Here is a 48013-nt window from a genome sequence, read left to right as displayed (position 1 = left end):
TATGAATGCGGCTTTCAGGGCCGCCTCCTCGGATGTCTGCTGCCCAAAGACAGGGGTCACGAAAAGTAGTAAGGCCAGGCCTATAATGTAATTCTTCATCTCTATTCTCCGGTATTTCTGAAAGATATGCGTCCGACCATATTCATTTTATGGATTATCGACAAGGAATTGATTGCCCTTGAATGCCGCCCGCCGGGCAAGTCCCTTACTTTGGCCCCAAAGCGGAATTTTCTCTTGCCGTCCGGCAATATTTTGCTTGCGTGGGAGGCGGAACTCGGTTATAATTAAGAAGATGATATATCGCGCTTTGGCGCTTCGATACGTGTCAGCGGCAACTTATTACGAAATTTGGCTCGGTCAAATCTGCCGGAGGCGTTCTTTATGGGGTGAAGAAAGAGAAGAAGATTGATAGGGCGGTCTTAAGATCGCTCTTGCGGCTATACCTGATTTTTGGGGCAGTGATGGGGCTGTTTGTGGTGGCATTCTTTCTTTTGCCGGTACGACAGCATGTCATTTCTCCATTCACTTCCTTTATTGCCGTCTGCAGCAGTTTTCTCATGAATGTCTTCGGCGCCGGCTCCTATGTTTCGGGGACCATGCTGGCCACTTCGCAGTACAGTATCGATATTGTCGATGGCTGCAACGGTATCTATGCCACGGCGATTTTGATCTCCGGCGTTATCGCTTATCCCTCGACACTGAAAGACAAGATATGGGGCATTCTGCTGGGAACGGCCGCCATTTTCGCGCTCAATCTGGGGCGGGTGATAAGCCTTTTCTATATGGGACAGCACTATCCGGACATTTTTAACGAGGTGCATGTATATGTCTGGCAGCCGATCATCATCCTCTGGGCGATCTTCATCTGGGATTTCTGGTCACGCCGGATCAAGAAAGAAACGGCGCTCGGTCCGGGTGCGGTTTCTGCTTAGATTCCTGGTCTTCTTTGTCGCCGCTTTTCTTTTCTGGCTGGCGACCACGCCGATCTGTACGCCGATTCTCACTTTTTGCACCGAGAAAATCGTAAAAGTTTTCGATACGCACGATTTTACCAAAGGGATGATATCGCGCGGAAAAACTATTGCGTTGAAATACGCCCCCTCGCCCGACGGCAAACCGCATTTTATGAATGCGCGTAATATCAGTTTCAATACCGTTTTTCTTCTGGCCCTGATTATGGCCGTGCCGGATGTAAATTATAAACTGCGGCTGAAAATTCTACTATTAGGGCTTGTCGTTCTCTTCCCGGTTCAAGTGGTCAGGCTGACAATATATATTCTCAATTATTATGCCACACATATGCAGATGGATGGAGCGCCGATTTATCATTCTCTCTGGCGGAAAATATTATTTTATGGCGATTTAACGCTGACCCGATTAGACAGCATGCTGGTGCCGGTGATAATCTGGGCCGGGCTGTACTATTACTACAAGTGGCATGCAATCTTTCAGAAACGCAAAGCGACACCGATCGCGGCCGCCTGATATATTTTAAGCTAATTATTGAATAGGAGGGAGCATTGCTGCCCCCTCCCATGTGAGGGGCTGACAAAATTGCCAGAAATAGCGTAATCTTTACTTAAATGCCGATCGTAACTCTCCTTCTTCTTCTCACCACCACCCAGGTCATAAACCCGACCAAAAGCACGGCGAAGATGATTAACCCCCATTCGGTGAGAGTGGGGATGACTCCTGGAGGAGCAACCCAGTGGTGCTGACCGAAGTCCACAAACTCGTTGGGACTGCCAATGCCTCCCTCAAAACGATAAACCACTACACTGCCAAACGGAATTGGAGTTGGTATATCGAAATAGACACTATCGCCCACAGAATCCATAGTAAAAGGACCGGTCGCCAAAGGCTGGAGCATGCTCGCCAGATGAGCATTTTGCGCATTGAGCGAGTCCAAAGGTATCTCCTCCGGCAAAACGGCAAAAGTAATATTGCGAATTATTGTCGGGTATGGGCAGCCTGCAAAATCGTTACGTAATACCAGCCGAGCATTCGTGATCGGGAATTCTTGAGGTGCTGGAGTCCAAGGTGGATAGAAGTAGTGGCTCGGCTGCTGGATGTGGCCATTCCAAATCTTATTTCCAGCCGCGTCTGTCCACCAGCCATGGGTATATGGTGCGGGTAAATTAAGTTGATATCCGATGTGGACCCATGAGCAGTGCGGAATAGGCGCCGGGTTCCCAGCAGGGTCTCTGGGATCAAACCACCGAAGATAAGTCTTTCCATTCGCCTTCCACGTGGAGAACTGCGCAAAACGATAAGCACCGAGATATCCATCGAAGTGCCATTCCACCGTGCGAAGCCCCGTCACCTCGATTTCGAGATCATAGGCATCCACGCCGGTGCCGTTGTGCACATCTTTATTTGTGAAGCAACAGGCTTGAGTAGGAACTGACAAAAGCACGCTCAAAAGGATAAAGAGTGCGCTTAATAAAAGTAACTTCTTCATTTTATGAGGCTCCTTCACTTGAAGAGTGCAGGCATTGCTGCCTGCGGTTGTTACCATATCATATCACAAAGCTTGCAGATCGCAGATCGGGGGTGCTCGCAGATCAGGGAAGTAAAACCAGGGACGGGAGGAAACTCTATGTGTGGCGCGAACAAACTTGCGCGGGCTTGCGGTCAGACCTGTTCCCTCCTGTCGCAGGAGATATTCCACAACTATGCCGGCTAACAGCAGGAGCAGCGGATTCAGAAGGAAGACAATGAACGGGATGATGAAAATCTGAAACCCGTAGGTAAATCGTGTCACTAAGTCGGCATCTGCAGTGGGAAGCGCGAAGAGCTGTCCCACTCCGGCGAGATGATTACGGCCATACTCGATCGGCAGCCAGAGAAAAAGCAGCAGCAACGGATTTATGCCAAAGACCTTTCTGGCTTTGAGCACGGCGATGCCGTAGCTGACAAAGATCAGGTTGTAGCAGAAGAGTTGAATGGCGAAAGTCGATGGCGCATGCAGCAGATTGTCCGCATAAGCGATAATAACATACGATGTTGCCAGCGTCGTTCCGAGAAAGGCTGAACGCCACAGGCTGGAGTGAATAACACGCCAGAAGTAGGGAATCAGCGCCAGCAGATACAGCGGAGTGAACTTGCTATGCAGTTGGGCAATAATCAGCAGCAGACTGGAAACGCCGGCGTAAGGGAAATCTTCAGCCCAACAGCGTTCCCGTGACTGTACAAATGCTTGGTCAACACTCCGGCTCTTGACGAACTGTTCTGAATTGCGTTCCATTGCGCAAAGTCCTTATGGATCGAAACCCCTGCGGTTTTGACTTCATCAGAGATCACTTGAATAAAAGCGAATTGATTACCTTATTATTCTTTACGAAAACTCCTTTTCAATTCCCAATAATCAAGCATTGCGCTTTCTATCCCCGGCCAAAAGATTCTGCTTCGCACAGGTGGCGAAGCACCGAGGACAATCTCTACCTATTTTCTATATGGTCAATCAACCGACAGGTAAGAAGAAGAAAGGCAAGGATGAAAAACTCCCCCTGTAACCGTTGCCAAAACAAGAATCAGAGCTTGGCCATAATGGTCTTAACCAATCTGAAAAAATGTTCTAATACACGTTCTGGTCTGTAATCAAATATGTAATGAAGAAACAGCGACCTTCAGTATAAGAATATACCCCCAGTCCTTATCTGTCAAGGGAAAAATCCAGATTCTTGTGTTAAAGCGGACAAACCTTGGGATATTTATTGTCGGACAATAAGTTAAATGGTAGCTCTTGATACTGGAGGCGCAAAGCCATACTGATAATGGCAACCCGAATTCTTTTAAGGCTGTTATAGTAGGAGGGGGCATGGCTGCCCCCTCCCATGTGGGGGGCTGAAAAATTCGCCAGAAATAGCGTAATCTTTACTTAAATGCCAATCGTAACTCTCCTTCTTCTTCTAACCACCACCCAGGTCATAAACCCGACCAGCAGCACCGCAAAGATGATTAACCCCCATTCGGTCAGGGTGGGGATAGGTGCATCCGGCGGTTCTTGGCCCGAAGCAATCTCGAGATCAGAGCCCTCCACGGTTCCAGGCGCCGTGAAATGCATCGCGCCAAACCTCAATACATATACACGATTCGGATATTCTGTGAGCGTGGGCAAGAATTCGGCAAAGCGTCCGTCCTTACTATATGTGACGTAATCCTCTCCACCAGAGTTGGCGATACCGCGGAGAACGACGTGGCTGACCTCACCGTTGATGTTTAGTTTCCAGTCTTTAACAACGGAATCGCCATCGACAACGTCATCCAAATAGACCTGAAGGAAGGAGACGGAGTCGATGTCGATGTCGAAAATGCCCCCACTCGCGTCACTGTAACTGATTTTGAAGTACTCCGTGGTTACCGTATCACCGGGGATCGGTGGGGGGGGTATAGTGTCTGGACAGCAAGCGAGATCCGCCTCGTTGGCGTTGATCGGTGAGGGTCCTGAGGATCCGGTGTGCCACGCTTTTGCACCGAAGTTGTAACCTTTCACGTCTTGGGCCCATTCGTGATTGACCAGTTTAAATCCATTTGAATAATACGACCGCTCGTAAGCGTCGGCATATCCCTTTTTGCCGTGCGAGGTAGTGCTTATGTAGCGTGATGCGGTCCCGTAATCGTTCACAATTTGCGTGTTACCGTAGTAATTGATACCGTGCCAGTACCAAACCTTCGCATTGACCTTGCCCGCTAGGGCATCACCGGGCATCATAAGTCCGCTGACACATGCCAGACCGACCGCAAGACCAAACAACATTCTAATTTTCATTTTATGACCTCCTTCAGTTTCCCTGCCTTGGTATTACTACAGGGCATAGTATGATAATATAGCTCGCAGATGTTCGCACCCGTCTCCGCAGTCCCCATGCAGTTGCGATTGTCCTTTTCTCTATCCCGCTTCTGTCATAGGTACATGCATCTATTATTTAAGTTTTGTAGGTCAAGAACACTGCGGTTTTGATCGCACCACAGATCACTTGAATAAAAGAGAATTGATTAGCCGGTTTTTCTATAGGCGCACTCCTTTCTAATCTCTACCCATCAGCCATTCGTCTCCCTATCCCCGGTAAACAGATTCTGCTTCCTACAGGTGGCAAAGCACCGAGGACAATCCCTATCTATATTCTGTATGGTCAATCAACCGACAGGTAAGAAGAAGAAAGGCAAGGATGAAAAACTCCCCCTGTAACTGCTGCCAAAACAAGAATCAGAGCTTGGCCATAATGGTCTTAACCAATCTGAATAAATGTTCTAATATACGTTCTGGTCAGAAACCAAATATGAAATAAAGAACCAACAACCTTCAGTGTAAAAATATGCCCCCAGCCCCTTGCTGTCAAGGGAAAAATTGAATTTCTTTTATGGAAACGAGACAGGCAATAGATTTCGATTGTGAGGCAACAGCTTAGATAATCCCCCCCTTTTTATCACGTTTTTCGGATTACTTAGCAATCATGGACGATCATTTCATGTTTCTCACAAGTGCGAATGATCGCAAAGATCTAACCCTGCTCTTATCCATGCTCCAATTTTCATGGAGCGTATGAATCAGGCGATAGGAGCGGATCTCAAGAATGATTGTTGCTACAAGCAATAGTAACCATGTCGTCAGCATGACGCTGCCCCTTTTCATTACTGGTACTCTTGGAAAAAGCTATTTTATGAGAGTTGCCTGATTAACAGCTTTCAGTAAAGCATTTGCGATCAGCAGGTGCCCCTGCGGTGTGGGATGGCAGTGATCGATAAAGAGCTTCTCGCCCCCGTTCTTTTCAAATATCACCGGGAGGTCTATTACGGTCACACCTTTCCGCCCGACGAAACTGTCTATTTTCCTCCAATAATCCCTCTTGATCCGCAGCGAGAAATAGTCAGCCTGAAGCGCGGAATCAAGATATATGAAAGCGTCCTGACTGGAACCGGCATCCAATTTGTCAGGGGTTTGAGAAAGCAAATTGATCCCGATATTGAACAGAAACGGCGACCCGGCCGAAAGAACCGCAGGGCTCAAGTCCTCCGAATGCACTTTCTGATATTGACGTCGCGATTCTTTCAGATAATAATCAGCCGAATCATATTCCCGGCTTTGCCAGAATGAAACCCCCAGATTATTGAGCAAGACCGGATTTCCTTTTCCGGTCTCAAGCTGCCGGCGATAATGCCTGACAGCATCAACAGGGGCCAGCGAATCATCATAGGAAGCAAGATAAACGTTCTGAGTAAGTATGTCGCCTCGACCATAAAGGTGCAAAAATCTCTCGCGGTCGAGGCAGTACTTGAGGTTTCGTCCGAGAAGAGAAATCATCTCCTCCGGAAAAATCAGGCGGCCATTATCACCAGTGACATGGGTGAGAGGCTTAAACTGTAGTCCGGCCGGCCAGAGGCGCGGCACCGGCGGTTTGAGTATCAAAAGAGGGCAATTATGGCTCCGGCATTGGTTGGCAATATCAGTCAGGTTTTCTCCATACCGGTCTGCATCAACGCGGATCTGCAGCGCCTGGACTGAATTGGCCTGATGCTCTCGGCCGGTAAGCAAATCCCGCAGCAGGCGATAAAACGCCAGATGAGAAAAGAGTTTTCTAATGGGAATCAGCTTCTGTTCACTCATCAATTGCCGGTCGGAAAAAGCGCCGGAGATGGAGGCGTCATTATTTCCACAATATAGAGTGACCAGGTCCGGTTGATATTTCCACCCTCGCAGTTTCAGGAAACGGGCGATCTGCTCGCTGGAGTATCCGGAGACAGCGGCATTGATTAACTCAATGCTTCGGGTGCCGGCGTACTCTGTCTCGAGAAACGAGCGCAGAATTTCCCCAAAAGCCTGGCGTCTTGATTTCAGCCCCAGGCCCACCGGCGAGGAATCGCCCAGAAGAAGGATACGATAGCTCTTTGGTTCTTTTCCGGCTGGAATTTCATTACCGAGGAAGTGTTCCGCATTTGTTTTAATAAGGGGATTATCGAGATTGGGTTTGAAACGCCAGAGGAGATCCGGATCCGGCTCGTGCCAGTCAAAGAATGATTTGAAAAACTCCGCCTGCCAGCCCGGCTGGATGTCCGCTGAAGTCGCTTTTCGCGCCAGCGCCGACTCTATAATCCGGGCGGCCGTCTCGAGCAGAAGGAACATGAGCAAAAATGCGATCAACGTAAAAAGGAGTTTTCGATTCATATTCCTAATTTATCCTCTTCGGAAATTAAGGCAAACCTTAAATAACTGTTTCCCCAGGGGTGGAAATTTCATACTTTGTTGCCGTATGATAGATTTTCCGCCGGAATTACGCAAAGTCTTACAATCTGTGAAGCGAGTAGCCGTATTGACCGGAGACGGCATCTCGGCCGAATCGGGGGTGCCGACTTTCCGCGGCACTGAAGGGCTCTGGTCGAAATTCCGCCCGGAGGAACTGGCCACGGTTGAGGCATTTATGGATAATTCCAAGCTTGTGTGGGAGTGGTACTTACACCGGCGGGAGCTGATGAGCAAAGTTTCCCCCAACCCCGGTCATTTCGCACTTGTGGAAATGGAAAGGCATTTCGAAGATTTTACATTGATCACGCAGAATGTCGATGGGCTTCACCGCACCGCCGGCTCCCAAAATCTGCTCGAAGTTCACGGAAATATCTCCCGGAATAAATGCTTCGCATGCGGTCAGCCATTCTCCGGCGAAATTGATATCGAAGCCGGAAAGCTTCCCCTCTGTAACTGCGGCGGTAGAATCCGTCCTGATGTGGTCTGGTTCGGCGAGCTTCTGCCGGAAGAGGCAGTGATGGCTGCTTTTGAGGCCGCCGCCCGGGCGGAACTGTTTTTTTCGGTGGGAACCTCGGCCCTGGTTCATCCGGCAGCGGCGATGCCATTTGCGGCCAAGAGGAACGGCGCCTACCTGGTGGAAATAAATCTGGAGCCAACCCCGCTGACCGAATTTGCCGATTTTGCCGCGCACGGGAAAGCGGGCGAGATTCTCCCCGAAATTGTCAGGATTATGAAAGAATGAAAAAGAAATCCCCCCAGGAAATAATCGAAATCGGGCAAAATCTGTATGATTCGCTTGATTCCTGTCGGCTCTGCCCGATGGATTGCCGGGTCAACCGCCTTAAAGAGCAATTGGGGAAATGTGAGAGTACGGCCGAACTGAAAGTGGCCAGTTTCAATATCCATTTGGGAGAGGAGCCGCCACTTTCGGGCGGCGGCGGTTCCGGGACAATTTTCCTTTCCCATTGCTCCCTTTTCTGCAAATATTGCCAGAATTATCCTATATCGCAATTTGGCAACGGCCGCGCTGTGACCATTGAAGAATGCAAGGATATGATGCTGGACCTTGAGGAGCGCGGCGCCGAGAATATCAATTTCGTCACTCCCGATCACATGCTTCCGATGATACTTCTGGCACTCGGGCAGGCCCGGGCCGAAGGGATGCAACTTCCCCTTGTTTATAACTGTTCCGGTTATCAGAAACTGGATATATTGCAGCGGTTGGATGGTATAATAGATATATATCTGGTTGACATGCGATATGATGATGATGAAATGGCTTTGAAGTATTCTGGGTGTCATAATTATGTAGAAATCAATCGAACCTCGGTGCGGGAGATGTTTCGTCAGGTTGGGAGTCTCAAATGTGACCGGCGCCGGATTGCCCGCTCGGGAGTAATTGTCCGTCATCTGGTGCTCCCCGGGAATATCTCCGGTTCCGCGGGAATTTTCAACTTTCTGGCCGGCGAAATCTCGAGGGATATTTATATTTCGCTTATGAGTCAGTATTTTCCGGCCTACAAGGCGGCCGACGAAGTCGCCATCGCCCGGCGTATCACCGCGGCCGAATTCGAATTCGCGCTGGAATCATTTTATGAGGCGGGTCTGAGAAACGGATTTATTCAGGAACTGGCGTATGAAACAGTTTAAGCGGATAGCTGTTCTGCTGACGATTCTTATCATTGCCTCGGGCTGTGTCTATTATAACACCTTCTATTATGCCCGAAAAGCCTTCAACGAGGCGGAATCGAAACGAAAAGAGGCGGGTCGTAAGGGAGGCAAAAGCGGCAGCTGCGGGTATAACCGGGCTTTGGATAAATCTCAAATCGTTCTTGAGAAATACCCTAATTCCAGCTGGTATGATGATGCTCTTTTTGTCAACGGGGTTTCCAGCTTCTATATGGGCGACTATTCTAAGGCGGAAAAAAGGTTTCGGGAACTGATTGCCAATTATCCCAAATCAGAATATGTCATGGAATCACGCTTGTATCTGGCCAAGACCAAGTTGAAGCTGGGTGAAGAAACGGAGGCGATGAGCCTCTTTGAAATTCAGCTTGAGGAAAGCAAAGACAAAACGGTCAAGTCCCAGGCGGCTGTGGCTCTGGGGGAATATTATTTCGGTGAGAAAGACTACGTGACGGCGGAGAAATACTTCAATTCGCTCATTGATTCGCTGGGAGCCACCGAAGATAAAATTGTCGCTCAGATGTATGTGGCCGACGGGCAGTATGTCCGATTCAATTACAAGAGCGCCCTCGAAAACTATTTAAAAGTCCTTGCTCTTAAGCCGGTGCTGGCGGATGAGTATCGGGCCACTTTCCGCGCCGGGGAATGCTGTTTCTATCTCAATGAGATTGAGGATGGCATGACCTATTTCAATAAACTGGCGCAAAACAATCTCTTTTATGATTCACTTTCGGCGATTCGGCTCATGATAGCGTTCGGACATGAATTGGATGGTGATCTGCCGCTGGCGGAAAGAACCTATAAGCAGGTGGCGCTGGAGGATCAGAGACAGGCCGGATCTATGGCTAATTATAACCTCGGACTTATCTATCAGTTCGATTATGAGGATTATAAGAAGGCCAAGGAATACTACGACCTGGCCAAGCGGGCCGGCTCCGGAAGCGGCATTTACCATGATGCCCTGCAGCGTTCCACCGATATCGGCAAGTTGCAGGAGTACTCGAAGCGGAAAGTCTTTGACTCGACATCCACGCAGGAGGAAATCGATGAAGCCGCCCGAACGCAGTACCTTCTGGCCGAGCTGTACCTGATCCAGATGGGGAAACCGGATTCGGCCATGCAGGAGTTCCGTTACGTGGCCCAGAATTTCCCCGAAGCCTATATCGCACCCAAGGCCATGATTGCGATCGCCCAGATGTTGCGTGACAGCTATGATGACACGCTGGGGTTCGATACCACCCTGCGGGTTGTCCTCGGGAACTATCCCCGCTCCGATTTTGCGCCCGAGGCAATCGCCCTTCTGGGACTTAGCGGCACCTTGGCCGATACCGGCTATGCCGGATACTATTACCATAAAGGGGAGAATTTCTCCTTTGACGACCGCAATATCGATTCCGCCAAATACTATTTCTCCATTGTGGCCGACAGTTTCCCCCGCTCGACATACAATAAGCAGGCCCGATATGCTCTGCTCTGGCTGAAAGAGATGTATGAAAACCCGGAGGATTCCTCGCTGTACTTTGCTTATGCCAACTTTGCCGACTCATTCGGTCAAACCGAGTATGGGAAAGCGGCGATCAAGAAGCTGGCCGGACGACCCAAATTCGTCAATCCGACCGGAAAAGATGAGAATATCCCTTCGGCCGACACGACCGCTGTTGCTGATGCCCAGGACGCCGACACTACCGGCGATTCCACCCAGCAGAGAACTCTCACTCCCGAAGAGAAATACTTTATCGGCCCTGACGGGAATACCCTGTTCGCGGTTCAGGGTTCGCCTCTCCGAGTCGATCGGGAGTTCAAATACCCGCCGGCGGCGTACACAACAAATTTTGAAGGGTTCCTTTATTTTCAGATCCGCATCGATCCTTTCGGCGATGTCGTTGATTTGAGACTGATGAATCCGACTCCCTCCGAGCCGCTCAATCAGGAGGCCTACGAAACGGTGAAAGTGTCGCACTGGGATACGCGCTGGATTCCTCCACAATTATATGATTCATGGTTTGTTTATAAATATTTGGTGCAACTTCCTCGGAGTATGAAGTGAGCCGGATTGCTATCGAGGATGTAAAAATTCTCGATTCTTCCGATCTGGGCCGGGGCAATTATCGCTTGATACTCGGTCCTTTCGGTCGCAGCAGAAGTATCATGGCCGGGCAGTTTGTCCATCTTCAGGTTCCCGGTGGTTCTGTTTTTTTCCGGCGCGCTTTCTCGGTGTATGATGTCAATCCGGAAGAGAAGACTCTGGAGATACTCTTCAAGGTTTTCGGCCGGGGGACGGCTCTGCTGGCGAAATGCCGGAGGGGGGATACGGTCAATCTGATGGGACCGCTGGGGCATGGGTTCGATCCGCCGGGTAAGAAAGAGTCCGTGATTCTTGCGGCGGGCGGAATCGGTATGCCGCCTCTATATTTTCTGGCCAAACAGATGATTCAGAAAAAGCATGAATCGGATAAAATTCATTTTTTCTATGGCGGCAATTGCCGAGCCGATTTGATTGAGGTTGCCCGTATCAAAAAACTCGGAGTGAAGCTGCATCTTTCCACCGACGACGGATCGTTCGGTTTTAAAGGGTTTGTAACCTCAGGCATCAAGGAATATCTCGAAAATAATAAGGGCGATTATCGCCTGTATGCCTGTGGGCCGACCGGGATGCTCAAAGCGATTGACCGTGTGGCGCAGGAGCGGACGATCCCCGGCCAGCTTTCGCTCGAGGCGCCGATGCCGTGCGGAATCGGGGTCTGTCTGGGGTGCGTTCTCCCCCTGACATCGGGGGGATACACGCGCGTCTGCCGGGAAGGCCCCGTCTATAATATCGGGGAGGTGCTTTTATGATGCCCGACCTCGCCGTGGAAATTGCCGGAGTCAAATTCAATAATCCGATTCTGACCGCCTCGGGCACCTGCGGTTATGGCGAAGAGCTGGCCGAGCTCTTCGACCTCTCGCAACTGGGTGGAATTGTCACCAAGTCGATAACGGTCCGCCCCCGTGAGGGACACCCGCCGCCGCGCACTGCCGAAACCGCCTCGGGTATGCTCAACGCCATCGGGCTGGCCAATGTCGGGGTGGATAAATTCATCGAAGAAAAACTGAAATTCCTGGAGAAGTTTGATACTCGCGTAATAGTCAATGTGGCCGGAGCCAAAGTGCAGGAATATGTCGAAATCTCCGCCCGTCTGGCAGATTGCTCCCGGGCCGACATGATCGAACTCAATTTCTCCTGCCCCAATGTCGAGGCCGGTATGGCTATCGCGGGCGACCCGATTGCCGCCGAGAAAGCGGTCCGCGAGGTGAAACGGGTTTTCCCCCGCCCGGTTATCGCCAAACTCTCCCCCAATGTCACCGATATTGTCGCTATTGCGCGGGCCTGCGAGGGGGGCGGCGCCGATGCCCTCTCGCTCATCAACACCCTGGTCGGGATGGCCGTTGATATCGAGACTTTTCGTCCCTGCCTGACCAACAATACCGGCGGCCTTTCCGGGCCGGCGGTCAAGCCGGTGGCGCTGGCCATGGTCTATAAAGTATATAAAGCGGTGAAAGTGCCCCTTATCGGCCTCGGGGGAATCAGCAATTATAAAGATGTCGTGGAATTCCTTCTTTGCGGGGCCACTGCCGTTCAGATCGGAACCGCCCTTTTTATCGAGCCGGATGCCCCGATCAAAATTGTTAAAGACTTGCGAAATTATCTTACAAAGAATAAATTGGGCAGTGCCAGAGAACTTGTGGGTCAATTGAGGTCGTATTAAATGAGCGCTACCGGTGAACTGAAAAAGATTCAGGAAAAAAATAAATCGATGCTCTGTATCGGGCTCGATCTGGATCGGAAAAAAGTCCCGACCGCCTATGCCACCTCGATTAAGGGGCTGTATGATTTCGCCATGAAAATCATCGATGCCACCGCCGATCTGGTCTGCGCCTATAAACCGAATCTGGCCTTTTTTGAAGAGCTCGGGCCCGAGGGATTCTCCCTTCTGGAAAAAATTGTCACCAAAATCCCCGACGGGGTGCAGGTTATTCTCGATGGCAAACTGGGCGATATCGGCAACACCGCCTCCCATTATGCCGCCGCCATGTTCGAACATTTCGACGCCGACTGGGTGACAGTCAACCCGTATATGGGGTACGACTCGATTCGGCCTTTTCTGGAATACAAAGATAAAGGGGCTTTTGTCCTTTGTCTCACTTCCAATCCCGGAAGCCGCGATTTTCAATTTTTGCATGTTCTCAACAAGCCGGTTTATATGTATGTCGCCGAGAAGGTGGCTTACTGGGACAAAGAGCAGAATCTCGGTCTGGTGGTCGGCGCCACGCATCCGGAGCAACTGGTCGAAATACGGAAAGCGGCGGGTGATGTTCCTATTTTGATTCCCGGCGTGGGAGCGCAGGGGGGAAGTCTGGAGCAGGCGATTATCGGCGGCACCGACAATTTCAAAAAGCCGGCTTTGATCAATGTCTCCCGGACCGTTATTTATGCCTCGTCGGGCGATGATTTCGAAAAAGCGGCACGCACCGAAGTGGAAAAGCTTAATGCCGTGATCAGCGAACTCCGCACCAAAAGCACCACCCCCTGAGTTGAATTCCTCCTGCGCCGTCAGAATTCTCTTTTGACACCCCCGTTATAATTGCCACAAGGCCCCGCACAATTCCAACCGCACGGTTATCAGTCTTTGAGACTATTGAGTACATCTCAGGGGTGTTCCGGCCAGTCTTCATCCGGTCGCGCAGGAGGCGGCTGGTCAGGCCCAAGATTAGTCGGGCTTATCTTTGCGAAAACGAAATTCTCCGGCGGAACCGGGCGACCGGCCAAACGGCGCAGCATAGCCAACTGGCCGGCATGGGTCATTGCATCCGACAAAGGCCCTTGAAGCAACTGTTCCGGCGTGATATTTTTCCACTCGCTGCTCTCTGCAATAAGGCGCGCCAGGTCGGCCAGCGTTGCATGAAACCGATTTATCTCTGCGGAAAATTGAGGTAGAGGAGTTACACGGTAAGTACCACCCACAAGAAAAGTGCGCGCGTATCCCAGAACACTATTCATATGGTTAACAAGTTCATGGGGCGTGCGAGCCTTCGGTGCGGCGTGAAAAGTGGCGAAATCTTCAGGCGCCCCACGAAGCGCCTTCTGTGTCCGATAGGCCAGCGCGGCCAGGAAATGAATCAAGAGCGTCCGCTTATCGTCCATTATTTTCTCCTCGTGATGATTTAAAGCGCCGTCAGGAGTCCCTCCTGACGGGACTGTTCTATATCCCAGGCACGTCCAATGAATATCTACATCCAAATCAACATCTGAAAGTCCCGCATAGTTGCGTGCACTTGAGCACCGCCATTTGATCGGATCGTCAACCAAACCGCGCCGGACAGGGTTAAAATGGAGATATTCCAGTTTCTGCCCTAAAGTATCTTCATTTGTTATAACAAAACAATCAAAGCGCGGTTTCCAAATCCTGCAATCCTCAGCGGGTTCTTTGGATGCAGCCACTGCAAGCAGCTTCAGAAGACCTGTCTGACAACTGTCTTCCAAATAACTCACAATTTGATGGGAAGTATATCTCTTAATATTGCCAATGATTTTTGATATGCTGCTTTCAGGCTTTGTCTTCACCAGAAGATGAAAATGGTTCGGCATTATGACATAGCCGATCATCCAAAAATCGCCGCGAGATTGACAAGATTTCAGGCTACCCAGCATTATGTTGCAGCATTCTCTTGAATCAAACAGGTCAATAAATCCGACGATTGTGGACGTGACGAAAAACAGGTCACCATATTTCTCATAATTCTGTCGATTACGGCTTCTCATATTGTAATTCTATTCCGTCAGGAGAGACTCCTGACGGCGCAGGAAAACCTCAGAAATGTGGAGATATGGGCTGCTCCCCGTCTTTGGCCGGGTGGCCAATCATTCATGATGAGCCTGTCTTCTTCGCAATTCCTAAACCCGTTACCCCCCAACGGGTGGGAATTCTCAAGCGCTGGGCTAGGCGCAAATCAACAACTGCAGTCTTCCACCTAATCTCCCATAAAATAGCCGGAATTGATGCCAGGTTAAGCTAAACTTGCCTGCGGTTTCATATAAAGCCCCACGCAACTCGTTGTCCCCCATAGTACCCTCTTCAAAATCTGTAGCGCATCGATGGTGATTCGGAACCTTTCCCATTATATAGAAGGAAATTATTATGCTTTTTGATGAAAATCAACATATTTTCAAGCGCCCAAATACGGTCATTCTCAACAATGGCCCCAAAACGACCGGCCATGCAAAACAAAAAACAGGCCGTCCCGCCCAAAACCTTGTCACATTTTCACAACTTATTTGCGCATACTCTCTTACATCGTTGGCCTTATGCTTTATCATAGCCACCCCGAGCCTGCGCAACTTTTAAAAATCGAAGAAACAAACCCAATTTTGCCATTGGTCGAATATTGTCTAATCCATTGTTTCACATGCGATATCGACGGAATAGGGTGGCGGGCTTTCGGTTTTGATCATAAAGGGGTATTGCCATCAGGCAAGGGATTTCTTAACTTATGGGTAAGAGACCCTGATTTTCTTTCACGACAGACAACCGGAACTATTAAAGGGAAATGCTTATTCGTATAAGTTTAATTAACGAAAAGAATTGATTATCACTTCAAGATAGGAGAAATCTTATGGAGACGATCAAGGCTTACGTGGCTTCCGGCCCGGGAGAGGCGCTGAAACCGTTTCAATACCAGGTCGGTTCTTTAGGCCCCGAGGAGGTTGACATAAAAGTGCACTATTGCGGCATTTGCCACTCTGATCTTTCGATGATAGATAATGAGTGGCAGATGAGCAATTTCCCGTTTGTCCCGGGGCATGAAGTGGTCGGGGAAATCGTGCAGGTGGGTAATGCCATCACTCATCTCAAGCCGGGCGACATAGTCGGGCTGGGCTGGTTCTCAAAAAGCTGTATGCGTTGCGATGCCTGCCTGAGCGGCCATCACAACCTCTGTTCCAGTGCCGAGCAGACCATGATCGGCCGCTACGGCGGCTTCGCCGACCGGGTGCGATGCCACTGGTCCTGGGCCATCCCTCTGCCGCCGGGACTGCCGGCGCAAGCCTCCGGCCCGCTTTTTTGCGGCGGCATTACCGTGTTTGGGCCGATTCTCCAATTCGGCGTATTGCCGATCCATCGTGTCGGTGTGGTCGGCATCGGCGGGCTGGGACACATGGCCCTGCAGTTCCTGAATAAGTGGGGATGCCACGTAACGGCGTTCAGTTCGACCCTGAGCAAATCCGAGGAGGCGCGTCGTTTCGGCGCCCACGAGGTCGTGGCCTCCAACGATGACAAAGCCCTTGAGTCGCTCGCTTATTCGTTCGATTTCATCCTCGTCACGGCCAACGTTCCGCTGAATTGGGGACTATATATCAATGCCCTGAAACCGAATGGCCGTCTGCATTTTGTCGGGGCCGTACCGCTGCCGTTGAATATCAGCGTCTTTTCGTTACTCGTGGGCCAGAAATCGATTTCATCGTCCCCGCTGGGAAGTCCCGTCCGGGTGCGGCAGATGCTGGAATTTTCGAGCCGTCACAAGATTGCGCCTCAGGTTGAGATGTTTCCCATGTCGAAAGTGAACGAGGCTCTGGCGCATCTGAAATCGGGAAAGGCCCGCTACCGAATCGTCTTGAAAAGCGATTTTTGATATTGCGGAAAGACTCAATTCAGACCCTCTTTCTGCCGATAATATGGGAAATTAAGGAGGTTTCATGAAAAGAGTAATCCTGGCGTTTTTATGCCTCATGTTCGCCGCGCCGACCTTTGCCCTGACCGGCCTCTCTTTCGGGGTCAAAGGGGGATTTGTGAGCAACTACGAGCAGCCGGGTCTGGCGGTGGGGGATTTCAGCGCCGAAAAAATGAATCTGGCCGGAGCGCAGGTTAAAATCAGCACTCTGCCGATCATTAATTTCATTGTTTCCGGAAACTATGCCTGGAAAAATAACAAATACGATTTTGGCGGGCAGACTTTTGAGTTGCAGATGCACGACCTTTATTTCGATGCTTCCGCAGTCTATCCGATCAAGTTCCAGTTTGTATCCCCATATTTCGGCGGTGGAGTCGGCAGCCATAATCTGAGCTTTGACTATGTCAAGCCCCTGTCGCTGTCACTTGCCGATAACGATATCACGGTTCCCGGTTCGGTTTCACGCCTGGGGTACCATCTGGTCGGTGGCATCAATATCGGCCTTCCCGCGTTCCCGTTCGGTATCAGCGCCGAATATCGGATGAACTGGATCGACACGCCCGGCAGTGTAACCAAATACAACAGTTTTACTTTCGGCCTCGATTTCAAACTTCCATAATAGTCATTCTCTCTCCATCTGAGAATACCGGCATTTCTGCCGGTATTTTTTTATCTGATTGCTTTTCTTCGATGGCGGATATATCATTCCGGTGTTTCAGATCGTATTTTCAAGGAGGTATGGTGGCCACTTCTTATAGCAAGTCGAAAATTGAGACTTTTGGCACCTGTCCCCGACAGTACAAGTTTCAGTACATCGAGAAAGCGGCAGTGAAAAAGCCGGTGAGTGTCGAGGCCTTTTTGGGTGATGCCGTGCATCGGGCGCTGGAAAGACTCTATTCGTTCAAGCTGAATCTGCGGGTTCAGCCGCCGAGCGAAATGCTCGAATTTTATAATAAGTACTGGGAGGGGCCGGACAGGGACCGAATCAAAGTAACCCGCGAAAATCTGGGCGTTGATGATTATATCCGGGTCGGCGTCGAGGCGCTGACCAAGTTCTATGAGCAATACGCCCCTTTCGAGGACGGTGTCTCGTTGGCGCTGGAGAAAAATATCAGTTTCCCCCTCGATCCCGAGGAAAGGTTTGTTATCCGGGGAAAAATCGACCGTCTCTGCCGCCGCCCGGACGGTATCGTGGAAATAATCGATTATAAGACCAACTCATCCCTTCCGGCGCAGCGGTCGCTTGAAGATGATACGCAGATGGGACTGTATCAGCTGGGGGTCAAATATCTCTGGCCTGATTTCGACCGGATTGAACTGAAGCAGATTTTCCTGCGGCATGGCGTTTCTCTTTCTGCGGTAATGGATGATGACAAACTTGAGGAGATAAGTTACCGAACATTCCAGAGAATTCTGGAGATTGAAAACGCCCGGCGAGAGGATAATTTCCCGCCCAAAGAATCAGCCATTTGCGACTGGTGTGTTTATTTTGAGCTCTGCCCCGCCAAACGGCACCGGCTGGCGCTCGATGATGATATTCCAGTGGAATTTGATAAAAGCATGGGGAAAGAACTGGCCGAAAAGTATTTGAAAGTCAGCCGGGAAAAGAAGCTTCTGGATTCCCAGCTCGATGCCCTCAAACAGGATATCATCTCCTTTTGCGCCGCGGTTGATATTACGCGGCTGGAAGGATCGGGCGGCCATATCAAGCTGTCCGTGTCCGAATCCGAGACCTTCCCGACCAAGTCTGATGACGAAAACGCCTATTATGAGATTTCCGCCCTGGTGCGCGAGGCGGGACTAGAGGAATGTTTCAAGCTGGATCAGAATATCTTATATAAAGAATTTTTTGTGCGTGAGAAGCTCCCCCCTGCCCTGAAAGAGAGGCTTCAGGCCTTTTTGCGCAGGAAACGCCAGGCAATTGTCCGTGCCAGTTATGATAAAGAGGAATAAAATAGCCCGACAGGAGGCCAAGCCTGTCGGGCCTGAAATCTGATTGGTCACTAGATCCCGATATTGTCTACTTCTTTTCCTTCTTCTCCGCCTCCTTGGCAGCTTCCTTTTCCACAGCTTTCTTCACGACAAAAGCCGGATAGATACCATCAGAAGGCTGCTTGACCAACTGCAGGCTGTTGCCCGGGGGAGTTGTCGTGCTGTCAACCTTAAATGATGTTATTTCCTTGCCGTCGAGTGAAGAAACAAATATGGTGGCGATTCTTCCTTTTCCCGGTGGAATCGGCGGCACCGAAACCCCGATATCGGCGATCAGGCCTATGGTCAGGCACTGTGTGGTGGTGTCGGGACGGGCGAATTTGACCCGGAAAGCCTCCGCCCGACCACCGGTGAAAATGGTCGAATCGGCGACCAGCCGGTTGTTACCCGCCGAAAACGTTACCGGGACCGATATCGCAATGATTTCTTCATCATTGAACATGGAGATATTGATTCCCCAATGCTTGGCATCGATCTTATACGGTTCGGCATAAACGGTATCAACCGCGCCGTATGTATCAGCGGTCTGGGCCATCAGATTGGCAGAAACAAGCACCAACAAGGCAACCATTAGCAATGCTGATTTTTTAAGTCTCATTTTTCCTCCAGCCAGAATTAAGTTAAAAGGTCTTACTCATTATCATCGGTCATTGGTTTTATATTTTTACCATCTTCCAGTGGCAATAGTTCCCTTTTAAGACGGTTTATCAGGGAGTCGGCTTTGACCGGATTGTTCAATTGTTCCCTATAAACCGTGGCCGCATTAAGGAGACCCTGGCGGCCGATATCGCTTTGAGGGAATTTTTCGAATATTTCCTCGAGATATTTGGCGGCCAGATCCCATTTCCCCTGTCGCCGGGCGATTTCCGCCTTATAGGAAATTGCCGAAGCTTCAATCGCGGAACCAGAATATTGACGAATCATGCGGTTATAAAAATCCTCACCCCGGCGAAACCAGCCATTTCCTCTGGCCGTATCCCCGGTCTGCATATAGTGATCGGAGATAACAAGATAGCCATTGAAAGCCTCTTCGCTGGTTGAATAATTGTCAATCAGCCATTGTAATTCATTCTCGGCCAACTGCCATTTCCCCTGTTGGGCCAGCGCCAAAGCGATATAATTTTCCGGCGCTGGATTTGACTGAAAATGTTGACTAAATTTATCCTTAATAAGCCTCATCGTAGCAAGGCAATTTTCATAATCCTTATTGTTAAAATAGGCGATCCCCTTCCTGACATAGATTGCCGGCAGAAAAGAGGTGTCTTTTATCTGGTTTATCAAGTTGTCATACATCAGGATAGCTCGGGTATAATCCCTTTTCCCCGAGGCTGTAATATTGGCTACCATCAGGGCCGCCTGAATGTCGGTTTGGCCCGTGGAATCCTTTATCAGGTTTAGATTTTCTATTGCCTTATCCCAATCCCTCAAATCGGTGTAAAGACGGGCCAGATTGCTTCGAGCGGCTGTCGCCAGGGCAGAACTGGGCCACTCCTGTATGAGTCTCTGGTAGTAAGCCATCGCCGACTGCGCATGAATTCCGGCGGCCACCGTATCTCCCAGCATCCGATTGACATTGACCATTTCCAGCGGAAGATTGAGTACCGGGGTGTAGATTTCATTATCGTTGTCCACCGGGGGATAGAAAGTATCAATAACACTCTGATATATCCTCATTGCCTCCATCCAATCCCCTTTGGACTGAAGCAGCCGGGCCAGATTCAAACGAGTGGTGAGCAACGGTCGTCCCTCAAGATGAGTGAAGGTCAAAAGCTGGTTAAGAACCAATATTGAAGAATCGTATTTTCTCTCGCCATAATAGATACTGGAAAGACGGTTGGCGGCCATATAGGCTACCGTTTCCAATTCCTTATGTTCCTTAGGGTGAGTCCCCAGCGGAATGGAGTCGATGTTTTTCCAGCAATATCCGGTGACCTCCCGGTAGGCATTCTTGATGAGATCCCAGGTAGCTCGGTCGCTTAAGTTCGGTTTTATGCCGGCGGTGTTAAAGAGCTTTTCAGCCTTTTGAAGCAGCTTTTCCCCATTATATCGAATGGCAATGCTTCGGTCCGTGCTGCAGCCGAGGAAAAGTATACTGACCACAGACAGGAAGATCGTGGTTCCGGCAGCAAATGACAGCTTATTTCTCAATGGCTTCCTTGCTAAATAGTCCAAACAGCATTCCGTGCTTCATTCTGATTGCAGAATATCAGGAATAATCAGAAAATATAAAAAAAAACCATGATGTCAAGGTTTTGAAAATATAAAAAAAGCCCGGCAATCGCCGGGCCATGAATTATTCGAATGGAAAGTTCAATCTTTTTTGCGAATTGCCATCGAACCAAGCAAACCCAGACCAAACAGGAGAAGTGTGCCCGGCTCCGGCACAACCGTAAATGTCTTATTCATCAGATCATTTCCGCAACCAAGGGTATTGTGGAAAGATATTGTTCTCATGCCGGCCATATCAATCAGACTGCGGTTAAAAGAGAATTCCATGACCCAGGTGTCGCCGCTGCCCTGCATCGGGTTTGTCTCCAAACCCTGCCACATGGTGTATTCATGATTGACAGTCCCGAGATTCGTTCCGGAAGTCACATTGTAAGCTCCCACCGTGGTTCTCACATAAGAATTGCCATAATAGGAACCGGGAAGATTGTAGATACCATCATAACTGTTGACAGCATAAAGCTCCCGGGTAAATGGATCGATGGCGTAGCTGGTGCTGCTGCCGTCAAAACCGAAAAATATATCGCCGAGGTTGTAGGTCTGATGCCATGCGGAGGAAGTCGCAGCCAAGCCAAAAGAATTAACTAAGGCGACATGAACCATATCTCCCGAAATGCCGAAATGGATCCCCTCAAGGTCGAATTTCTCGCCTCCCTCGCCCAGATACCCCGGGGAGGGATAATTTTGAATGTGATAAGGATAATAGACCGGACTATAATTATTATTTTCATCGAATGGATTCCCAAAATCATACCCGAGCTTATATTCAAATGCACCGGAATTTCCTGCAAACATAAAGAGGCTCAAGAAAGCCACCATTATCAAACCTTTTTTCATAGTCAATCCTCGCTCTATAAAAGTCTCATTAATATTCTAAATATAATTACTCATTAATAATGCAAGCAATTATAGTACCCTTCCGCAAAATAAGAATATTGAGCGTAAGTCATTCTCCGACAATAAATAAGTTCTTCAATAAAGTTTATAAAAAGGGATGCGAACGAATAATCTGCAAAATCGTGCAATAATTTAACAGGAAATGTCTATCTTGTTGAAATGATTACACCTATATGGAATTATTTTCAATAACGACTGCCGCCGATTCTCCATCCAATTTCTGCTTCCAAAGCAAAATCGTAGGTAAACCGATGGTGATTTGGACAGGATCTTACTTTCAAGAGAAGAAATAACCATTAAAGGAAAGTGTAAAATTATGGACAGATTGAAATCATCGGAAATTATCCGGGCCAAAAAGGCTTCTCTGCCGGTAGAATCAGCCATCAGTCGCTCCGGGTCAGCGACACGGCGGCTGGTCTGGAGCCGGAACGATTATTGTCCCCAGAAATTTCGAATCGAACTCTACCGGTTTCTGAGAGACAATATCCCCCTCTTGAATGCCTGCATCTGGACCTGGAGTCGTCTATCATCAGCGCCGGGACAATTCGAGTTGATCGGCAATATTCCGGAAATGCAGCAGGCGGAGGCACAGGAGTATCTTGAGCAACTCGCTCTCCGCCTGTACACGCTCCAGGGGCGGCAAATGGGCGGACTGGAGTCATTCCTGCCGTTCTTTTTCAGTTCACTTTATACCGATGGGGCTTTCTGCGGATTTGTGATAATGAGTCCCGACTGCGGCGGAATAGATTATTTCCAGCCAATTGATCCCTCATATATTGTTCGCGTTTCCGACAAAGGTGGGGATTATCTGGTTTTGAAAACAGAAACCGGAGATATCAAGATTGAGGGCGATGATTTTTATTATTTCGGCCTGAACACCGATATTCAGAAGGGCCTGGGTAATTCCATCCTGAGCGCTGTGCCTTTTGTCGCCTATATCGAACAGCAGCTGGTTGATGATATGCGGCGAACCTCACACAACGCCGGGTATCATCGCTTGCATGTCAAAATCACTCCGCCCGAAAAGATGGCCGGCGAAACCGATGAATCCTTTGTCGGCCGGATCAACGAGTATTTCGATGAAACCGTGGAGATGATCAAAGACTGCGAGCCGGAGGATAATCCGGTCACCTGGGATAATGTGAAGGTCGAGTATATCGGGCCGACCAATATTACCGGCGTGGGCAACACCTGGTTTTTAAATCACCGCGCCATGGTCGAGGAAATTTGTTCCGGCACCAACCTGGCGCCATTCATGCTCGGGTACAGCTATGGCACCACGCATAACTGGGCGCAATTCAAATATGATCTGGTGATGCGTCAGGTTATCTCGGTCCAGCGCCAGACGGCTCGCTTTCTCGAGTGGCTGGGGAATATGGAGTTGGCCCTGAGAAATATCGATGCCCGGTGCCGCTTCAGTTTCGACAATACCTTCACTTATCTGGAGTCGGACCGGGCCGAAATCGGCAAGACCAGAGTCGATAATGTCATCAAGCTGTACACCGCCGGATTGATATCGAAAGATACGGCGGTCGGCGCGGCCGGTGATTTAATATAGAAAAGATATTCACTTCCGACGACTGGCGACAGGCCATCCGGGATATCCCCTTTTTTGCCCGGCAATTTCTCTGCATCACGCCGCACCCCGGGCAGGAAAGATGGTTGGCCGGCAGTACCAAAGCCGAGAATCTTCTGGTGACCGGCAATCGCTGGGGAAAATCGTTTGCCTCGGCCATTAAGATCATTCATCATGCCCTCTTCCGTATTCGCGGCCTTCGCTACGATCGCTTTCGCCGTTACCATATCGTGACCGCCAGTATCACCCTTGATCAGGCCCGAATCATTTTCAACACGGTGCTCCGCATTCTCAACGGCACCTGCCGCATCGAGGGGCTGGTCAAGAAAGTAACCGTTACTCCATACCCGCGAATTTTCCTCGGTAACGGCGCGATAATTGAGGCCCGCTCCACCCAGCACCGGGGTCAATACCTTCTGGGTAACGACTATGATTATTTCCTTTATGATGAGGTCGCCTTTGATGACGACGCCGAATATGTTATCAATGATGTGGTCAAGATGCGGTTGGCGGACCGTAAGGGAAAACTCGACCTGGTTTCCACTCCCAACGGCCGCAACTGGTTCTACCGTAAGATGCTGGAATTGAAAGAACGTCCCGAAGATGCCTACGTGCAGTCGGGAGACTCACGCGAAAATTGCCATATCTCCTCGGAGTACCTCGACATGCAACTAAAATATCTCAGCGATAAACGGGTGGCGCAGAATATCTTGGGGCAGTTTGTCGATTCCGGCGGAGAAATAATCGCCGGAAAATATGTCGATGCCGCCCTTTTGCCAGGCCAAGCGGAAGAGAATCAGACCGGAACCGATTCAAAAAACAGATTACTCATAACCGGGTGGGACCTGGCCCGCAAAATAACCGCCACGGTCGGTATCACGGTCGAGCTTCAGAATGGCATTTGCACCGTGAAGGCTCTTACGCGAATCAAGAAATGGGACTGGAATATAATCATTGCGAAAATCCGCAACCGCCAGCAGCAATATCCGGGGAGGCTGATTATCGATGGCACGGGCCTGGGGGATGTGGTTGTCTCGCAACTGGCCGACCTTAATCCGATGGCCGTCATATTCACGCCCAAGACCAAAGCGGAATTGCTGACCAACCTGGAATTGTTTCACAGTATGGGGAAAATCAAGTATCATCGCTGGGAATTGCCTGATGATAACGGCCGGGTATGGTCGCTGGAGGAAGAACTTCGTGCCGCCCGCTGGGATGATAACAACACCTGCGACAGCCTGATGGCTCTGGCGCTGGCTTTATGGCCGTTGCATAAACGGGATGCCCCCATGATCGGCCCCCGCGTGGGGAAAATATAAAAGGCCCGCATCCACGCAGGCGGATACAGACCTTTTCAAGCAGGAGCTTTTCTTAAGACACTGTCAGAATGGAAGACCGGCGCCGTACAGATCATTAAAAGTGATACAAAGAACGGCAACAAAAATGATACCGGCCATAATCCATTTGAATGAAAATCTTTTTTTTGCCTTATAGACTAACATTCTTTTCCTCTTAGAAAAACCAATCCAATTTACCATACTTGTCCTGAGCAACTCGCGTGCCGCCGCACAATGTTCCGGCACGGCCGGTAATCTATTGAAAGGCAATGCATTTCGGGCCGTCCCGGTTAGCCCCAAACCTTTTTTGTCACCGTTTATGAACCGCTTTGCATAACCGGCCATGCAATTTTTGTAGCGATTCGATGGTGATTTCCCCACCCCCCCCCTCTTTTATAATGGAGGTATGATGGAAAACCTGATAGGAAAAATCACAGCATCATTATTGGCAAGCGACTCGCCGATACCGGCCGGTCTCATTGATAAGCTCAACGGCAATATCCGGCCGCCGGAGCCGCTTGCGCCGGATGATATCAATATCCGCACCATGTACATTGTCTCTGACCGGGTTAACAGCTACGGCGGCTGTTTTCCCGCCGACGAGCATCCTCAATTGATAAATCTTCTTATCGATGCGCCGGTTCTGATCGGCCATCGGAAAGATAGTCTGCCTATTGCCCGTAATTTCCATGCCGAGCCGGTTGCCCGCGACGGCGCCAACTGGGTCAAGGCATATTTCTACTGGCTGAAAAATTCCGAACCGGGCGAGGAACTGCGCCGGAATATCGATGGCGGCATCTATAAGGAATGCTCCATCAGTTTCATTTTCAGTTTCCCCGAATGCTCTATCTGCGGGGCGGATATTCGCGAATGCCGGCATCGCCCCTTTATCACCTACGATACCGAAAGCGGCGAAAAGAAAGAGGCCTACTTCAATTATCGCCGGATTGAGAAGGTGCTCGAAACATCGCTGGTTTATCGCGGCTCGGTTTCGGACACTGCTATCACCAAAGATCTGGCGTTCACCAAAGGTAAAGAGGCTATCGATAAATCACCGGCACCGCCCCGAAAAGAACCAACGGTGAAGAGAATCTGGGATATCCGGCTGCTCGAACAAAGTCATAAATATCTGGTTATGCCCGCCTATGAATCGATACCGATTATACTGAGCAAGGAAAAGGGCCGGATTGTACTGCGCGATGCTCCTGGCTCGGCGATGGAAAGCCGCCGCCTCATCGATTTTCTTCATTCCCTGTCGTTTCCTGAGGATGACTATCACCTCCCCTGCCGCATTATAGGTTATCGGGGGAAGGAGCGCCAGTCGGTTGAAGAACTCAATAAATACCTGCAAGACAAAAAATCGACTGTCCGGCATCTGGATCTGAAAGTATCTGATATTTTTTCCGCCGAAAGTGGGGATGACACTTACAGTTCGTTCCTTGAGCGCAGGAAAAGACTCGAACAGTTGTTTGCCGATCATCCGGGATTTCTGATTCCCGTGACAGAAACCGACAACGAGAATCTTGAAGCCGCGATAGAAAAATGCGGCACCCGTTTCGGGGCGGAGATCATTGATAACGATTCCAATGAAAGATTCCTATTTACTTTCAATCGTTTGTTTCCGGCGATCATATCGGAAAGGGAGAAGCATGGCAGGCAATTCAAATATCACCTTACCTGCCGGTATGGCGATAAACTTCTACCCCTTGCCGAGCCGATTGTATCCGCTCGGGAAATATCTGCCGGCGAAACGGTTGAAATAGAGACTCGCTCATTGAAATTTGAAGACGGCCGCATTCAGTTGACGCATCCTCGTCTGTGCCATTGCCTGGGACAATCCATCGCGCCATCGGATGTGTCGCTCCTTTGTTCCATCCCGCCGCCCTCAGCAAATGAAGGAACATACCATGTTTCATTTTCCAACAGCGACGACTTGTCCCTTTCATTTGATGATCTCAATGGTGAACAGAAGACTCTGCTTATACCCCGCTTCTCCTCATCATTACTGAATTCCGGGCGGCGATTTTTCGCTGAGAAAAGAATTGGCGATAGTGCCGCTTTGCATCATGTCGATGGTTCCGGTCATCTGCTGGAGCAGGAAAGGCATGGCGACAGCGCTGTATTAAGTATGGATGGATATTTCCGGGGGAGATTCATTCTCCGCCCGGCCGTTTCCCGCGGAGAGCGAAAATATCTTTTCTACCAACTCGATATCGAAAAGGTCGAAAGCAGGTGACCCATGGAAAACGGCAACGGCAAAATCAGCTGGGCAGCCCTGCTCAACCGCCCCATTTTCAATTTTGTCATGGCCCTTTTGGGAATGTCGGCCGCCTATTTCACGACCATTGGAAGTATCAAAGTGCAACTGGCCGAAAAGGCCGAAACAGTTTTGGTCGAAGCGCTGGACAAAAGACTGGCCCGAATTGAGGTTGTCATTAAAGAGGGAAGAGTCAGCAAGGATGAGTTTTTTGAATTCAGGAACAATATCGACTCACGGTTGACCCGAATAGAATTCTACCTGACCGAACAGAGGAGAGGAAAGTGAATCCAGTAAAATTCGATGAAGCAACCATAAACAGTTACCGCGAATGTCTGAGCCGTGATGCCGTGGAGCTGATCGACTTTGACGCTCTGCAGGAGTTGCTCAAAGAGATGACGCCGGTCTGCGGCCGGCTGGAGAAGATGAAAGCGGAACTCATGACCATTAAAGATGATTACCGCAACAGGATTGTCGGAATGCTCAAAGCCAATCTGGCCTGCCGCAAAGATCCCGATGATATGGACCTGGCGGCATCCTTGGCGGACGATCTGGAACAGATTGAAGCCAAAGAACTGGTGCGGCTGTACGGTAGAGTGGCAGCCCGCTTTCGGAGCAATTTCCCGGCCAGTTTCAAGTACCTGACCTTCAGGTCCGCCGCCGGTCAGCAGAAAGACTGGACAGAACACAAAATTTGAGCGCGGGGCTTATGCCCCTTGCGGCCATGCGGGTTTCGGCCCGGCCTTATTAAACAAGGATAAACTATAAGGAGATGATATGAGTGTAAGAGAACAAAATCTGGAAACCATCGCGCCGGTGCTGGCCTCGTTCAAAATTTCGCAGACCGGGGGAGTCGATGATTTGAAAGACGCCGACATCGGAAAGGCGGCGACCCTCAACGGCAACTATACGGTTGGTCCCTGCGGTTCCGGCTCGATCCTACTGGGGAAATTGATCACCCTCACGCTCACCGATGTCGACAACGGCAAACGGGTTGCCACCGTACAGATCGGCGGTATTTGCCGCCTGTCCATTTCGGCCACCTATCCGGTGGTCGGGAACCGTGTGGTCGGCGGCACCGGCGGCACGGTGCGCCAGGCTCCGGTTCTGACCGGATATGACCCGGCCGGCGGGAATGTCGCCCGCGGCACGGTGCTGGAAGTCAATAGTACCACCGATTGCACCATACTTCTAAATTAAAGGAGGAAGACCGTGGATTTTAATAAATTTGCACAATCAGCAATTGTCGCGCGGGAGTATTCCGACCTGGCGCAGAGAGAACTCTCGGGCCCGGTCGACTTGAGCCGCACGGCCGAAATCAAAGTTGACAAGGAAACCTATCTCGAGGCGGAAACGCGCGGCATGACCTTAAGCGAGCTTTTGGATACCTCGGAATACGATCCCACCGCCCCGGGATGTCCCCTCGATGCTTTTGAAAGGCAGCTGGCTCTGGCCGGTATTCGGCTGGGCGGCTCCAAAGCCACCACCGTTGATATGTTCTATCAGAAAGCCCCCGCCCTAATGCCCGAATTCATTCTGCGCGAGATCAAGAAAGGGCAGTCGATGCGGCCGGAGCTTTCGGCCATTATCGCCAATTCCACCGCCGTGGCCAACAACCGCTATACCCCGTTCCATATCGATACCGGTACCACCGCTCGTTTCTCGCTTCGTCCCATAGGCGAGGGAACCGAAATTCCACAACTGCTGGTCACCGAACAGAAACATTCCATCAGTGTTCCGGAGTACGGTCTGGGCCTTAAAGCCAGCTACAAATCGCTCAAGTACCGCACCACTGCTCAGTTTCGGGTCCTTTTATGGTACATCGGTTTCAAACTGCAGACCGATAAAATCGGGCTGGTGATCGATTGCCTTATCAACGGTGACGGCAACGCCAATCCGGCCGAGAAAATCAATACCGCGGTTTCCGGAACGCTCACTTACGACGACCTCATCGATCTCTGGGCGGAGTTTGCGCCGTTCGAAATGAACGCTATCATCTGCCATATCGGTCAGCTCAAAACCATCTTGACTCTTGAGGAGTTCAAGGACCCGATGGCCGGGTATCGTTTCCAGAACCGGGGCGAACTATTCAGTCCGCTGGGGGCGGCGCTGGTGCGTTGTGATGACGTTCCCACCGATCTGATCATCGGTCTCGACACCCGCTTTGCGGTCGAGGAGGTCATCACCCAACCCCTTATGGTGGAATATGACAAAATCATCGAGCAGCGGATCGAAGAGGCCATCATTTCCGAATCGGTAGCCTATGCCAAAGTAATCCGCGAGGCTTCGGTGATTCTTGATACCGTTTTTGCATGATTTTAATCGACCGACCCGGCGAGAGCCGGGTCGGTCACTAAAGGAATTAATATGCAGAATCATCTGACCAACAGTTCGGCGCTGTATCGAACCGGCATCAGCCCCAATCGCAGGCTTCTCAAGGTACCCTCCGGGCCATATGCCGGAAGAATGGCGGTTCTCATACAAACTTCTCCCACGGAGATTAAGCTGTCCTGCTCCGATTACCCTTACACTTACTGGACCGTTCCCACACTCCTAATCAATGATACCGCCGATTATCCATTTGATGCCGTCATGGACACGGAGGGGAATATTTTTGTCGCTTACACACTGAATTCAAATAACGACCTGGTCGTACGAAAGCTGGCTTTTTCCTCCGGTGTCTGGAGTGCCGGGGCATTGAACGCTCTCTATAACGGCGACGATAACTACTATCCTTCCATCAACATCGAACCTTCGGGTCGCCTCTGGGCTTCATGGAGCCGGCTTTCTTCCGGACAGTATTATATCAATGTGAAGTATTCCACGGATGGTGGTGTCAACTGGTCGGGCGGCCCCACCAGTTATGGTACCGCTCTTTCCGCCGGCGCCGCCTCAGCTTATTCCAAAATCGTTGTCAGCGACCCCTATCTTTACGCCTTTTATTCACTGGGCGGCATTAAACTCGCCCTCCGGGCGAAACATAGCAGTGCCTCTCTCTGGGATGATGAAATAGAACTTGCCTCCGGTTCGGCACTCGACCACGATTTCGACGCCGCCGGCTCCGTTGATGGCCGCATTGGCGTCGTCTTCGATGACAACCGCATCAGGTTTCGCGAGTTTGACGGCAATATCTGGGGCGCTCTTATCGATATCGATGCCGCAGCCGGCTCATTCCCGCAACTCAAGTACTTCAACAATTCTCCTTATATCGTCTATCTGACTTCGTACGGTGCCGGTCAATCAAAGATGATGTACTCCTGCCGCCTGACCGATAATTTCGAGCCACCGGCCGTCCTGGATCCGGTCAAGAATGCTCTTTCGAAAGTGTTCTGCTATCGCGCCGCCAACGGCAATTACAAAGACCTGACCACCGCCGCCGCAGATGCGACTGCCGGCGATATCTATCATGTCGATTCCGGCGTTGTTTTCAAGGATTCCGGCGATGCTCTCTATCTTGGTCTGGACCGGAAGTACAACTATCTGAAGATTATTCTTTCTGCGGTCGGCGCCGGCGGTACGGTCAGTTGGCAGTACTTCAACGGAGAAGTATGGATCGGTTTTGTACCGTCCGGCGGAATTTACCATTTCACGTCCGCCGATAAAGAGCTTCTTCTGTGGGATGATTACTCATCCCTGCCGGGCGATTGGCAGAAAAGCAATCTCAACGGCGCCGAGAAATTCTGGCTGAAAGTGGCCGTTACCTCTCCCTTCAGTACCGGGCCGGTCGGAACGCAGATTACCTGCATCCCGAACCCCTCGGGAATAATTCTCATGGAGTAAGCGATGTCATACACCAATTCTGATCTGGTCAAGAAACATATCGACCTGGGAGGCGCTTCTTCCGGCCTCCGGCAGGATTATCCTGCCACCTTCTCCGGCCTGGACTGGGTGCAACTCCCGGGCGGTTCCATTATTGACGGTTCGGTGTCGGTCAAAGCGGTCAAAGATACTGCGCCTACTCTCGAGTCTGTCACTCTGGGCGATACGGAAGTCGGGCTCACCCATCAGAAAATAGTGCCTTACTCGGCCACCGTAGCCTCGGATAGTTCCCTCGGTATTGTTTATGCGGAAAACGCCGATTATGCCCTTGATTCGGCCCGCGGCAGGATTACTCGGTTGCCCGATGGTACTATTCCCGAGGGAGAGACCGTGGCGGTATGGTACTATTTCTATTCTCCTTATGTCGAGGGCACCGACTACAGCGTGAACTACTCCGAAGGGCTGGTTCGTCGCTTATCAAATGGCGCCATTCTTCCGGGGCAGACGGTTCTGATCGACTATGAACTTTGCTCCGGACGCCTGGGCGATGAAATAATTGCCGCCGCGGCTGATGAGGCCAACGCGGTCATGGAGAAATCGGTTGACCCGGCCGGAACCTTCGGCGCCGATCTGACCTTGCAAACCGCGGCTACTTATCTGGCGGTATCATTGGTCTGCCGGATCGCCGCGGCCAACGAATTGAAAACATCCGCCGCCGGCGGGCAGGCCACTCGCTCCGGCGCCTGGCTGGCTCTGGCCGAAAGCTACCGCCGCGATTTTGAGGAACTCGTGAAAAATTTCCGACCGCCCGCGGCCCGTATGAACCGTCCCCGGCGCTCTTGAAGGAAGGAGATTATGCGCACTTTAACTTATCTTAAAAGCCATCGCCTCTGGGTCGTAAAAGAAATCCTTGTCTGGGGTACCGCCGACAATGCCCTGTTGTACTATCTGGGCGGAGAGGAAATCGAATCGACCGGGCGTCTGATGTTCGGTGTCTCGGCTATCGGCGGCACGGCCCAGAATATTTCTTTCGCCGACCTGGTTGATTTCCGCGGCAACCGCCTTCCCGGACAGATTCTTTCGCCCAAAGTGCTGATCCGCCCTCGTTCCTCCCATGCCGTTTATCTGGTCGGCGAGGAGTCCGCGACCGGTTTCCGTGTGGCGCGCGATCCGGCCGCTTCCGCCGCCGTCAACGCCGACTTCTTCATTTACGAAATGGGATATTGAAACTGAACCGAGTGATGATCTATGAGTGAAGATAAACCTTACGATGATTTACAGATTCTGGAAGACGTTCGCAATACGTTATATAAGATATTCCAGGACAATCCTGAAAAAACGAAAGTGGGTGATCTTTTGAAAGTCATTGAACTGAAAAAGAAACTCTCCGTTTCCGGGACCGGCGAGAAAAAATTCTGGGAAATGATAAACAAGCTGCGCGAAGAAGAACTTGCCGGGCCGCCTGATCCCAGCGCTCGTCGGAAACGCCCCGGCCGCGGAAAGCAGAAGACCGCCGCCCGTGACAAGAGCGCAAAGGAGGAAATTTCGCAATGAACTCTCTTTTAAGAATGCTCCGGCATTTCTTCCGATTGCCGTTTGTAATTGTCTCGACCGTTATATTGGCCGCCTTCGGCATCGCCCGCGCCGAGACTTATGCCGTCTGGAAAATATCTGATGAAATATCGTCGGCAAAGGTCACGTCCCGCGCGCTGACGGTCGAAATCGGGCGGTCTGCCGATGAACGACCTGGCCCGCAGTGCCGGCTATCCGCCTGGGGAGGGGAATGCAGCCTCCTGATTCATCTCTCGAATGATAAAGGAGATATCTCCTCAGCCCCCCGGCCGTTTCTGGTCGATCATCGCCCCGGCCTCTGGTTTGCACGGGATAATAATATCGACTCGACACCGCCGGTCGTTGCGCATCAGTTATATACTCGCTCAGACGGCGCTCTGGAATGGGAAATAATTCTTGATCACGCGCCCGATACGGATGTCGTCTGTTTCTCTCTCGAAACCAAAGGATTTGAATTTCTCTATCAACCCGAGTTGACCGCCGCGGAAATCGCCTCGGGCGTCGAGCGGCCCGACAGCGTCATCGGTTCCTATGCCGTCTATTATTCCGGGAAAAAGGGGGACCGGCTTGTCGTTCGCCGAAATGACACGACCTATGAGAATTACGGCGCCGGAAAAGCCTTCCATATCTATCGTCCCAAAGCCCACGACAGCCGCGGCTGGACAGTATGGTGCAACTTGAACATCGATTCCTTTCTTACCATTACGATTCCCCGCCGCTTTCTGGAGCAGGCCAGTTATCCGGTGACCATCGACCCCACTTTCGGCAATACCAATGTCGGCGCCAGCACCGCCTATTTATCCACTTCCGTCTGCCATGCTCTTGCCGGTTCATCCTCTTGTCGCCATACTGCCTCCGGCGGAGACATTATCACCTCTTACAGCATCTATTGCCTGACTTACACTAACCCCGCCTATGTCAGTTTCGCGGCTTATTCTTATGCGAACGGATACCCCGATTCCCGGCTGGCGTCGGGCGTGCAATTAACCGTTACCAACAGCGGCATGCAGTGGAATACTACCGCCGCCGTTTCTCAAACCCTTTCGGCCGGGACCACTTATGTCGTCGCTTTTGGTGATGTTTCACCCGCCTCTGCCATCCGCGCCCGATTCGACAGCGAATCTAATGTCGTTTCGGTTCATAATGCAACGTCGCTACCCGTTACCTGGAGCCAATCATCTGCCGCGAATAACCGCTGGTCAATCTATGCCACCTACACGGCCGGGACATCAACCATTGTGTCACCGCGGCGAAAACTGATCGAGTTGGCCCGGCTTTCATTTGATGAAGAGACTCATAAACATCAACTCGTAAATCAATGCAATTACTCCATACCCGAGGTGCACCAATGAAAACCCATTCATTTCTAGATGCCGCACTGATCATCTTAATCTTAACTGCCTGGCCCCTTACCCACGCTTCAGGATTTGCCATTGTCAACAACTCCAGCACCGCCGTCACGCCCGAGGATTCCCTCTGCATCGGATTTTTCAATCTGGACAGCCTGGGGAAAAATATCGGCGGCCTCGATACCACCAAGGTGATTGTCTTCAATCCGGGCGGTGATTCGGTCTTCAGTGAGGTTATCGCCGGCGCCGCCGGCCGCATTAAGATGAGCATCGATAACGGCGATACCTCGTACCGTTGGGTGGCGCAGGTTTCCGATATCGACGGCAACGGCCAGATCGGTCAGTACTGTGTCAAACTCGGCGCCAAATCGGATCAAACCGGCGCCTGGCTGAAAACCCCGCGAATTTTTTATTTCCAGCTGGTCAGCCGGGAATTTGATGATGCCCTGGTGATGACCATTGATTCCCTGCAGGCCGTTATCGATACCCTTCAGAATCTCGATAACTGGGTCGGGAATATTCGCTATACTAATCCCGATTCCGTCCTGACTCTGCGGCGGGCTCTGATTTCCGGGGCGAACAGTACTAATGCTTCTCTTTACATCGAAAACAGCAATGGCACCGGGGCGATAATCAAAGGAAACGGTATCGGAAGTTACGATTTGAGCGGAAATATCCACGGCAATCTCTCCGGATCGGTCGGCTCGGTGGCCGAATCGGTGCTGATTGATATTTCCGGAAACCTGCCCTATGCCGATACGATCGCCAATCGCGTCCTCGAGGACTCGTCGCACTATAAAGGGCAGGGCGGCGGCGGCGACTCGACCTCGGTGGCCCGCTGGGTCTGGAACACGCCGCAGAACCATCATACCCAAACCGGCACCTTCGGAAAATATCTTGACACCGAAATCTCCGGTATCGGCTCCGGCAGCGGCCTCTATTCCTGCCGCCTGATGATGGTCGATAGTACTGTCGGACAGATTATCCCCGGAGTGAAAATAGTCGTCCGCAATCTCAGCCAGACCGCCCTGATCGCTTCGGGATCGACTGATTTCGATGGTTATGCCGGGTTCAATCTCGATCTGGATACTTTTCTGGTTATCCCCTTTGCTCCCGGCTACATATTTGAAAGTTATGACACTTTGCTTGTCACCGGAGCCGGCACCGACACCATATATGGTTACCGTTTCGATCCGGGTGCGCCCGCCCTGCCCGAAATCTGCCGCGTTTATGGCTTCCTGTTCGATATCAGCGGCGGCCGCGAAGAAGGGGCCAATATAACCGCCTGGCTCCCATCGGGCGTCTCCCGAGTCGGGGCCGGCATCATCTCGCCTTTCAAGAAATCAACTGTCTCCGACAGTACCGGCTATTTCTATCTGGATCTGATTCCCAGCATTAATCTGACTTCGGGCAACGGCAAATATGAAATAACCATCACCCGTACTGATGGTACCATTCTGCGGGAAAGGATAACGGTCCCCAATATTTCCCGCTGGCTTTTAACCTGGTAACAATAGGAAGGAGGTTCTGTTATGATACTCTTGATACCGGTAATCGGTTCTTTTCTTCAGTCAATACCCGGCGACATCATTGCTCTTCTCGGGGGTGCCGGAGCGATTCTTATGGCTCTGGTCGTCTGGTTTGCCCGGAAATATCTGGTCCCTTATCTGGCTGTCGAGAAACGCCGCCGCTACGCCGAATATATCGCCCTGATCGCCGATGAGGTCACCGATGATCTGATCAGCAAATATCCGGATAGCGCCTGGATGAAAAGGCTGGATGAGGCGGTCGATAAGATTATGGAGATCTGCGGCATTGATGATGAAATCGCCCGCCGCGCCGCCTCGGCCGCTATTTCCCGCAAGTAAAAAAAAGAGCCCCGCTTCAGGGCGGGGCTCGGAGTTATCGCAGAAAAGATATGGAGTTCTTAATAGCAGGGCGCCGGCCCGGCCGTATAAATATACTTGATGGCGCAAATAATATCACTGATATCTATATCGCCATTGCAGTTGGCATCAGCCCGTCCCGCCCCTCCGGACGGCGCCGGCCCTTTTTTGTATATGAAGTTGATCAGATAAAGCACATCTCCGATATTCAATACCCCGTTCCCGTCATAATCCCCTTTCACCATCACCGGACAGCCGTATTGTACCAGATTGGTTACCATGCCGATCCGTCCCGTGGCGTCGGTCGCGGTCGCCGTAATGAAATAGAGGGAGTCTTTTACCATATTCGAGGAATTCCAATCGAAAGTCCATCCCCCCACCGCAGAATTATCCGTCCCTATCAACTCCCGGGTAACGGTCAGCGAGTATCCCTTCACGGTAATGATCATTTCGAGATCGTGCCAGCTGCTCCGGTAATAAACCTGCGCACCGCCGGGGACATTCTTGATATAGGCGGTTATGATGCTGCCGCTGATCGGGTCGGCTATCTTTACCGGGTAACGTCCCTGCCCGTCAAGCAGTCCGTTCGCTCCGGTCGCCATGACATAAGCCCCCGGCATCCCCCCAAGAGCCATGATCGCCGTCAGTTCATTTTCCTGGAATATGGTGCGGAATTCGGCGTAGTCGGGGCGGCGGTGCAGGTCCAGCTGAAGCTCGTTGCCGTGCGTAGCGATATATTGCAGTATCCCACCGTAGAAAAGGTCGTCATAAGTTCCCTTATTGGCGCGGGTCTGCATATTAGCGGCCAGCCTTTCCACGACCGTATCGACTGATATATAACTGGTTCCTTCTCTCATCGAATACAGGAATCCCTTGTCAAACCAGTATTTGACCGCCATTGCGCCGACCACCGGCCCGCAGTAGTAGTCACCATACTCCCCCGAGGCGGCGTGATTGCCGTCATTTGGGTTGCCGTTTTTGTCGCCGTATTTGGACTGGGCCAGCGGCGTAATCGAGATATTGAAGTCCCATGGAGCCGCCTTTCTTTCGAATTTCACCTGCGTGATATTTTCGTCGAGACTGGTCACCTCAAGTTTCGTCGGAAGGCAGAGCGTGTCCATCGAAGTCGGATTGAGCATTGTCAAATCCGGCGGTGTGGGATCGATCGATACCTGATGTGAATCGACATCGAACCGTCCCAACGTATCGAAAGCCGCGGCTTTCAGCCAGTAGGCCCCCTCGGTCAGGGCACTGTAATTCCAGTCAAGCGCGTAGCCGTCGCCGGTTCCCGAGGGATCCACGCCGTTGCGCAGCGCCCGCTGACCGTCAGCGTCAATCCCGATTCTGGTCCAGCTGCCGTTTCTGCGATCCTCAAAACGCACCGAATCGATGATAGTACTGCCCGAATTTTCCGACCCCCATAATTTTACCGCGCCGAGCAATAATTCGTTCATGCCCGGCTTCAGCAGTATTATCGATGGCTCCGGCTGAACGCCGCTTCCGCCGGTCGTGCCGCTGGAGAAAAGCAGAAGCCGCCCCGGAAAATTAAAGTAGGAATTGTTGGCCAGGTCGATATATCCGATGGCTGTATCCCAGATATTATACCCGGTACAGAGCGCCGGGATACTATCGGTCACCACGCTCGCGCCAATCAGAGTGTCCAGCACATTGGAGATATAAAAACCCGCGAAATAAGCGTCATTAACGACCGCGGGCGAATCCAGGGGTACCGAAAGAAGGTATAGGCCACTGCCGGGAATATTAAACATGTATTCCGATGAGATAGAAAGCAGGTTTCCCGGCGCAGGGCAGGAGGGGGTGCTCAGGTCGGCGGATTCCACATCGACGGAGACATAGAGAGTACACCGCCTCTCAAAGCCCATCACTATCTGCACATCCAGCACCGTAAATGGATAAGGGGTCGTGCAGGAAAGAGTCGGATTCTGGTATGATTTGTATAATTCCGCTCCGGTTACCCAGTGCTGGATCAGCCACCAGGGTCCATTATCATGCCGAACCGTGCAGGCTTCGGCGGTGGCAAAGTTTGGGGCAAAAGAAAAAGTCTGCAGAGTCTGATTGTTCAAAGGTGAAACAACGGCATCTCTTTTTAAAGTATATCCTGCCGCCGAGGAAATCAAAACGAGACAGAATAACACAACGGCGCCTGCTTTTCGGACCATCGATAGCTCCTTTTTTAGGAAAATATTCTCTTCTTCTTCTTGATATCGAGCGATTTTGGCTTAACTTTACGACGCCTGTTGAGCGAAGATGCTGATTTGTTGCGATTTAAGAAAGGGTGTATAATTTTCAAACATTCTGCGTAATAAGATGGAAAATGGATAAACCAAACACCAAACCGCCCTGGCTGAAAGTGCGGGCCTGCGGCAGTCAGAAATATCGCGAGGTTCAGGCGCTGCTGGAGGAGCACCATCTCAATACGGTCTGTCGGGAAGCCAATTGCCCGAATCGCGGTGAATGCTATTCTCGCGGCACCGCCACTTTCCTTATCATGGGGCCCAACTGCACCCGCCATTGCCGTTTCTGTAATGTTACCCCCGGGCTGCCCGCGCCGCTGGATGAAAACGAGCCCGCGCGCGTTGCGCAGGCGGTCAATATTCTCGACCTCCGCCATGCCGTCATTACCTCGGTCACCCGCGATGACCTCCCTGATGGCGGGGCGGCCCAGTTTGTCGCCGTGGTGAGGGAAATCCGCCGCCTGGGGAAAAATACGGCCGTCGAGCTGCTGGTTCCCGATTTCAGGGGGAACCGCGAGGCGGTCGCCGCCATACTGGCCGCCCGCCCCGATGTCTCCCGCGTCTTTACCCGGCGGTTCGTCCCGGCGCCGATTATGCCCGCTCGCTTGAGATTCTCCGCCAGGCGGCGGAAACGGAGGGGATAGCCGTCAAGTCGGGTCTTATGGTGGGACTTGGCGAGACGGCCGACGAACTCAGAGTAGTTTTTATCGATATGGCCGGAGCGGGGGTCGAATTCCTCACTATCGGGCAGTACCTCGCCCCCTCGAAAAATCACCACCCCATTGCAAGGTACTATACTCCGGAGGAGTTTGAGGCGCTGGCTGACACCGCTCGCGCGTCCGGCATAAAATCGGTTTTTTCCGCGCCGCTGGTGCGCTCTTCATATCAGGCCGCTGAACAGTATCACCCTGCCTCCGGAAAATAGGAAAAAGCCCATAAATAGGGCAATTTTGATACATTCGCCTTTTCCGCTCTTGGGGGCATCCACTCTTCATCCGATAATCCGAGAAAGGATAGGTGAAAATGCTGCGCGCCGTTGCCCGCTTGAAGGCAACAAAAAGTGGGGAAAGAAGCGGATGAAAAACATCGTAGTCGTCGATGACGAACAGTACATCTGCAATATCATCATGGAGGCGCTGGGAGAGTTCCCGGATTTTGCCGTCCATAAATTTACTGCGCCGCAGGAGGCCGCCGACTTCATCTCCGAAAACAGCGTCGACCTCGTCCTGACCGATCTGGTTATGGGCAATTTCTCCGGCGAAAAAATCCTCGATGCCGCCCTGGCCAATCACCCCGATGCCGTCGTCATCCTTATGACCGGTTATCCGACCGTAAAAACCGCTATCTCCGTGCTCAGGCGGGGGGGCTACGACTATCTCATCAAACCCTTCAAATTGGAGGACCTCAAAGCGACCATCCAGCGCGGCCTCGAGCACCAGCGAATCAAACGCGAGAATGTCGAATTGCACAGTCAGCTCGAATTGATGAAAGTCACTGATGCCATGACTTCCGGAATGAAACTACAGCCGCTTTTGGAGCTGATTGTCCGGACCACCGCCAGCGTCCTGCCGCAATCGTCCGCCTCGATTTTACTCCGGAAACAGACAACCGGCGAGTTCACGCCGGCCTTCCGGTCCGCCTCGAACCATGACCCGGCCGTGGTCGGATTTCTTGATGGAGACATGGGCAAATGCACTGTCGATTTCCGCACCGCTGTTCCCGGCATTGTCAATGAGGAACTGGTCATCGATAATAAACCGCACAAATGCTCCTATGTCGCCTATCCTCTGATTTCCCGGGGCGGGATGGTCGGCTTCCTCAATGTCGTCTATACCGACCGGTTCAACCATATCAAGCCGGGACAGTTGCGTCTCCTTTCGCTTCTGGCTTCCACCGCCGCCTCGGCCGTGGAAAGCAGCAACCAGGACAGCAACCTCCGCAAATCCTACATGCAGACCATTCGGGCCCTGGCCAACGCCATCGAGGCGCGCGATCGCTATACCGCCGGGCACACCGACCGCGTCTATCGTATCGCCCGCGTTATCGCCCGGAAGATGGGCTGGAATTCCACCCGGATGGCCCGGCTCAGAACGGGATGCCTCCTGCACGACATCGGCAAAATAGGTGTCCCCGATTCCATCCTGAACAAGCCCGGTCAGCTTACCGAATTTGAACGCAACATCATGAAAAAGCATCCCGAGCTGGGCGTGAGAATCCTGGGGGGGATTCCCTTTCTCCGGCCGATTATGCCCTATATCATTGCCCACCATGAGAAATACGACGGCACCGGCTACCCGCATGGTTTAAAAGGGGAGGGAATTCCCATCGAGGGGAGACTCCTGGCCGTGGTCGACACCTTTGATGCCATCCTCTCGGATCGCCCCTACCGTCCCGGAGGCGACCCGCAGTATGCCCAGGAGGAGCTGGTCAGGAACAAAGGCACCCAGTTTGATCCGCTGATTGTCGATTTATTTCTGGAAGCTTATCATGACGGCTCAATCAACAGCAACATCATTTATGGCCGGGCCGGGCTGAATCTGCAAATGCTCAATTCAGTGTAATCGGCACCGGAATAAACCCGATCACAAATATCAAAATCGCCGCCAGCCCCAGAAGGCGGGCGCTTAACGGCAACGGCATGGCATCATTGTATGTGGGGGGATGGTTCATTCGGAAAAGAAACGCCAGCGCCGCGAACAGCCACCAGCCCGGCCACCAGAAACCGAGCACGAATATAATCGCCAGAAATATTTTGCCGACCAAATGCTGATAGCGGCCGACCAACCCGTAGAGAATATGCCCGCCGTCAAGCTGGCCCAGCGGCAGCAGATTGAGCATGGTTACCAGAAGCCCCACCCAGCCGGCAAACGCCGCCGGCGACAGCACAAAATCATACCCCTCCGGTATCGGACCGATAATCACCCGCGTCAGCAGTCTCATTAGAAGCGAATCTCCCAGTTGCAGCCCCCCGCTCATCCCGACGGCCACAATCTGCGAATAATGAAGCCCGATCGAAAGGGCTACAACAGAAATGACAAAACCGGCGATCGGTCCGGCCGCCCCCACTTCAATCAGGTCACGTCGGTTGGTGAAAAAGGAGCGCGATTTGATCACCGCCCCGAAAGTCCCGATTATATTGATAAAACCGGGCGCCGGCAGAAAATAAGGAAGCGACATCAGCACCCCGCGCCGCCGTCCGGCCAGATAATGCCCAAATTCATGAAACAGCAGGATTGTCATAAGCGCCACGGCATACTCTATCCGGCGTGCCGGCGGCCCCGGCCAGGCAAAAAAGACCGTTACCACCGTCGCCAGGAATAATACAATATTCACTACGGGCCATTTGAAACGTGTCACCTCGCGCACGCCGATTAAAAGGCCGAGGGCATCCTCTTTGACACTGGCTTCAAAGCCCGCCGCCCGCAGCCGCCGATGCATCGCCTCAACGGCCTCGGCGGCGCTGCCGTGCGGCCGCGCCCGCAATATCAGCCGTCCCTCATGATAATAAACGGCCGAGATTTCGAACAGATCGGCCAGTTGATAATATACCGTGCGTGAGACCATCTCCGGGTTATTCACGAGCGTCTCCTTATGCCTCTCACAACTGCTTCCGAAACCGGTTTATTTTCCATAAAACATGATTAAACGCAATAAGTTTCACATTGTCAACGGCGAATCGCCGTCTCTTTTATACACCCCGGAAAGATATGCGGGAAAATTCCGCCCATAAAAGAAGAAGTCCCGCCGAAGCGGGACTTCTTCAAAAAAAAGCTTACAAACTGCTCTTACAACGTCCAGGCGCCTCTTGGGCACTCACTGAAGTTGAAGTAGTAGTTCATAAGGAACGTGACGTCAGCCGCATTAGGCGCGCCACCGCTGGCATCAACGTCGCCGAGATGCTTGAACGGATAAGGGCCGTTCCCTATACCGAAGACATAATTCTTCAGATAGGCGATATCGACGAGGTCGATCTTACCGTCGTTGTTGACATCACCACGGCCAAAACCGCACCACATGTTAATGGTGTTGGCCAAGCCGAAGTAGCTCGCCGCGTCATTGGCATTGGTGATTCCGACCAGGCCAAACTGGCCAAAGCCGAAAGTAATACTGCCGGAAGCCGGAATCGTGCCACCTTCATACGTGAACCAGGCATCTCTGTCGGTCGTAGAAGGAGTGCACGGATAGGTATTCGGCTGATGTGTCAGCCCTCTCTGGACTTTCATCCACGAGAGGTAAACAGAATCGAGCCACCAGGCGGAATCGTTCCACGGGCCGCCCGGACGAGCTTCGATGGTCTTCGCCATCAGCATCGACTCGTAACGGCAGCCAAACGGAACCTTCACCGCGCCCCACCCCGTGGTGGGTGTGCCGCAGTCATAAACATAGGCCACCGAATGGGCATTGTCATAACCGGTGATCTGATTCTTGCTGTTGGGCAGAACATCATAGTCCATCATCATGCCCATGTAGAAATCAGGGATATTGACGCCGTTCCGGCTGGTCAATTCATACTTATGAATTGTGAAGTTGGCCAGAGCGGGAACATCCTTCGCGCCGATAACCTTCGCACAGGCGTGGAAGCCGATGGTCAGAGTATCGTCGTAAGGAGCATCCGCAGTGTAATTCTGCGGCCAGTCCCAATGCCACTTGACAAGATGATAACCGCCGGTGGTGTCATACTCGCCCAGATCCTGAACCGAGTCGACGAACGCAAAGGTCACCACATTACCAAAGACGTTGGTGTAGGTAGCGCCAAGGTCGTTGGAAATGGTGCCCAGCAGAACGTTCGACGCAAGCTGCGGCGGGCAAGCACCATTGATACAGTCGGGATCGGACAGCAGTGATTTCCACTGCCATACTGAACCATCCCAGGGCTGTGAATGGAGTGCTACTTTGTAATGACCGGCTGCGAAAACGAGCGCGCCCTGCCAGAAGGAAGCAGCGTCGCCGCTGACCCTCATGGAAAGAGCCGAGTCGCCGTTCGCGAGCATACCCGAATTCCAGACATTCTCGATATTCACCGAGGCCGTCATACCAAACTCCAGCCTCTTGGCGCCATAGAGACAGCCGCCAATCAGACCAAGTTCAATCTGCGGAGCGGCATATTTGCCGCCGTGAATCGGGAGAGCCGCGTCAATACGAGCACTATCAAGGAAGTAATCCGGATCGTCGGTCCAAACCTGAGCATAGAAGGTGTGCAAGCCGCGGCTGATAATCCCACCGTTGACGCTCAGTTTAATCGGGATAGTTACTCCCGGAGCGACTGTGGAGCCGTTAGCGGGCGACACGATCGCGTTCACGAAAGCGGGAACGGTGCCGGCGGCATTGTTAACCGACATGCTCTTGTTCATCATTTCATCCGAAGCCTTGCCGAGTGTCTGATCATCCAGGAAGGATTCCATCATCCGGCTCGCTTTGGAAGTGAACTTATCGGAGACGACATTCATGGCGTTCAGACGCTCTTCGCTGATCGCCGAAAGAGGCGTGAAGAGCACCGGTGACGTATTATTGTCCTCATTGTAGATATTAATGGAGTCAAGCGTCAGAGGAATGCAACCGGTGTTGCGAATAGCATCGGGGAATGTTACGATCGTCGGATTGGGCGAACCGAACTCGACCGGAAGCTGAATTACATAATTCGGGAGTTCCAGACGAGGACGTTCGGTCTGTTTGGTCAGGCAGAACATCTTGTTACGCCAGGTTACGATCAGATGACCTTCATCCATGACCGGCGACACTCTGTGGCCGGCACGGCTGAAAGTAGTACCGAGATAACCGGTGTAACGACGATGGAATACCTGAGTCCCGAGATCGGCGTTATGGAAGTTTACGAAGTTGCAACGGGTCTGTGAAACATACCAGTCGAAACTTTCCGTCTCGCAAGTCAGCAAGCCTTCCATCATCGCGCCGTCGCCCCAACCCGGGTTCGGAACCGGATCGGCTTCCGTGAACTTCCAGGTATATGCGCCGCTGTTACGATTGAAGGCCATCGGGCCGCGCAACTGGCCGGAAGTAAGCCACGGAGTCCAGCTCTGATAAATAACATTGGCGGCATCGATCGCCGGGACCGTATAGGACGGGCCAAGACCGCCGCCGGTGCAAAGGTTAACCCAGTTGGTCGCGCCTGTAGCGGTATTGATGGAGTACATTACACCACCATCCTGCACAGGGGCGCTGTTGTCGGCCGGGTTATACCAGGAGTTCGTATAAAGGACACCTTCGACAGGATCGATCGCGAGACCGGCCGCAAAGCCTTCTTTGCCGGGCCAATCTTTCGGAGGCACGACAGTCGCGCCCGCGCCGGTGTTCGTCCATACTACCCCGCCTGTTGCCAGGTCGAGTGCAACGACCCAACCGGTGGCCGCAGCCTGATCGATACCAAGATACAGCTTGGTGAGGTCAGCGCTAAGGCCTCTGGCAATCGGCTGGCCGGGTTTGTAAGGATTGGTATTGCCGGCACCTGCCCATCCCGCAAAGAGAACGCCGGTATTGGCGTCAACGCAGTAAACCCAGCCGAAGTCATCGGCGTAGATTACATACGGCGTGCCGCCAATATCAACCACCACCGAAGGACCAAAGGTCATGAAGTGGTTGCTATGGGTCGAAAAATTGCGCGTCCAAACCGTCGCGCCGGTAGCGATACTGATAGCCGAGAACGACTTGGCGTTACCGCCGGCAATGTAAAGCTTGCCGTCATAGGCGGTTGGGGTGTTATAACAACCCGAACCGACTACAAAGCCGTCCGACAACCTCTGCCAGATCTGAGCGCCCGTGTTGACATCAATCGCGGCCACTCTGTCAAGGAAGTAGCAGAGAACGGTATCCTTGTAAATTACAGGACTGTTGAACAGGGCTTCATTACCGGCCACATATTCCCACGCCTTGGTAAGGTCGCACTCAGGAGTAACGCCGATACCAAACGGGCTGTGAGCCTGACGGAGTTTGTTGAAGCCCATGGTCGGCCAATCTTCGCCGACTAAGCAGGGCCACTCCGCAATCGGAACGCAGCAAACATCAAGAGTAATGCCATGGTCAACATCAACACCATAGTCGTCAAGCATAAACCCAAAGGCTCCCCACCCTTCGGCAGAACGGAGCCCGCCGGAGAGTCCGTCATCGGACAACGTGAAGAAACCACTCATGGTATCGGGTGCCTGAGATTCCATTCCAACCCAAATCGGGAAATCAAAACGGAAATTATCCAGATGAATGTCGTACGCTTTCCACCAGCGGGTGGAAGCGGTCGTCGGAACGATTACGCCGTAATCACCCGGCAGAATCGTCTTGCTGTAGATCTTGTTCCCCGGTAAACCGGTACCGGGATCTACATCCCAGACCTGGAGTTCGGAATTGGTGGTGAACAACGGCCACCCAGCCATTGCTAACCGATAGTAAAATCTGAAATTAACCTTATCAATGCGGCATCCCTCGCCTTTCGGCTGGAACAGCTGATAAAGGCCGATATCGCCATAGCGATCGGGATAGCGCCAGTAATAGAAGTCGCCACCAAAATCGCTGAGCGTTCTGCAATCGGCAAATTCATCTTTGCAGAGATACGCCTTGGTAAGGAAGTTGACATCAATGCCCCAGTCGTCGACGAAGTTGCCCCATGGCCCAAAGCCATTATTTTCGGAACTGCGACCCGTGCCGCAGGAACCGTTATCGGAGAGGCAGGCCAGGGTATCACCGGGGGCCAGTTCATCAGTGGACCAACCTATGTGATAGTCACCCTGTACGACCAGATTAAGGGCCGAGAGGTCAAGTGTCAACCAGCTCGGGTAAAAGACCAAACTGGCCCACGGAATGTTAACATGAGCCTTTTCATCGGCCAGATTCGGGAAGCCGCCGAGGTCGCCCCAGACATAAACGTCGAAATTGGGCGCGCCCCAGGGCTTGGAACCGGGACGATAAACAGCTATGTCAACCGATTTCAGGGTCTCCGGAGTATTCGAGGTGAATCTCATGTTGAAATAATCATCACCATAGGCATCCGGCTGACGCCAGAAATAGGTCGTACCGCAGGAATAAGACTGGGTATAACAGCTCGTATATGGAATACGACCGCAGCAGATATCAACGCCAATAAGGAAGTTGACATCCAAGCCCCAGTCGTCGAGCATGAGGCCATAAGCGCCGTAATCCTCCCAGGAGCGGAGAAGACCGTTGGAACCGTCGTCGGATAGGATCGCCAGCGTATCGGCGACACCGGGTAAACCGGCTGTGACCGCAGAGACGCCGATATGGAATTCAGCGCCGTCGCTGTAAACCAATCCGAGCGAGGTCAGGTCAACCGGATAGTAATAGGCACCGCTATGCGGGAGGTTGGCCGCCGGGACATCAACAAATCCCCGCGATAAACCCGGGAAACCACCGGCGTCGTCATATACTTCCACCCGCATCCCCGGATTGCCGAAGATTTTGGTGCCGTATACGCCGATATAGGCGGTCAACAGGGTACAGTTATACCCCTCGTTAGGCGTGAACCGCTGGCCCATAATCGTATCACCGTACTTGTCGGTCAGGCGCCAAAAATAGGCCATAGCGCCGCCGGAGTAGTCGATAAACTCGCACTTGTAGTCCGGCGGAAGCACGGTTGTAGGCGTGATCGGATTGAGAGCGTTCGACGGCTTTTGATAAGCCGCTGGACGCTCAATCGCGGTCGCTTTATTCAGCTTCGGTGCATTCGGATTGTACTTTTCAACGGTATTCAGTCCAACCTTGAGTACATCGGAACTAATAGCCGCACTACTGAAGGCAACAAATAACCCTAAAGTAAGTACCGCGATTATCAGTTTTTTAAACATTTATTTCCTCCTTAATATTAGGAAATATGTTAATGTTGTTAACTAAAACTCGAAAATCGGCCAAACCAATCAGATATAATTCCTGTCGGCAAAAATTCGAAAATCTTTGCCTCCAAAAATCAGTATTTCCGATGGCCATGCGGCGTCTCTTCATGACTCACCTCTGTCCAGGGATTTGTGAGATAATGTTTCGGTTAACAATTTCATTTTATTCCTATTGGAGTAAGGAGCTAAACTTTTTCTAAGTAAAGTTGACGATTTAACTCCGAAATGTTGCGTTGAGAATTAAATAGTAACTTCTGACTTTTATTGAGAACCTTAATGTTGCTAAAATCGTCACCTCCTGATTTCATTAATATATAGTTATCGTTCATTGTTATCAGATCAGAAATAAAAGGTGGATCTTATATTCAGCAGCGTGAGGAGGGCTTACATTCTTGGGTCCCTACAACTATTTAATCAACTACAGGTTGGAAAATAGATAGGTATCAATAAATATAAAAATCCTGGTGAGGATTCTAACCCTTTAGCAACTGAACCTAAGCTTCGAGAAGTAATCTGTTGCCGCCGAAATTCGTGGCTCTCTTAACGGCCGCAACGTAGTAACACACGCTCGATGTCTAAGATAACCAAAGATATTCATTTGTCAAGGGAAAAATGGAAATTTTTTCCCGATTTCCCCATTTTCCCGATCAAAACACCCCAAGACCACCATAATTAATTGTTAATGAATAACTTATCGCTTTTACTGGGTCGAGATTCCCCCCGAGTTCCGCCTTTGTAGGAACGAGCGGGGGTTTCGACACTTTGTCTTGCGAAAGCCCCTCACTTTGTCATTCTGCCGAAAACCCCTTTTCTTGTCATTCCCCGCTTTGGCGGGGAATCCAGAAATTGATTATATTAACTCCGACGACCTATTTCATCTATATCCTTGCCTCTAGAAAAAACGGCACCTTGTATGTTGGTGTCACTAATAATCTTCCGCGGAGAACCTACGAACACAGAAATGGACTCATAGAAGGATTCACTAAGAAATATGCCGTGCATCAGCTGGTTTACTTTGAAGATTGTGGCGACATTTCCTCGGCTATAACCAGAGAAAAGCAGTTAAAATTCTGGAAAAGGAAATGGAAAATAGAACTCATTGAAAGTTTCAACCCAGAATGGCGCGACCTGTATGATGAAATCGTTTAATATCTGGATGCTGGATCAAGTCCAGCATGACATTCATCGGGCATCAACCGCAAGAGAGCAGGTTTCCGAGTATAGGCCGAATTAAGTGTTATTCCCCGCTTAAGCGGGAAATCCAGGGGCGGGGTCATATTTCCAGTTCCGCAGGGTCTGCTATGTATCAAGTCAAGCCCATTTTCGGGTTTTATTCGTGAATCCAAACCAGTCTGCTATTCGTGGCCTCTTTTATAGTGAGCCACAGGTAATCAATCCGAGGTTTTCACGGGGGAAGCGGCAGAC

The 48013-nt window shown here is 51.4% G+C and carries 39 protein-coding genes and 1 pseudogene; 29 read left to right on the top strand and 11 right to left on the bottom strand.

Features of this window, described 5'->3' with window-relative positions; genetic code table 11:
- The first annotated feature begins 386 nt into the window (after nucleotides 1-386).
- Nucleotides 387-932 (top strand): exosortase H, encoded by a 546-nt coding sequence (xrtH, locus tag NT002_09600; GenBank protein ID MCX6829519.1) that lies wholly within the window; start codon nucleotides 387-389, stop codon nucleotides 930-932.
- Nucleotides 916-1485, top strand: coding sequence for a hypothetical protein (locus tag NT002_09595; protein MCX6829518.1), 570 nt, complete (start codon nucleotides 916-918; stop codon nucleotides 1483-1485). Before xrtH ends, NT002_09595 begins: the two co-directional genes overlap by 17 nt.
- Before the next feature lie 94 nt (nucleotides 1486-1579).
- On the opposite strand, the gene NT002_09590 is transcribed toward NT002_09595, so the two are convergent.
- From NT002_09590 to NT002_09575, 4 genes are all read right to left on the bottom strand, one after another.
- Nucleotides 1580-2461, bottom strand: coding sequence for an IPTL-CTERM sorting domain-containing protein (locus NT002_09590; protein MCX6829517.1), 882 nt, complete (start codon nucleotides 2459-2461; stop codon nucleotides 1580-1582).
- A 63-nt stretch (nucleotides 2462-2524) separates the two neighbouring features.
- Nucleotides 2525-3247, bottom strand: coding sequence for a hypothetical protein (locus NT002_09585; protein MCX6829516.1), 723 nt, complete (start codon nucleotides 3245-3247; stop codon nucleotides 2525-2527).
- A gap of 633 nt (nucleotides 3248-3880) precedes the next feature.
- Nucleotides 3881-4771 (bottom strand): IPTL-CTERM sorting domain-containing protein, encoded by an 891-nt coding sequence (locus tag NT002_09580; GenBank protein MCX6829515.1) that lies wholly within the window; start codon nucleotides 4769-4771, stop codon nucleotides 3881-3883.
- Between the two features lie 885 nt (nucleotides 4772-5656).
- The gene (locus NT002_09575; protein MCX6829514.1) at nucleotides 5657-7165 is read right to left on the bottom strand and encodes an SGNH/GDSL hydrolase family protein; all 1509 of its coding nucleotides are present in this window, start codon (nucleotides 7163-7165) and stop codon (nucleotides 5657-5659) included.
- Nucleotides 7166-7250: 85 nt separating this feature from the next.
- On the opposite strand from NT002_09575, the gene NT002_09570 reads away from it, so the two are divergent.
- Genes NT002_09570 through pyrF form a run of 6 tightly spaced genes read left to right on the top strand, consistent with a single transcriptional unit; the run spans nucleotide 7251 to nucleotide 13500 of the window.
- A complete protein-coding gene (locus NT002_09570) occupies nucleotides 7251-7985 on the top strand; it encodes an NAD-dependent deacylase (GenBank protein MCX6829513.1) in 735 nt (244 codons plus the stop codon).
- A complete protein-coding gene (locus NT002_09565; GenBank protein ID MCX6829512.1) occupies nucleotides 7982-8893 on the top strand; it encodes a 4Fe-4S cluster-binding domain-containing protein in 912 nt (303 codons plus the stop codon). Before NT002_09570 ends, NT002_09565 begins: the two co-directional genes overlap by 4 nt.
- Nucleotides 8880-10976, top strand: coding sequence for a tetratricopeptide repeat protein (locus NT002_09560; GenBank protein ID MCX6829511.1), 2097 nt, complete (start codon nucleotides 8880-8882; stop codon nucleotides 10974-10976). The genes NT002_09565 and NT002_09560 overlap by 14 nt, the downstream gene beginning before the upstream one ends.
- Nucleotides 10973-11764 (top strand): dihydroorotate dehydrogenase electron transfer subunit, encoded by a 792-nt coding sequence (locus NT002_09555; protein MCX6829510.1) that lies wholly within the window; start codon nucleotides 10973-10975, stop codon nucleotides 11762-11764. Before NT002_09560 ends, NT002_09555 begins: the two co-directional genes overlap by 4 nt.
- Nucleotides 11764-12675 (top strand): dihydroorotate dehydrogenase, encoded by a 912-nt coding sequence (locus tag NT002_09550; protein ID MCX6829509.1) that lies wholly within the window; start codon nucleotides 11764-11766, stop codon nucleotides 12673-12675. Before NT002_09555 ends, NT002_09550 begins: the two co-directional genes overlap by 1 nt.
- The gene (pyrF, locus tag NT002_09545; protein MCX6829508.1) at nucleotides 12676-13500 is read left to right on the top strand and encodes an orotidine-5'-phosphate decarboxylase; all 825 of its coding nucleotides are present in this window, start codon (nucleotides 12676-12678) and stop codon (nucleotides 13498-13500) included. It abuts the gene before it with no gap.
- Nucleotides 13501-13616: 116 nt separating this feature from the next.
- Here pyrF and NT002_09540 read toward each other — a convergent pair whose 3' ends face one another.
- The gene (locus NT002_09540) at nucleotides 13617-14111 is read right to left on the bottom strand and encodes a hypothetical protein (GenBank protein MCX6829507.1); all 495 of its coding nucleotides are present in this window, start codon (nucleotides 14109-14111) and stop codon (nucleotides 13617-13619) included.
- Between the two features lie 994 nt (nucleotides 14112-15105).
- Between NT002_09540 and NT002_09535 the strand changes: the two genes are divergently transcribed.
- From NT002_09535 to NT002_09520, 4 genes are all read left to right on the top strand, one after another.
- Nucleotides 15106-15312 carry a hypothetical protein gene (locus tag NT002_09535; protein MCX6829506.1) on the top strand — a complete coding sequence of 69 codons (207 nt, stop codon included), beginning with the start codon at nucleotides 15106-15108 and terminating at the stop codon, nucleotides 15310-15312.
- Between the two features lie 268 nt (nucleotides 15313-15580).
- The gene (locus tag NT002_09530) at nucleotides 15581-16594 is read left to right on the top strand and encodes an NAD(P)-dependent alcohol dehydrogenase (GenBank protein ID MCX6829505.1); all 1014 of its coding nucleotides are present in this window, start codon (nucleotides 15581-15583) and stop codon (nucleotides 16592-16594) included.
- A 64-nt stretch (nucleotides 16595-16658) separates the two neighbouring features.
- The gene (locus NT002_09525) at nucleotides 16659-17252 is read left to right on the top strand and encodes an outer membrane beta-barrel protein (protein ID MCX6829504.1); all 594 of its coding nucleotides are present in this window, start codon (nucleotides 16659-16661) and stop codon (nucleotides 17250-17252) included.
- 119 nt (nucleotides 17253-17371) lie between these two features.
- Nucleotides 17372-18586 carry a PD-(D/E)XK nuclease family protein gene (locus NT002_09520; GenBank protein ID MCX6829503.1) on the top strand — a complete coding sequence of 405 codons (1215 nt, stop codon included), beginning with the start codon at nucleotides 17372-17374 and terminating at the stop codon, nucleotides 18584-18586.
- A 67-nt stretch (nucleotides 18587-18653) separates the two neighbouring features.
- Here the strand turns inward: NT002_09520 and NT002_09515 are convergent, their stop codons facing one another.
- The 3 genes from NT002_09515 to NT002_09505 form a co-directional block, all read right to left on the bottom strand.
- Nucleotides 18654-19223 (bottom strand): hypothetical protein, encoded by a 570-nt coding sequence (locus NT002_09515; GenBank protein ID MCX6829502.1) that lies wholly within the window; start codon nucleotides 19221-19223, stop codon nucleotides 18654-18656.
- A gap of 32 nt (nucleotides 19224-19255) precedes the next feature.
- Nucleotides 19256-20773 (bottom strand): tetratricopeptide repeat protein, encoded by a 1518-nt coding sequence (locus NT002_09510; GenBank protein ID MCX6829501.1) that lies wholly within the window; start codon nucleotides 20771-20773, stop codon nucleotides 19256-19258.
- A 162-nt stretch (nucleotides 20774-20935) separates the two neighbouring features.
- Complete coding sequence (locus NT002_09505) at nucleotides 20936-21688, bottom strand: PEP-CTERM sorting domain-containing protein (protein MCX6829500.1); 753 nt, start codon at nucleotides 21686-21688, stop codon at nucleotides 20936-20938.
- A gap of 376 nt (nucleotides 21689-22064) precedes the next feature.
- On the opposite strand from NT002_09505, the gene NT002_09500 reads away from it, so the two are divergent.
- From NT002_09500 to NT002_09435, 14 genes are all read left to right on the top strand, one after another.
- A complete protein-coding gene (locus tag NT002_09500; GenBank protein ID MCX6829499.1) occupies nucleotides 22065-23306 on the top strand; it encodes a hypothetical protein in 1242 nt (413 codons plus the stop codon).
- Between the two features lie 104 nt (nucleotides 23307-23410).
- Nucleotides 23411-24643 (top strand): terminase family protein, encoded by a 1233-nt coding sequence (locus tag NT002_09495; protein ID MCX6829498.1) that lies wholly within the window; start codon nucleotides 23411-23413, stop codon nucleotides 24641-24643.
- A gap of 424 nt (nucleotides 24644-25067) precedes the next feature.
- Nucleotides 25068-26897 carry a hypothetical protein gene (locus tag NT002_09490; GenBank protein MCX6829497.1) on the top strand — a complete coding sequence of 610 codons (1830 nt, stop codon included), beginning with the start codon at nucleotides 25068-25070 and terminating at the stop codon, nucleotides 26895-26897.
- A 3-nt stretch (nucleotides 26898-26900) separates the two neighbouring features.
- Nucleotides 26901-27206, top strand: a complete 306-nt coding sequence (locus tag NT002_09485; GenBank protein MCX6829496.1) for a hypothetical protein — start codon at nucleotides 26901-26903, stop codon at nucleotides 27204-27206.
- Nucleotides 27203-27616, top strand: coding sequence for a hypothetical protein (locus tag NT002_09480; protein MCX6829495.1), 414 nt, complete (start codon nucleotides 27203-27205; stop codon nucleotides 27614-27616). Before NT002_09485 ends, NT002_09480 begins: the two co-directional genes overlap by 4 nt.
- 79 nt (nucleotides 27617-27695) lie before the next feature.
- A complete protein-coding gene (locus tag NT002_09475) occupies nucleotides 27696-28118 on the top strand; it encodes a hypothetical protein (protein ID MCX6829494.1) in 423 nt (140 codons plus the stop codon).
- Between the two features lie 12 nt (nucleotides 28119-28130).
- Nucleotides 28131-29234, top strand: coding sequence for a hypothetical protein (locus tag NT002_09470; GenBank protein MCX6829493.1), 1104 nt, complete (start codon nucleotides 28131-28133; stop codon nucleotides 29232-29234).
- A 51-nt stretch (nucleotides 29235-29285) separates the two neighbouring features.
- Entirely contained in the window at nucleotides 29286-30698 is a 1413-nt protein-coding gene (locus NT002_09465; protein MCX6829492.1) for a hypothetical protein, read from the top strand.
- A gap of 3 nt (nucleotides 30699-30701) precedes the next feature.
- Nucleotides 30702-31520 carry a hypothetical protein gene (locus tag NT002_09460; GenBank protein ID MCX6829491.1) on the top strand — a complete coding sequence of 273 codons (819 nt, stop codon included), beginning with the start codon at nucleotides 30702-30704 and terminating at the stop codon, nucleotides 31518-31520.
- 12 nt (nucleotides 31521-31532) lie between these two features.
- A complete protein-coding gene (locus NT002_09455) occupies nucleotides 31533-31904 on the top strand; it encodes a hypothetical protein (protein ID MCX6829490.1) in 372 nt (123 codons plus the stop codon).
- A 21-nt stretch (nucleotides 31905-31925) separates the two neighbouring features.
- Entirely contained in the window at nucleotides 31926-32231 is a 306-nt protein-coding gene (locus NT002_09450; protein MCX6829489.1) for a hypothetical protein, read from the top strand.
- Nucleotides 32228-33601 carry a hypothetical protein gene (locus tag NT002_09445; GenBank protein MCX6829488.1) on the top strand — a complete coding sequence of 458 codons (1374 nt, stop codon included), beginning with the start codon at nucleotides 32228-32230 and terminating at the stop codon, nucleotides 33599-33601. Before NT002_09450 ends, NT002_09445 begins: the two co-directional genes overlap by 4 nt.
- A complete protein-coding gene (locus tag NT002_09440; GenBank protein ID MCX6829487.1) occupies nucleotides 33598-35109 on the top strand; it encodes a hypothetical protein in 1512 nt (503 codons plus the stop codon). The genes NT002_09445 and NT002_09440 overlap by 4 nt, the downstream gene beginning before the upstream one ends.
- A 21-nt stretch (nucleotides 35110-35130) precedes the next feature.
- Nucleotides 35131-35466: a hypothetical protein gene (locus NT002_09435; protein ID MCX6829486.1), complete on the top strand. Its 336-nt coding sequence runs from the start codon at nucleotides 35131-35133 to the stop codon at nucleotides 35464-35466.
- Between the two features lie 59 nt (nucleotides 35467-35525).
- On the opposite strand, the gene NT002_09430 is transcribed toward NT002_09435, so the two are convergent.
- The gene (locus tag NT002_09430) at nucleotides 35526-37664 is read right to left on the bottom strand and encodes a dockerin type I repeat-containing protein (GenBank protein ID MCX6829485.1); all 2139 of its coding nucleotides are present in this window, start codon (nucleotides 37662-37664) and stop codon (nucleotides 35526-35528) included.
- 155 nt (nucleotides 37665-37819) lie between these two features.
- Here NT002_09430 and NT002_09425 point away from each other — a divergent pair.
- Nucleotides 37820-38664: pseudogene (locus tag NT002_09425) on the top strand (lipoyl synthase).
- A 151-nt stretch (nucleotides 38665-38815) separates the two neighbouring features.
- On the top strand, nucleotides 38816-40300 hold the full coding sequence (locus NT002_09420; GenBank protein ID MCX6829484.1) for an HD domain-containing protein: 1485 nt from the start codon (nucleotides 38816-38818) through the stop codon (nucleotides 40298-40300).
- On the opposite strand, the gene NT002_09415 is transcribed toward NT002_09420, so the two are convergent.
- Both NT002_09415 and NT002_09410 read right to left on the bottom strand, forming a co-directional pair.
- Nucleotides 40287-41318 (bottom strand): site-2 protease family protein, encoded by a 1032-nt coding sequence (locus NT002_09415; GenBank protein ID MCX6829483.1) that lies wholly within the window; start codon nucleotides 41316-41318, stop codon nucleotides 40287-40289. The two genes, NT002_09420 and NT002_09415, sit on opposite strands and share 14 nt — an antisense overlap.
- A gap of 206 nt (nucleotides 41319-41524) precedes the next feature.
- Nucleotides 41525-46543: a PQQ-binding-like beta-propeller repeat protein gene (locus NT002_09410; protein ID MCX6829482.1), complete on the bottom strand. Its 5019-nt coding sequence runs from the start codon at nucleotides 46541-46543 to the stop codon at nucleotides 41525-41527.
- An 891-nt stretch (nucleotides 46544-47434) separates the two neighbouring features.
- Here NT002_09410 and NT002_09405 point away from each other — a divergent pair.
- Nucleotides 47435-47737 (top strand): GIY-YIG nuclease family protein, encoded by a 303-nt coding sequence (locus tag NT002_09405; protein MCX6829481.1) that lies wholly within the window; start codon nucleotides 47435-47437, stop codon nucleotides 47735-47737.
- Nucleotides 47738-48013 lie beyond the last annotated feature (276 nt).

The sequence above is a fragment of the Candidatus Zixiibacteriota bacterium genome (assembly GCA_026397505.1).
Lineage (GTDB): Bacteria > Zixibacteria > MSB-5A5 > GN15 > PGXB01 > JAPLUR01.
The sequence above is the reverse complement of the archived record's forward strand: the minus strand, read 5'-3'. Positions and strand labels throughout refer to the sequence as shown.

What these genes read in the sequence shown, in the direction of transcription:
- NT002_09590 (MCX6829517.1), bottom strand. Translation starts at nt 2,461, where the DNA reads ATGAAGAAGTTACTTTTATTAAGCGCACTCTTTATCCTTTTGAGCGTG.
- NT002_09585 (MCX6829516.1), bottom strand. Translation starts at nt 3,247, where the DNA reads ATGGAACGCAATTCAGAACAGTTCGTCAAGAGCCGGAGTGTTGACCAA.
- NT002_09580 (MCX6829515.1), bottom strand. Translation starts at nt 4,771, where the DNA reads ATGAAAATTAGAATGTTGTTTGGTCTTGCGGTCGGTCTGGCATGTGTC.
- NT002_09575 (MCX6829514.1), bottom strand. Translation starts at nt 7,165, where the DNA reads ATGAATCGAAAACTCCTTTTTACGTTGATCGCATTTTTGCTCATGTTC.
- NT002_09570 (MCX6829513.1), top strand. Translation starts at nt 7,251, where the DNA reads ATGATAGATTTTCCGCCGGAATTACGCAAAGTCTTACAATCTGTGAAG.
- NT002_09565 (MCX6829512.1), top strand. Translation starts at nt 7,982, where the DNA reads ATGAAAAAGAAATCCCCCCAGGAAATAATCGAAATCGGGCAAAATCTG.
- NT002_09560 (MCX6829511.1), top strand. Translation starts at nt 8,880, where the DNA reads ATGAAACAGTTTAAGCGGATAGCTGTTCTGCTGACGATTCTTATCATT.
- NT002_09550 (MCX6829509.1), top strand. Translation starts at nt 11,764, where the DNA reads ATGCCCGACCTCGCCGTGGAAATTGCCGGAGTCAAATTCAATAATCCG.
- pyrF (MCX6829508.1), top strand. Translation starts at nt 12,676, where the DNA reads ATGAGCGCTACCGGTGAACTGAAAAAGATTCAGGAAAAAAATAAATCG.
- NT002_09540 (MCX6829507.1), bottom strand. Translation starts at nt 14,111, where the DNA reads ATGGACGATAAGCGGACGCTCTTGATTCATTTCCTGGCCGCGCTGGCC.
- NT002_09535 (MCX6829506.1), top strand. Translation starts at nt 15,106, where the DNA reads ATGCTTTTTGATGAAAATCAACATATTTTCAAGCGCCCAAATACGGTC.
- NT002_09530 (MCX6829505.1), top strand. Translation starts at nt 15,581, where the DNA reads ATGGAGACGATCAAGGCTTACGTGGCTTCCGGCCCGGGAGAGGCGCTG.
- NT002_09525 (MCX6829504.1), top strand. Translation starts at nt 16,659, where the DNA reads ATGAAAAGAGTAATCCTGGCGTTTTTATGCCTCATGTTCGCCGCGCCG.
- NT002_09520 (MCX6829503.1), top strand. Translation starts at nt 17,372, where the DNA reads ATGGTGGCCACTTCTTATAGCAAGTCGAAAATTGAGACTTTTGGCACC.
- NT002_09515 (MCX6829502.1), bottom strand. Translation starts at nt 19,223, where the DNA reads ATGAGACTTAAAAAATCAGCATTGCTAATGGTTGCCTTGTTGGTGCTT.
- NT002_09505 (MCX6829500.1), bottom strand. Translation starts at nt 21,688, where the DNA reads ATGAAAAAAGGTTTGATAATGGTGGCTTTCTTGAGCCTCTTTATGTTT.
- NT002_09500 (MCX6829499.1), top strand. Translation starts at nt 22,065, where the DNA reads ATGGACAGATTGAAATCATCGGAAATTATCCGGGCCAAAAAGGCTTCT.
- NT002_09490 (MCX6829497.1), top strand. Translation starts at nt 25,068, where the DNA reads ATGATGGAAAACCTGATAGGAAAAATCACAGCATCATTATTGGCAAGC.
- NT002_09485 (MCX6829496.1), top strand. Translation starts at nt 26,901, where the DNA reads ATGGAAAACGGCAACGGCAAAATCAGCTGGGCAGCCCTGCTCAACCGC.
- NT002_09475 (MCX6829494.1), top strand. Translation starts at nt 27,696, where the DNA reads ATGAGTGTAAGAGAACAAAATCTGGAAACCATCGCGCCGGTGCTGGCC.
- NT002_09465 (MCX6829492.1), top strand. Translation starts at nt 29,286, where the DNA reads ATGCAGAATCATCTGACCAACAGTTCGGCGCTGTATCGAACCGGCATC.
- NT002_09460 (MCX6829491.1), top strand. Translation starts at nt 30,702, where the DNA reads ATGTCATACACCAATTCTGATCTGGTCAAGAAACATATCGACCTGGGA.
- NT002_09455 (MCX6829490.1), top strand. Translation starts at nt 31,533, where the DNA reads ATGCGCACTTTAACTTATCTTAAAAGCCATCGCCTCTGGGTCGTAAAA.
- NT002_09450 (MCX6829489.1), top strand. Translation starts at nt 31,926, where the DNA reads ATGAGTGAAGATAAACCTTACGATGATTTACAGATTCTGGAAGACGTT.
- NT002_09445 (MCX6829488.1), top strand. Translation starts at nt 32,228, where the DNA reads ATGAACTCTCTTTTAAGAATGCTCCGGCATTTCTTCCGATTGCCGTTT.
- NT002_09440 (MCX6829487.1), top strand. Translation starts at nt 33,598, where the DNA reads ATGAAAACCCATTCATTTCTAGATGCCGCACTGATCATCTTAATCTTA.
- NT002_09435 (MCX6829486.1), top strand. Translation starts at nt 35,131, where the DNA reads ATGATACTCTTGATACCGGTAATCGGTTCTTTTCTTCAGTCAATACCC.
- NT002_09430 (MCX6829485.1), bottom strand. Translation starts at nt 37,664, where the DNA reads ATGGTCCGAAAAGCAGGCGCCGTTGTGTTATTCTGTCTCGTTTTGATT.
- NT002_09420 (MCX6829484.1), top strand. Translation starts at nt 38,816, where the DNA reads ATGAAAAACATCGTAGTCGTCGATGACGAACAGTACATCTGCAATATC.
- NT002_09410 (MCX6829482.1), bottom strand. Translation starts at nt 46,543, where the DNA reads ATGTTTAAAAAACTGATAATCGCGGTACTTACTTTAGGGTTATTTGTT.